49 protein-coding genes are annotated in these 47127 nt (G+C 64.6%); 34 read left to right on the top strand and 15 right to left on the bottom strand.

The window, feature by feature from the left end; genetic code table 11:
• The 5 genes from GXP39_18655 to GXP39_18635 form a co-directional block, all read right to left on the bottom strand.
• A partial coding sequence (locus tag GXP39_18655) for a DNA recombination/repair protein RecA (protein ID NOZ30056.1) occupies nt 1-116 on the bottom strand: 116 nt, incomplete at its 3' end.
• A 246-nt stretch (nt 117-362) separates the two neighbouring features.
• Nucleotides 363-1298, bottom strand: coding sequence for a polysaccharide deacetylase family protein (locus tag GXP39_18650; protein ID NOZ30055.1), 936 nt, complete (start codon nt 1296-1298; stop codon nt 363-365).
• Nucleotides 1295-2257, bottom strand: coding sequence for a ribose-phosphate pyrophosphokinase (locus GXP39_18645; protein NOZ30054.1), 963 nt, complete (start codon nt 2255-2257; stop codon nt 1295-1297). The genes GXP39_18650 and GXP39_18645 overlap by 4 nt, the downstream gene beginning before the upstream one ends.
• Nucleotides 2258-2485: 228 nt before the next feature.
• Nucleotides 2486-3490: a methylmalonyl Co-A mutase-associated GTPase MeaB gene (gene meaB, locus GXP39_18640; GenBank protein ID NOZ30053.1), complete on the bottom strand. Its 1005-nt coding sequence runs from the start codon at nt 3488-3490 to the stop codon at nt 2486-2488.
• Between the two features lie 4 nt (nt 3491-3494).
• Nucleotides 3495-3905: a cobalamin B12-binding domain-containing protein gene (locus tag GXP39_18635; protein ID NOZ30052.1), complete on the bottom strand. Its 411-nt coding sequence runs from the start codon at nt 3903-3905 to the stop codon at nt 3495-3497.
• A 762-nt stretch (nt 3906-4667) separates the two neighbouring features.
• On the opposite strand from GXP39_18635, the gene GXP39_18630 reads away from it, so the two are divergent.
• Nucleotides 4668-6509, top strand: a complete 1842-nt coding sequence (locus GXP39_18630) for an APC family permease (protein ID NOZ30051.1) — start codon at nt 4668-4670, stop codon at nt 6507-6509.
• 198 nt (nt 6510-6707) lie between these two features.
• On the opposite strand, the gene GXP39_18625 is transcribed toward GXP39_18630, so the two are convergent.
• From GXP39_18625 to corA, 3 genes are read right to left on the bottom strand one after another with little or no spacing between them, the layout of a single operon-like run.
• Nucleotides 6708-8111, bottom strand: coding sequence for an MBL fold metallo-hydrolase (locus GXP39_18625; protein NOZ30050.1), 1404 nt, complete (start codon nt 8109-8111; stop codon nt 6708-6710).
• A gap of 9 nt (nt 8112-8120) precedes the next feature.
• Nucleotides 8121-9320: a ribonuclease D gene (locus GXP39_18620; GenBank protein NOZ30049.1), complete on the bottom strand. Its 1200-nt coding sequence runs from the start codon at nt 9318-9320 to the stop codon at nt 8121-8123.
• Nucleotides 9317-10231 (bottom strand): magnesium/cobalt transporter CorA, encoded by a 915-nt coding sequence (gene corA, locus GXP39_18615; GenBank protein ID NOZ30048.1) that lies wholly within the window; start codon nt 10229-10231, stop codon nt 9317-9319. The genes GXP39_18620 and corA overlap by 4 nt, the downstream gene beginning before the upstream one ends.
• A gap of 377 nt (nt 10232-10608) precedes the next feature.
• Here corA and GXP39_18610 point away from each other — a divergent pair, with 377 nt between their 5' ends.
• From GXP39_18610 to GXP39_18495, 24 genes are all read left to right on the top strand, one after another.
• Nucleotides 10609-10815, top strand: coding sequence for a hypothetical protein (locus GXP39_18610; protein NOZ30047.1), 207 nt, complete (start codon nt 10609-10611; stop codon nt 10813-10815).
• Between the two features lie 373 nt (nt 10816-11188).
• Nucleotides 11189-11686, top strand: coding sequence for a CBS domain-containing protein (locus GXP39_18605; GenBank protein NOZ30046.1), 498 nt, complete (start codon nt 11189-11191; stop codon nt 11684-11686).
• A gap of 303 nt (nt 11687-11989) precedes the next feature.
• Nucleotides 11990-12406 (top strand): CBS domain-containing protein, encoded by a 417-nt coding sequence (locus GXP39_18600; protein ID NOZ30045.1) that lies wholly within the window; start codon nt 11990-11992, stop codon nt 12404-12406.
• 99 nt (nt 12407-12505) lie between these two features.
• Nucleotides 12506-13045: a tRNA (adenosine(37)-N6)-threonylcarbamoyltransferase complex ATPase subunit type 1 TsaE gene (gene tsaE / locus GXP39_18595; protein ID NOZ30044.1), complete on the top strand. Its 540-nt coding sequence runs from the start codon at nt 12506-12508 to the stop codon at nt 13043-13045.
• On the top strand, nt 13038-13739 hold the full coding sequence (tsaB, locus tag GXP39_18590; GenBank protein ID NOZ30043.1) for a tRNA (adenosine(37)-N6)-threonylcarbamoyltransferase complex dimerization subunit type 1 TsaB: 702 nt from the start codon (nt 13038-13040) through the stop codon (nt 13737-13739). Before tsaE ends, tsaB begins: the two co-directional genes overlap by 8 nt.
• A complete protein-coding gene (rimI, locus tag GXP39_18585; protein ID NOZ30042.1) occupies nt 13736-14338 on the top strand; it encodes a ribosomal protein S18-alanine N-acetyltransferase in 603 nt (200 codons plus the stop codon). Before tsaB ends, rimI begins: the two co-directional genes overlap by 4 nt.
• A 369-nt stretch (nt 14339-14707) precedes the next feature.
• Nucleotides 14708-15943: a branched-chain amino acid ABC transporter substrate-binding protein gene (locus GXP39_18580; protein ID NOZ30041.1), complete on the top strand. Its 1236-nt coding sequence runs from the start codon at nt 14708-14710 to the stop codon at nt 15941-15943.
• A 104-nt stretch (nt 15944-16047) separates the two neighbouring features.
• Nucleotides 16048-17109 carry a branched-chain amino acid ABC transporter permease gene (locus tag GXP39_18575; GenBank protein NOZ30040.1) on the top strand — a complete coding sequence of 354 codons (1062 nt, stop codon included), beginning with the start codon at nt 16048-16050 and terminating at the stop codon, nt 17107-17109.
• 28 nt (nt 17110-17137) lie between these two features.
• Nucleotides 17138-18820 carry a leucine/isoleucine/valine transporter permease subunit gene (locus GXP39_18570; protein ID NOZ30039.1) on the top strand — a complete coding sequence of 561 codons (1683 nt, stop codon included), beginning with the start codon at nt 17138-17140 and terminating at the stop codon, nt 18818-18820.
• A 1-nt stretch (nt 18821) separates the two neighbouring features.
• Nucleotides 18822-19628 carry an ABC transporter ATP-binding protein gene (locus tag GXP39_18565; GenBank protein NOZ30038.1) on the top strand — a complete coding sequence of 269 codons (807 nt, stop codon included), beginning with the start codon at nt 18822-18824 and terminating at the stop codon, nt 19626-19628.
• Between the two features lie 21 nt (nt 19629-19649).
• A complete protein-coding gene (locus tag GXP39_18560) occupies nt 19650-20357 on the top strand; it encodes an ABC transporter ATP-binding protein (protein ID NOZ30037.1) in 708 nt (235 codons plus the stop codon).
• 41 nt (nt 20358-20398) lie between these two features.
• On the top strand, nt 20399-21298 hold the full coding sequence (locus tag GXP39_18555; GenBank protein ID NOZ30036.1) for an MBL fold metallo-hydrolase: 900 nt from the start codon (nt 20399-20401) through the stop codon (nt 21296-21298).
• Nucleotides 21299-21476: 178 nt separating this feature from the next.
• Nucleotides 21477-22280 (top strand): basic amino acid ABC transporter substrate-binding protein, encoded by an 804-nt coding sequence (locus GXP39_18550; protein ID NOZ30035.1) that lies wholly within the window; start codon nt 21477-21479, stop codon nt 22278-22280.
• Between the two features lie 120 nt (nt 22281-22400).
• Nucleotides 22401-23228, top strand: coding sequence for an amino acid ABC transporter permease (locus GXP39_18545; GenBank protein NOZ30034.1), 828 nt, complete (start codon nt 22401-22403; stop codon nt 23226-23228).
• The gene (locus GXP39_18540) at nt 23218-23955 is read left to right on the top strand and encodes an amino acid ABC transporter ATP-binding protein (GenBank protein ID NOZ30033.1); all 738 of its coding nucleotides are present in this window, start codon (nt 23218-23220) and stop codon (nt 23953-23955) included. The genes GXP39_18545 and GXP39_18540 overlap by 11 nt, the downstream gene beginning before the upstream one ends.
• A 45-nt stretch (nt 23956-24000) precedes the next feature.
• Nucleotides 24001-24882: a homocysteine S-methyltransferase family protein gene (locus GXP39_18535; protein ID NOZ30032.1), complete on the top strand. Its 882-nt coding sequence runs from the start codon at nt 24001-24003 to the stop codon at nt 24880-24882.
• Entirely contained in the window at nt 24872-25834 is a 963-nt protein-coding gene (locus GXP39_18530) for a hypothetical protein (GenBank protein ID NOZ30031.1), read from the top strand. The genes GXP39_18535 and GXP39_18530 overlap by 11 nt, the downstream gene beginning before the upstream one ends.
• A gap of 321 nt (nt 25835-26155) precedes the next feature.
• Nucleotides 26156-26767, top strand: coding sequence for a glycerol-3-phosphate acyltransferase (locus GXP39_18525; GenBank protein ID NOZ30030.1), 612 nt, complete (start codon nt 26156-26158; stop codon nt 26765-26767).
• A 304-nt stretch (nt 26768-27071) separates the two neighbouring features.
• Nucleotides 27072-28658 carry an anaerobic glycerol-3-phosphate dehydrogenase subunit A gene (gene glpA, locus GXP39_18520; GenBank protein ID NOZ30029.1) on the top strand — a complete coding sequence of 529 codons (1587 nt, stop codon included), beginning with the start codon at nt 27072-27074 and terminating at the stop codon, nt 28656-28658.
• Nucleotides 28655-29056: a hypothetical protein gene (locus GXP39_18515; GenBank protein NOZ30028.1), complete on the top strand. Its 402-nt coding sequence runs from the start codon at nt 28655-28657 to the stop codon at nt 29054-29056. The genes glpA and GXP39_18515 overlap by 4 nt, the downstream gene beginning before the upstream one ends.
• Nucleotides 29057-30307, top strand: coding sequence for a glycerol-3-phosphate dehydrogenase subunit GlpB (gene glpB, locus GXP39_18510; protein NOZ30027.1), 1251 nt, complete (start codon nt 29057-29059; stop codon nt 30305-30307). It abuts the gene before it with no gap.
• 117 nt (nt 30308-30424) lie between these two features.
• A complete protein-coding gene (locus GXP39_18505; protein ID NOZ30026.1) occupies nt 30425-31735 on the top strand; it encodes an anaerobic glycerol-3-phosphate dehydrogenase subunit C in 1311 nt (436 codons plus the stop codon).
• Between the two features lie 8 nt (nt 31736-31743).
• Nucleotides 31744-32835 (top strand): ketopantoate reductase family protein, encoded by a 1092-nt coding sequence (locus GXP39_18500; GenBank protein ID NOZ30025.1) that lies wholly within the window; start codon nt 31744-31746, stop codon nt 32833-32835.
• Nucleotides 32836-32839: 4 nt separating this feature from the next.
• Complete coding sequence (locus GXP39_18495; GenBank protein ID NOZ30024.1) at nt 32840-33778, top strand: EamA family transporter; 939 nt, start codon at nt 32840-32842, stop codon at nt 33776-33778.
• Here the strand turns inward: GXP39_18495 and GXP39_18490 are convergent.
• Nucleotides 33753-34568, bottom strand: a complete 816-nt coding sequence (locus GXP39_18490; GenBank protein NOZ30023.1) for a hypothetical protein — start codon at nt 34566-34568, stop codon at nt 33753-33755. The two genes, GXP39_18495 and GXP39_18490, sit on opposite strands and share 26 nt — an antisense overlap.
• A gap of 129 nt (nt 34569-34697) precedes the next feature.
• On the opposite strand from GXP39_18490, the gene GXP39_18485 reads away from it, so the two are divergent.
• Together GXP39_18485 and GXP39_18480 are read left to right on the top strand one after the other, a co-directional pair.
• Complete coding sequence (locus GXP39_18485; GenBank protein NOZ30022.1) at nt 34698-35459, top strand: prepilin peptidase; 762 nt, start codon at nt 34698-34700, stop codon at nt 35457-35459.
• Nucleotides 35460-35567: 108 nt separating this feature from the next.
• Nucleotides 35568-37316, top strand: a complete 1749-nt coding sequence (locus tag GXP39_18480; protein ID NOZ30021.1) for a CHAT domain-containing protein — start codon at nt 35568-35570, stop codon at nt 37314-37316.
• Here GXP39_18480 and mobB read toward each other — a convergent pair.
• On the bottom strand, nt 37310-37813 hold the full coding sequence (gene mobB / locus GXP39_18475; GenBank protein ID NOZ30020.1) for a molybdopterin-guanine dinucleotide biosynthesis protein B: 504 nt from the start codon (nt 37811-37813) through the stop codon (nt 37310-37312). The two genes, GXP39_18480 and mobB, sit on opposite strands and share 7 nt — an antisense overlap.
• A gap of 61 nt (nt 37814-37874) precedes the next feature.
• Complete coding sequence (locus tag GXP39_18470; protein ID NOZ30019.1) at nt 37875-39893, bottom strand: hydantoinase/oxoprolinase family protein; 2019 nt, start codon at nt 39891-39893, stop codon at nt 37875-37877.
• A 146-nt stretch (nt 39894-40039) separates the two neighbouring features.
• On the opposite strand from GXP39_18470, the gene GXP39_18465 reads away from it, so the two are divergent.
• The 7 genes from GXP39_18465 to GXP39_18435 all read left to right on the top strand — a co-directional run bounded on the left by GXP39_18465 (nt 40040) and on the right by GXP39_18435 (nt 43156).
• Nucleotides 40040-40726 carry a sigma-70 family RNA polymerase sigma factor gene (locus tag GXP39_18465; protein NOZ30018.1) on the top strand — a complete coding sequence of 229 codons (687 nt, stop codon included), beginning with the start codon at nt 40040-40042 and terminating at the stop codon, nt 40724-40726.
• Nucleotides 40707-40997 (top strand): hypothetical protein, encoded by a 291-nt coding sequence (locus tag GXP39_18460; protein ID NOZ30017.1) that lies wholly within the window; start codon nt 40707-40709, stop codon nt 40995-40997. The genes GXP39_18465 and GXP39_18460 overlap by 20 nt, the downstream gene beginning before the upstream one ends.
• 63 nt (nt 40998-41060) lie before the next feature.
• Nucleotides 41061-41312 carry an NrdH-redoxin gene (locus tag GXP39_18455; protein ID NOZ30016.1) on the top strand — a complete coding sequence of 84 codons (252 nt, stop codon included), beginning with the start codon at nt 41061-41063 and terminating at the stop codon, nt 41310-41312.
• A gap of 87 nt (nt 41313-41399) precedes the next feature.
• The gene (locus GXP39_18450) at nt 41400-41666 is read left to right on the top strand and encodes a co-chaperone GroES (protein NOZ30015.1); all 267 of its coding nucleotides are present in this window, start codon (nt 41400-41402) and stop codon (nt 41664-41666) included.
• 3 nt (nt 41667-41669) lie between these two features.
• Nucleotides 41670-42092, top strand: coding sequence for an OsmC family protein (locus GXP39_18445; protein ID NOZ30014.1), 423 nt, complete (start codon nt 41670-41672; stop codon nt 42090-42092).
• A complete protein-coding gene (locus GXP39_18440; GenBank protein ID NOZ30013.1) occupies nt 42089-42274 on the top strand; it encodes a histidine kinase in 186 nt (61 codons plus the stop codon). Before GXP39_18445 ends, GXP39_18440 begins: the two co-directional genes overlap by 4 nt.
• A 210-nt stretch (nt 42275-42484) precedes the next feature.
• Nucleotides 42485-43156, top strand: a complete 672-nt coding sequence (locus GXP39_18435; protein NOZ30012.1) for a glutaredoxin — start codon at nt 42485-42487, stop codon at nt 43154-43156.
• Nucleotides 43157-43239: 83 nt separating this feature from the next.
• Here the strand turns inward: GXP39_18435 and GXP39_18430 are convergent, their stop codons facing one another.
• From GXP39_18430 to GXP39_18415, 4 genes are all read right to left on the bottom strand, one after another.
• Nucleotides 43240-43911 carry an NUDIX hydrolase gene (locus GXP39_18430; GenBank protein ID NOZ30011.1) on the bottom strand — a complete coding sequence of 224 codons (672 nt, stop codon included), beginning with the start codon at nt 43909-43911 and terminating at the stop codon, nt 43240-43242.
• Nucleotides 43911-45146 (bottom strand): ketoacyl-ACP synthase III, encoded by a 1236-nt coding sequence (locus GXP39_18425; protein ID NOZ30010.1) that lies wholly within the window; start codon nt 45144-45146, stop codon nt 43911-43913. The genes GXP39_18430 and GXP39_18425 overlap by 1 nt, the downstream gene beginning before the upstream one ends.
• Before the next feature lie 151 nt (nt 45147-45297).
• Nucleotides 45298-46548 carry a beta-ketoacyl-ACP synthase II gene (fabF, locus tag GXP39_18420; GenBank protein ID NOZ30009.1) on the bottom strand — a complete coding sequence of 417 codons (1251 nt, stop codon included), beginning with the start codon at nt 46546-46548 and terminating at the stop codon, nt 45298-45300.
• Between the two features lie 360 nt (nt 46549-46908).
• Nucleotides 46909-47127: hypothetical protein (locus tag GXP39_18415; protein ID NOZ30008.1), on the bottom strand; the 219-nt coding region annotated here is incomplete at its 5' end.

Raw genomic sequence — 47127 nt, 5'->3', positions numbered from 1 at the left:
ATCACGTCCACCTGCAGATGCGTCGCCTCCCCCAACCGCATGATCACGCCTTCCCCAAACCGCTTCTGCAGGTTCGCCAAGGTCGTGTCCAGAGCTTTCCGACGTCCGGCTTCCATCCGCTCGTTCCTCCGCTGAAACTTTCTCTTCCCTAAAATTTGTGCGACCTGGTCTCTCCAAGAGAGAAAGTACAGATACTGGCGATTTTAGTTTACACCATCCGAGGGGAAAAATCAAGTTGTTTGTGCATACCAGCGTGCGGCCTCCGCAGGAGATGTACTCTCTGATGGAGGGTGGGCTTTTGAGGGGGATGGGAGGCCGGGCCGCACCCACTCCGACGTCGGGCCGGCTCCGTTCCCGCCCCGCTACGGCTCGGAGGGCGAGGTGACCAGCTCGCTGAGGGATACCAGCCGAAATCCTCGCTCGCGCAGCGTCCGGATGGCCCGTCGAACCGCCGGCGGGTTGAAGTTGTGGCTGGTGTGCAGGTAGAAGATCACGCCCGGGGCCGCGTGATCCACCAGATTACGATATACTGAGTTCTCATCGGCGTTGGGCTCCCAGTCCTGCGCGCCGAAGGTCCATATCACCGTGGTGTACCCCAGCCGATACGCCACCTCTCGGACCAGCGCGTTGCGCAGCCCGTAGGGCGGGCGGAAGAACGGCTTCGTGCTGCGCCCGGTGAGCTTCCAGACGAGGGCTTCCGTGTCCCGGATCTCCCGTTCGATCCCAGCCTCATCCAGGGTCCGCATGTCCGGATGGCTCCAGGAGTGATTGCCCAGCTCGTGGCCGGCCGCCGCGATGCGTTTCGTGGCTTCGGGATGATACTGGACCCACTCCCCTTGCAGGAAGAAGGTGGTGCGGTAGCCTTCCTCCTCTAATACGGCGAGGAGCTCGTCCAGGATGCGGGGATCGCCTTCCACGTCGAATCCGATGTGGACCATTCGGCCCTCGCGGCGGCCGATCAGGATCTCCTCCGGGCTGGGGGTGGGGAGGGGTGCTTCGCTCCCCCCGGCGGAGGGCGTCGAGACACGGCTGGGTGTGGGAATCGACGTGGGGGTGGAGTGCTCCTCGGTGGGCGGGAGGGGCTTCCGGGTGGCGGTCGCTGCGGATGGCGATGGCGATGTGGCGCGTGGTCGCATCGCTGTGGAGGTTCGCTGCGGCGTCGAGGTGAATGTCGCCGTGGGGCGGGGCGTCTCCGCGCCCGTTGGAATGGCGGGCTCATAGGTGCGCGGCGACGCCCGGCATCCGGCCAGCATCCAGACGAGGAGGAGGATCGATGGCCAGAAGAGGGGCCGGGTCATTCGTCGAACAGCTCCCCGACGGAGATGCCCTCGTGGATGCGCCGAATCACCTCGCCCAGCAGGGGGGCGATGGAGAGCACGGTCACGCAGCCGCCCAGGCGCTCCATCTTCTCCGGAGGGATTGGCACGGTGTTGGTGACCACCAGCTCCGTCAGGTTGCTCTCGCGAATGCGGTCCGCGGCGGACCCGGACAGGATCGGGTGCGTGGCGCAGGCGTACACCTGTTGGGCGCCGCGCTCCCACAGGAAGTGGACGGCGCGGGAGAGCGTCCCAGCCGTGTCGATCTCGTCATCCACGATGATGACCGGACGCCCGCGCACGTCGCCGATCAGGCTGAACATGGCCGTGGATGAGCCGTCCAGTGTCCGGCGCTTCTCGATGATGGCCAGAGAGGCGTTCAGCCGTTCGGCGAAATTTCGGGCTCTCCGGGCGGCCCCGATATCCGGGGCGACGACGGTGAGGCTGGGGAGCTTCTTCCCGGCGAAATAGTCTACAAACATGTGCAACGCGGTGAGCTCGTCCACCGGAATCGTGAAGAACCCCTGGATCTGCTGGGCGTGCAGGTCGACGGAGAGGAAGCGATCGGCCCCGGCGACGGTGATCAGATCGGCCAGCAGCCGGGCGGTGATGGGGACCCGGGGTTGATCTTTCTTGTCCGTTCGCCCGTAGGCGTAATAGGGGATGACGGCGGTGATGCGTCCGGCCGAATCACGCCGGAGGCAGTCGATCATGATGAGCAGCTCCATGATGTTCTTGTTCACAGGCGAGCAGGTGGGTTGGATCAGGAATACGTCCTTCCCTCGCACGCTCTGATGGAGCTTGCAGAAGATGTTCTCGTTGGGAAACTGGAAGACGTCCGCGGACGTCGGCTGGATGCCCAGGTACCGGCAGATCTCCTGTGCGAGAGGCTCGTTGGCGGTGCCGCTGATAATGGTCAGTTCACCGTACATGCGATCCATCTTGTGCTCTCCGGGTTATGGGTGGTCATCGCGCGTGTTGCAAGATGCGTATGTGGCTTGAGACGGCGTTGCCCCCGGATCGACGCCGTACTATACCGGGCCGCCATATAGGGAGGGAATGCAGGTCGTCTGTGGAAGGGAGGAAGTCGCTTCATGCGAGAATTTGTGGGGTGTTTATAAGGGAGGTTTTCACCTCGTGTTTCCTTCGTCTGGCTCGGCCATTGAGGATCAGCCAACGGTTCCCTCATCCGTTCGCATCGTCGCTGTCAGCAGCGCCACAGCTGCGCTGTAGGGGTCGAGGGCGCGCGCTACGATCTGCTGCAGGTGCGTCTCCACGAGGTGGCGAGGTAGCCTCGTCATCAACAGCGCCATCAGCTCATCGCGCAGGATCTCCCGAAGGGTGAGTTCCACGCGCGTGCGCTCCCTTTCGTGCCAACGGCCGCTCTCCTGAAGGTATGCGGCGTGTCGTTCCACCGCGTCCACCAGCCCCGAGATGCCCTCTTGTGCGGTGGCCACCGTGCGGAGGATGGGGGGACGCCATCCCGGCGAGGGTGGTTTCAGGGGTTCGATGCTCATGAAGCGGCCGTGATGGGAGACTTGTTCCCCAGCCTCCAGGGCCATCCGCAGGGCTGACTCGGTGCGCTCCACGCCGTCCCGATCCGCCTTGTTGATGACCAGGACGTCGGCGATCTCCAGAACGCCGGCTTTGATGGCCTGGACCTCGTCGCCCATGCCGGGTGCCTGCACGACGATGGTGGTGTGGGCCGTCCGGGCGATGTCGACCTCCGCCTGTCCCACGCCCACCGTCTCCACCAGGATCCTCTGGTAGCCCGCCGCGTCCAGCGCCATGATGACCTCGGATGTGGCGCGGGCCAGTCCCCCCAGGTGGCCGCGTGTGGCCATGCTCCGGATGAACACGCCCGGGTCCCCTGCCAGATCGCGCATGCGCACGCGGTCGCCCAGGAGCGCCCCGCCGGTGAAGGGGCTGGTGGGATCGACCGCGATGATGCCCACGGCCTGGTTGCGCTCCCGATACGCGCGTGCCATCGCGCTGACGAGAGTGGATTTGCCGGAGCCGGGAGCGCCGGTCACGCCGACGATATGGGCGTGGCCGGTGTGCGCGTAGAGCCGCTGCAGGATGGACCGGGCCTCAGGGTCACCGTTCTCGATCAGGGTGATCGTCCGGGCCAGCGCCCGTCGGTCCCCCGCCAGCAAGCGATCGGCGATATCCATTTCGCTATGCCTCAGTCGGTGCCTTCACCGCGCGATGGACGAAGTCGATGATCTCTTGTAGAGGAGTTCCGGGGCCGAATACGGCATGGATTCCGGCGGCCTCCAGGGCCGCCTTGTCTTCCTCCGGGATGATCCCGCCGACGAGCACGATGATGTCGTCCATACCCTGCTGTCGCAGCAGCTCCACAACGCGAGGGCATAGCGTCATGTGGGCGCCGGAGAGGATGCTCAACCCGACGACATCCACGTCCTCCTGCAGGGCGGCCTCGGCGATCATCTCCGGGGTTTGTCGGATGCCCGTGTAGATGACCTCCATCCCCGCGTCGCGTAGCGCCCGCGCTACCACCTTAGCGCCGCGGTCGTGGCCGTCCAGGCCGGGTTTGGCGATTAGGACTCGGATCTTGCGGTCGGACATAGGGTCTCCCATCGGAAATCGGTGTGACATGATTATAAGATGAAGTGAGAGAAGCCGTCAAGCTGCCTTTCTTACAAGGTAGTGGATCCTGATTCATCGGTGATCCTGATCCGTTGAGCTTCCTTCTGCGTGCTTCACAGGGGGAGGTGTGGAGGGGGCCCCTCCACAGAAATCCTACTTTCCCAGCTTGTCTGCCTTTCTCGGCCCTTTCCGCGAGGATCTGGGCCGAGGCCGGGCAGGTCGGAGGCGGGAGAAAGGCTTCTTCCGGAAGGGCGAGCGCGAGGCGGAAGCAAGCCGGGTTCCTGCGCGCTTCTCCTGATGGGGATGACCCGCAGGGCTTTTTCAAAGTCAGTGATGGAAATCGGGGTGGTAGGAACACCCCGCGTGTCGCCCGATGCAAGACATTCTCCTGATCATCGACCGAGGGAAAACAGCCCTCATCCCCCAACCCCCCTTCTCCCGAGCCCGGGAGAAGGGGGCTCAACGGTGGGTGGTGGGGGAAACCGAGAAGACGCGTATACAGACACGACACCTTGCCTCGCCCCTGCAGGCGCCATGTATGCCAATATGGACGTTGGCCTTTGAAAAGGCCCTAGGATGACCCGAGGGTCATTTTGACAGAAGCGATGGGCTGCGCTATAAAGGGGCGTAAGCGTTCGCTTTGCTGTGGCAAGAGACGATGATGATGTGGCCCCGCCAGGCGGGGCCTTTCTGTGCGTGCTTTCGACGCGATCCTTTCGATTGCGCGCAAGGGGGGATGAGATGGGGGTAAACGTCAGACGCCTGCTGGTGGGAAGCCCCTTGGAGACCAGTCAGGCGGTTCACGAGCGGCTGACCAAGGTCAAGGCGTTGGCGGTATTCTCCAGTGATGCCCTCTCCTCCGTCGCGTACGCGACGGAGGAGATCCTGTTGGTGTTGGTGTTGGCCGGAACAGGGGCGCTGGCTTTGTCATGGCCCATCGCGTTGGCCATCGCCGCGCTGCTCACCATTGTGGCCACATCCTACTACCAGGGGATTCACGCGTATCCCTCCGGCGGCGGCGCGTACATCATCTCTAAGGAAAACCTGGGCATCATGTTCGGGCTGGTGGCCGGGGCGGCTTTGCTGATCGATTACGTGCTCACCGTCGCGGTGAGCGTGTCCGCGGGGGTCGCCGCCATCACCTCCGCCGTTCCGGCCCTGTACGATCACCGGGTCGGCCTGGGCGTCTTCTTCATCATGCTCATCACGTGGGGGAATCTGCGCGGCGTGCGGGAGTCCGGGACCATTTTCGCCATCCCCACATACCTGTTCATCGTCAGCTTTCTGATGATGATCGGCACCGGGCTGGCCAAGGCCGTCACCGGGCATGTCTCCCCGCCCCCGGTGCGGGAGACGGTGCAGCCGGTCCAGGCGCTGACGATGTTCCTGGTCCTGCGAGCCTTCTCCTCCGGGTGCACGGCGCTGACGGGCATCGAGGCGATCAGCAACGGCGTGATGGCCTTCGAGCCGCCCGAGGATCGCAACGCCAGCCATACGCTGGCGGCCATGGCGGTGCTCCTGGTCACCATGTTCCTGGGCATCACCTGGCTGGCCCGGGCGTATGGGATCGTCCCGGTGGAGGGGGAGACGGTTGTCTCGCAGCTTGCCCGAACGATATTTGGGAATGGAAGCCCGCTCTACTATCTGATTCAGGCCACCACGGCCTTCATCCTGGTCCTGGCCGCCAACACGAGCTTCAACGGGTTCCCGCGCCTGGCCTCCCTGATGGCTGTGGACCGTTTCCTCCCGAGACAGCTGGCGAACCTGGGAGACCGGCTGGTCTTCTCCAACGGGATCCTGATCCTGGGAGGGGTGGCGGCGTTGCTGTTGGCCCTCTTCCGGGGGAGCACACACGCGCTGATCCCCTTGTACGCGGTAGGCGTCTTCCTTTCGTTCACCCTGGCCCAGGCCGGGTTGGTGCGTCATAGCCTGCGGCTGCGCGAGCCGGGTTGGCAGCGAGACGTCGTGATCAATGGCATTGGCGCCGTCGCCACCGGCGTCGTCCTGGTGGTGATCGCCGCGACCAAGTTCGCGCACGGTGCCTGGATCGTGGTCTTGCTCATCCCGCTGATGGTGCGGGTGTTCCTGGCCATTCGCCACCATTACGATTTGGTGCGCCGACAGCTTTCCATCAAGACGCCGGACCTGCCGCTTCCGCAACCGGTACGCCGCCACCGGGTGATCGTGCCCATCTCCGGGGTACATCGGGGCACGCTGAAGGCGCTTCACTATGCCCAGTCGGTCTCGGACGATGTCACGGCCGTCATGGTGGATGTAGAGCCGGAGCGCACGGAGCGCGTGCGTGAGCGTTGGAATCAGTTGAACACCCCGGTGCCTCTGGTCGTGCTCCCATCTCCTTACCGCTCTGTGCAGGGGCCCTTGCTGTCCTATATCGACCAGGTGAGCGCCTCCCTGGAGAAGGGGGATGCGCTGACGATCGTGTTGCCGGAGTTCGTCCCCCGACGTTCGTGGCATTATCTGTTGCACAACCAAACGGCGCTCATGCTCAAGGCGGCCTTGCTCTACCGGCGCACGGAGCACAACGAGATCATCGTCGATGTGCCCTACTATCTTTATGAATAGGGCATTTGCCTGTGAGGAGTAGCGTGGCCCGTCCGTGCGGAATCGCTTGGGCGTTGGCGGATTTGCGTGGAAACGCGAGACATGGAGACCCCAGAGGGAGGAGGGAATTCTCCGCGGTCCCCGATAGTGGATCGTCGTGCGCCGTCGGCGGCTGAGCCGGGGCTTTCCTCTTTCCGGAGAGGGCCTCCGGGATATGACTTACGGCAGGGAGAAGCGCTCCCCCTTCTCGGGGATCTCGATCTCCTGTGCGCCTTCCTGATGCAGGGCGTAGGCGAGGGACTGTGCGGCTTCCAGCTCGCCGTGTACCAGGAAGATGCGCGGTGAGCCCTGCTGAAGGGCGGGGCGCACCCAATCGATCAGCTCGTCCTGGTCCGCGTGCGCGCTGTACCCATCGATCCTCTCGATGCGAGCGCGCACGTCGTATTCCTCCCCGAAGATGCGGACCTTCTTCCATCCGTCGATCAGGCGGCGTCCCAGGGTATGCTCCGCCTGGAATCCCACGAACAGCACCGTGTTGTTGGGGCTTTCGATGTTGTTCTTCAGATGGTGCAGGATGCGCCCGGATTCGCACATCCCCGAAGCGCTGATGATCACGGCGGAGTCTCGCAGGAAGTTCAATGCCTTGGATTGCTCGACGTCGCGAATATAGCGAAGCCGGTAGAAGCCGAAGGGATCCTTCCGCTGGTACTCGGTCAGGAAGGTTCGCGTCTCCTCATCGTAGCATTCGGGGTGTAGACGGAAGATCTCCGTCACGTTGACCGCCAGCGGGCTGTCCACATAGATAGGAAGCGAGGGGATCTTCTGCTCCACCGTCAATTGGTGGAGCTCGTATACGATCTCCTGTGTGCGTCCCACGGCGAAGGCGGGGATGATCACCTTGCCGCGTCGTTGGAAGGCGTCGTTGATGACCCGCCGCAGGGTCGCTCGCGCCTCGGCGCGACTCTCGTGGTGGCGGCCCCCATAGGTGCTTTCCATGATGATGTAATCGGCCGGGGGCGCCGGGGTGGGGTCTCGCAGGATGTCCAGTCCCTTGCGTCCGACGTCGCCGGAGAAGAGCAGGCGACGTGACTTCCCGTTCTCCGTGATCTCCAGCAGGACCATGGCGGAGCCCAGGATGTGTCCGGCGTCGAGGAAGGTCGCCTGAACGCCGGGCGCGACCAAGAACGGTCGGTTGTAGCTCAGGCTGATGAAGTAGGGCAGCGCCTTGGTGGCATCCTCCCGGGTGTACAGCGGCTCCACCGGCGGCAGTCCTCGTCGTGCGCGCCGCTTGTTGACGTACTCCACATCCTTCTCCTGGATATGGCCGCTGTCCTGCAACATAGCCGCACACAGATCCCGCGTGGCCGGCGTGGTCCAGATGTTGCCCCGGAACCCCTGCTTGACCAGGTTGGGGATATTGCCGGAGTGGTCGATATGGGCGTGGGAGAGGATCAGGACGTCGATCTCGGACGGTTTGAAGGGGAAGTTCAGGTTGCGCTCGTATGTCTCCGCACGACGTCCCTGGAATAGCCCACAGTCCAACAGGATGCGCGCCCCGTTGACCTCTAGCAGATGCATGGATCCGGTTACGGTGCGCGCTGCCCCGAGAAAGGTCAATCTCACGGGATCACCTCACGAGTATCGCGATAGCACATCTAGGATCTCTTCTCCGTAGGTGTGGAGCTTCCACGGGCTCAGCAGGCCAAGTTGCTCCATCTCTTTGAGGGAGTGCGGGTTCTCCCGGGCGAGGCGAAGCAGAACTCCGTTGGTCAGGACCATGTCGGGGTCCACGCCCCGCTGAGCGGCCTTTTGGGTGCGCCAGGAGCGCAGCGCCTCATATCGGGCCATCGTGATCGCGTCCGGGCGGGCGTTCCCGTTGGACGTGCGCGGGGGAGGAGTGGGAGTAGGCGCCCGCTGCCCGCGTCGGATGGCGGATAGGAGCGCCCCGCCGCAGCGATTCCGGAGCACGGCGGCGACACCCGGGAGACGGCTCAGGGCCTTTAGCGTGGTCGGTTGTCGCTCCGCGAGCATCACCAGGGTGCGATCCGTCAGGACCTTGAAGGGAGGACGGTCCATCCGGCGGGCGCACTCCTCTCTCCAGAGGTAGAGCTCTCGCAGGACCGCCAACTGGTGGCCGGTGAGATCCCGCGCGCCGCCGATCCGCCAGAAGCCGTCCGGGTCGAACGGCTTCTCCGTGTACTCGATGTGTGGCAGGGCGGCGAACGCATCCTGTGCCTCCTCCCAGCGGCCCCGGGCCACCAATTCCCGATAGAGGAGATCGCGCAGGGGGAGCAGATAATGGGTGTCCAGGCGGGCGTAGGCCAGCTGCTCCGGGCTCAGCGGACGCTTGCCCCAGTTGGTGCGTTGCATGCGTTTGTCCAGATGCACGCCCAGATGGTCCTCCAGGAGGGCAGCCAGGCCCACGCGCGGCCAGCCCAGAATGCGGGCGGCGATCATGGTGTCGAAGAGGTGATGGAAGTGGAACCCGTAATCCCGTTTGAGCATCAGGATGTCGTTATCAGCCGCGTGGAACACCTTCTCGATGTGCGGATCCGCGAATAGCGTCTCCAGGGGGCGGAGATCCTCCAGGGCCAGCGGATCGACCAGGTAGTCGACGTCCGGGATGGAGAACTGGATCAGGCATACCTTATAATGGTAGGCGAACAGGCTATCCGCCTCGGTGTCCACGGCCACGATCGGCTCTGCCTGCAGCCGGTCGAGCATCTCGGCCAGCTCTGTGGCGGTCCGGACCAATTTGGGGGGTGGTAGCTCATGGGAAACGTGAGGGGAGGAGGCCCGTGTGTCGCTGCGATGGCCGTGTCGAGAGCTCACAGCCAACCCCTCCGCCGGAAGACCCACAACATGACCAGGGCGGTTGCTGCCATCATCCCCAGGATGAGGAAGAACGCCCAGGGATAAGTGGCGAGCGGCAGGATGACGTTCATCCCGTAGATGCCGGAGAGGAGCGTCAGCGGGAGCATGATGACGGAGATCACCGTGAGCGTCCGCATGACCTCGTTGATCCGGTATGAGGTGACGGAATCCGATGTGTCCGCCAGGCCCTCGATGACCTCGCTATAGTTCTCCAGGATGTCCCAGGCCCTCCGGAAGGCGTCGGCGACGTCGCCCCAGTATACCTCCAGGTCCTCCTGTAGGAACGGACGCTCCCCTTTCTCCAGCGCGACGACCACGGACAGTTGGGGCCGGATCACACGGCGCATGGCGATGATGTCCCGTCGCACAAAGGAGATGCGCTGTACGATCTCTCGCACGTTCTCGGTGAACATATCCTCTTCGATCTGGCGCAGGTGACCGCCGATCTTGTTCAGCATAGGGAAGAGGGAGTCGACCAGGATGTCCAGGATCGAGTAGAGCAGATGGCCGGCGCCCTTGCCCATATAGCGTTGGCGGACTTCCTCATCCTCCTGGCATCGGTCGAAGAGCTGGATCAGCGGCTTCAGGACGCCGTCGTGAATGGTGATGAGGTAATTCGCCCCGATGAAGAAATCGACCTCGCTGGGACGCGTGACCTGGCGCTGGCGGTCGAATAAGGGAAAATGCATGACGAGGAAAAGGTAATCCTCGTATTCGTCGATCTTTGGATGTTCAACCCGGCTCAGGCAGTCTTCCAGATCGAGGGGATGGAAGGAGTAGTGGGCGCGTAGATACTGAACATCTTCCTCCGTCGGATGTCGAATGTCTACCCAGGTGACCTGGCCGTGTGTAACGGTCGCGATCGTCACGCCAGGCACCTCCCGCGTTAGGTGATCGAGATCGAGTGGTGGTCAAACATGATGTCATTATGCCGCTGGTCGATGAAGATGTCAAACGTTCTGCCGGCGTGCAGGGGCTTCGGCCGTGTTATATGATGTCGGACGGGGCTGCCTCTCGTCTCGGCGGCATCTTGATCCCCAATTGCGGACAGTGAAACGGGATGTGACATCTTGTGTGGCGGCGTGTGGTTTTGCCTGTCATGCCCCGTAAGCGAACTGTAAGCTAATGCGGGTTGACGAAAGGCCGTCTAATAAATTAAACTATGCAACGGAGTGGGGCATATCTGCCAAATTCCTAATTCCTAAGAACGTAGCTGAGCCGTCAAGCGAGCTTAGGAGGAGGGACGATGTGGGGCCTACAGCTGACGGCGCAGATCACGCGTTTCGTCTGCGTGGTGATCATCAGCGTCGTCACCGGCATCGTGGTCTCAACACTGCTGGCAGCGCTGGCATGGCGGGGCGGGTACAATGCGGACCTCGTTTTCAATGTAACGGGGCTGCTGTCCACCGGCTTGGCCTTTATCAGCCTCTGGCGATGGGATGAGACGCGATAGCGCCATCAACGGGTTGAGACCGGCCGCGAAATCCTCATCCACACGGGTGGGGATTTCTGCTATTTTGCGGGGGGGACGGCACGATGTGTGCGCGTGACGGTGTGCGGGGGACACGGCCGGGGAGGACCTGGCGGGTGTTTCTCTCGCGTGCGTGGCCCTCGATGATCCCGGTCAGGCGCCGCGTGAGCCCATGGGAGGGAGGCCTGAGGGAATATTTATGACCGGCATCATATGAAAAAAGCGAAGTGCTCACTAATATGGTTCCGTAAGCAAGGACCGTGGGAAACGGTGTGGGGCGGCTGGGCTATCGGTCCCTGGCCTATCCGCCTTTCCTTGTCCCAGGCGGTGGATGCCGAACGCCAAGTAGGTGAACATGAGCGTGGGGAACCGAGATCACCATATTTCTGATGATGCCGGCCGCAAGGGTGATAAGAAGCAGCGCAAATGTGTTGCGGATATCATGACTCCCAATCCGGTGACGGTGGCTCCTAACAATGCGATCGACACCGCGATCTCCCTGATGCGGGCGGGCGGCTTCCGCCGCTTGCCCGTCGTGGAAAACGGCCGCTTGGTGGGGATCGTCACCGCCCGGGATCTGCGCCTCGCCTCCAATGCTCCCTCGATCGTCCGTGAGCGTTGGTATAACAACTACATCCTCCAGCACATCGCTGTGGGCGATTACATGACTCCTGATCCCATCACCATCGCCCCGGATAGCCCCATCGCCGAGGCGGCTCGTCTGATGCGGGACCACAAGATCAGCGGGCTCCCCGTGGTGGAAGAGGGCCGGTTGGTGGGGATCGTGACGCAGACGGACCTCTTAAACTTTCTCCTGGATCTCCTGGAAGAGGAAGAAACGGTCGTCACCTGAGCGAACGCGACCTGATCCTCAATCGGGAGGTCATTCGCGACGGCGATTTGCGTTCGGGTTCACCGGTCGGTATCGTATTCGCGCGAGGGCCGCGCGGCGCGGGCCAGCGAGAGTGGATCCTCTCACGGGCTTCTCACATTTCCCCCTCCTTTCGGACTCACGATCTTGTCGCTGAGGGTATCTGATCGGGGTCCCGACCCGCTGAAGAGGACGATTGAGGCGAGGCGTGCTTTGTGTTAGAATAGCGATACCCGGAGCCTGGGGAGGCTGTCTGCTATGCAGAATACGTTGGTGCGAGACCTGATGAGTTGCCCACCCATCGTTATCGATCCCGACGCCTCGTTGGCCGAGGCGGAGGCGCTGATGGAGGCGAAGGGGGTGCGCCGGCTGCCGGTCATCGATGCGAAAGGGCGTTTGGTCGGTATCGTCAGTTATGGCGATATCCGGGAGGGGATGAGCGCCAGCGCCACCCAGAACCCATACGCGCCGGAGGCGCAGGAGCAGTGGCTGACCGTCTCGGACGTGATGAGCGCGAACGTGGTCACGGTGACGCCGGACACCCCTCTGTGGAAAGTAGCGAATCTCATGTTGGAACACAAGATCGGCGGTTTGCCGGTGGTGGACGGCGGTCAGGTGATCGGCATGATCACCGAGTCGGATATCTTTAAGTTGGTTGTGCAACAGTGGCGAACCGGGTCGGATCTCTCCCCCTCGAATTGATCCTCGCTTTGCGAACCCTCGCATGAGAGAAAACGAGAGGACGTTCCTCAGATCGGTCATCAATTGTGCGCCTTGTGGCTTCGAAGTATAATGCTGCCCATGGACGGTGTGGTGGGTGGTAGCGGGCATGACGCGCGAGAGCTGGAGACATGGAACCTGGTGAGCTGGGCTCCGGGGGACACGGCCGCGTTCGGCGCGCTGTTGGCGACCCTGGTGCAGCCGGGTGATGTGATCGCCCTGATGGGTGACCTCGGCGCTGGCAAGACGACGCTGGTGCAGGGCCTCGCCCGCGGGTTGGGGATCACCCAGCCGGTGACCAGCCCCACCTTCATCCTCATGAACGAGTATCCCTCGGCGCCGCCTCTCTATCACGTCGACTGTTATCGCCTGACGGATGCCGCTGCCGAGGCGGTGGAGATCGGCCTGGAGGAGGTCCTGTATGGCGATGGCGTCTGCGTGATCGAGTGGGCGGATCGGCTTCTGGCGTTGCTGCCTCCAGAGCGCCTGGAGGTGAAGTTGATCTGGCTGGACCCTCGCGAGCGTCGGCTGGAGGTCACGGGGCGGGGCCAGCGGTATGTCTCCCTGATCCGTGCCCTGAGGCAGGAATGGCATCGTTCCCAAGGACGTGAACATGGCTGAGAGTGTCCCTGCGGCTTCCCTTTTGCTGGCTCTGGACACGGCGACGGACCTGGCCAGCATCGCTTTGTATGATGGCTGGCGCGTGATCGCCGAGCATAGCTGGCACTCCAATCGGCGGCACACCGTTGAGCTGGCCCCCAACGTGGATGCGCTGCTCCGGCAGGCTGGCGTGAAGCCTTCCCTGGTGGCAGGCGTGGCGGTGGCGTTGGGGCCGGGGTCCTTCACCGGCCTTCGCGTTGCGCTCAGCTTCGCTAAGGGACTCACCCTGGCCACCGAGGCGGCGCTGTTGGGGATCCCGACCCTGGATGTCGTCGCGTACCCTCATCGATGGCAGCCCCTGCCGGTGTGTGCCGTGATCCAGGCCGGGCGTGGGCGCTTGTGCTGGGCGCTATATCGGCATGGTCCGGACGGGTGGGGACCTGTCTCGGGATATCGCTTGAGCGAGGTGGAGGCCGTCGCGAGGGAGATCGAGGGTCCGACGCTGTTCAGCGGGGAGCTGTTGCCCCGAAATGCGGCGCTGCTGCAGGACCTGTTAGGCGATCGATTCCGGCTGGCGCCTCCGGCCATGCGCTTGCGGCGAGCGGGCATCCTGGCCGAGCTGGGCTGGGCGCGTTACCAGGCCGGGGATGTGGACGACCCGGCCGCGCTGAGCCCCATTTACCTGCACGAGCCGCCGCCTGGAAAGGCTCCATGAACGGATCGAAGGGAATCGAATCCGCCCTTCCCGTGGTCGTTACGTCGCTGCGCCTGGACGACCTGGACCATCTCATGGAGATCGAGCGTGTGAGCTTCCCTCTCCCCTGGCCGGAGAGCGCGTATCGCTATGAGCTGGCCCGCAACCCCTACGGATACTATCTGGCCCTTCGCCCGGTGCTCGCGCTCCTGCGGGATGCTCGGCTGCCCCCCTTGTTGGGATACGGCGGGTTTTGGCTATTGCATGACGAAGCGCACATCTGCACCATCGCCGTCCATCCCGACTATCGGGGCCGCGGCTTGGGGGAATGGTTGCTTCTGCACCTACTGGACCTGGCTAAGAAGGTGGGGGCGGATGTGGCCACATTGGAGGTGCGGGCGGGGAATGAGACGGCGCAGCGACTCTACCAGCGCACGGGCTTTCGCCAGGTGGGGATCCGTCCCCGATACTATCGGGACTCCGGCGAGGATGCCCTGATCATGACGACGCCCTCGCTATCCCTGGCCGAGATGCAGGCCCTTTTGAAGCGGCGCAGGGAGATCGTGGCGGAGCGATTGCGTACCTGGGGCCGGGAGCTGGCGCGGAGGGCCAGGGGATAGTCCGGCCTCTTGTGCCGTGAAGGGCGCATCGATTCCTCTTCTCTTCTCTCCATTTTATAGTCACAATAACTTGACATAGGGTAAAGAATCGCGGCATAGTTGACAAAGGCACAGGATTGCCGTATAATCAGCAGCCAGTTACCCCAACGATTGATGTCTCATCGCGACCCCTTGCTCTGGGACTTAGAAGTGGATACCCCCTGTTCGCATGCGAAGACGCGGCGACGTTCTCTTTTGCTCCGCGATCGGGGGGTGTTTTCTTATCGGAAGGTGTAGAAGCCCTCCTGGATCCCAAGATTGCCGCCAGGGAACTCTCTTTGCGTCACAATGGCTCATCCATTTTTACACAATGAAAGGAGGAGATGCGAAATGCGGTCCCGTTATCTACTCATCAGCATCGTCGCTTTGTTGGCACTCATCGTGTCGGCATGTGCGGCGCCGGCCGCGCCACCGCCCAAGGAGGAGGCTGCTCCGGCGGAGGAGTTCACCTATGAGGATGAGTGGGGCGTCGTCGTGATCCCCGCTGGTGAGCCCCTGCGCCTCGGGTTCGTGGCTGGCCTATCCGGCGCCGGCATCGACGTCCTGGGCCTCGATGAGAAGCGCGGCGCGGAGCTGGCCGTCAAGGACAAGGGAGAGGTGTTGGGCTTCCCCATCGAGCTCCAGGTCGAGGATGGGCAGTGCAATGCCGAGGGCGGCCAGACGGTGGCCAACAAGCTGGTGGCAGATCCGGAGATCGTCGCTGTTGTGGGGCACATGTGCTCCAGCTCCTGTATCCCGGCTGCTGACATCTATGACCAGAATCACTACAGCATGGTGTCTCCCTCTTGCACGGCCCCCAGCCTGACGGACCCCGCGACCCACAAGCCCATCTTCTTCCGGACGGCCTGGAATGACAAGATCCAGGGGCCGGCCGCGGCCAAGTTCGCGTACGATGTCCTGGGCGTCCGCAAGGTGGCGACCATCCATGATGGCAGCCCTTATGCGGAGCAGTTGGGCCAGGAGTTCGCCAAGGCGTTTGAGGCGCTGGGTGGTCAGATCGTCGCCCGCGAGGCCGTCAATGTGGGTGACACCGATATGCGCCCCGTCCTGACCCGGATCAAGGCGGAGGATCCCGACCTCATCTACTGGAGTGGCTTCGTCGCAGAGGGCGCCTATCTGGCGGTGCAGCGCGCCGACGTGGGCATGGAGGACGTCTACTTCATGGGCGCGGACGGGATCCGGGCGGATGCCTTCATCGAGGCCGCCGGGGATGCTGCTGAGGGCGTCTACGCCAGCGCGGCCAATCCGGGCGAGGCCGGCCCTGGCATGGAGGACTTCCTGAAGGCCTATAAGGAGGCCTATGGCGAGGATCCCATCGCCCCGTTCCATGCACACGCCTATGACGCCACCATGTTGATCCTGAACGCCATCGAGCAGGTCGCCAAGGTGGACCCGGAGGGCAATCTGCACATCGGCCGCAAGGCGCTGCGTGACGCCATCGCCAACACGAAGGGGTACCAGGGGCTGACCGGCACGCTGTCGTGCGATGAGAACGGCGACTGTGGCGTCGGCTCCGTCGCGATCTCCAAGGTAGAAAATGGCAAGTGGGTGGTGGTGTCCGACTGACGGGCCCACATCCCGCTTTAGCCGATAGTGCACGTGATTGGGATGAGGTAAGGGTGTGATGCCCTTGCCTCATCCCTTACTGACCATCTGTCTGAGGAGGATAGATGCAACGGATCCGGGTATGGCGGGTCTCAGCCACCGATTTGATCATCTGGGGCATCGGATTCCTGATCGGTGGAATCGCCCTGTGGGGTACAATCGCCACGTTGCGTGAGGGGCTTTATACCTCGAGTGACTGGGTCTCATTTCTCATCTTCGGGCTTGCGCAGGGCGCCGTCTATGCCCTCATCGCCCTCGGTTACACGTTGGTTTACGGTATCCTGTTCATGATCAATTTCGCCCATGGGGAGATCTTCATGGGCGGAGCGTATATCGGTTATTTCGTGGCGCGGGCCTTCGACGAGTCGGGATTTCTGGATAGCAATCCGATTCTGGCGTTGGCCATCATCTTCCTGGTCGCCATGAGCGTCTCCATCAGTATGGCCGTCGCGCTGGAGCGCATCGCGTATCGGCCGCTGCGACGTGCCCCCCGTCTGGTTCCCCTCATCACAGCCATCGGCGCCTCTCTGTTCCTTCAGTACAGCTTTCGTGGGCTCTTCGGCACGGGCATTAAGGTATACCCCGATGTGGAGATCCTGAAGGGCAGCTGGCAGATCGGCGGGGTGATGGTGTTGCGCATTCATGTGATCGTCTTCGTGTGTGCCGTGCTGATGATGGCGGGGCTGTACTGGCTGGTGCAGCGGACCAAGATGGGGAAAGCCATGCGCGCGGTGGCGGAGGACAAGGATGCCGCCGCTTTGATGGGGATCGATGTGGATCGCGTGATCGTGAACACCTTCATCGTGGGCGGCGCTCTGGCGGGCGCAGGCGGCGTGCTCTTCGCCCTGTATAACAAGCAGGTGATCCATACGATGGGGTTCATCCCGGGGATCAAGGCCTTTACCGCCGCCGTGCTGGGGGGGATCGGCAACATCCCCGGGGCGATGTTCGGGGGGCTGTTCCTGGGTATCTTCGAGTCCATCGGCCCACCCCTGTTCTTCACCGGGTTGGGCGTTCCCAGCCCCAATCAGTTGAAGGACGTCATCGCCTTCTCCATGCTGGTGTTGGTCCTCATCTTCCGACCTACGGGACTCCTCGGCGAGGTGCTGACGGAGAAGAAGGCGTAAATCAAATCTGTGAGAGCTAGGGAGTAAGATGACCGATTTCCGTCGCTCCGTTTTGCGGCCCAGCTTGAGGACGGGGCTTATTTTCGGCGGCGTTGCCTTGTTCCTGACGCTGGTGGGCATCATCGAGGTGTTCAGCGAGCGGGAGGTGATCGACGGCGTCGTCTCCATGAGCTACACGGTGTTGTGGCTGGTCATGGGGGGAGCCGGATATAGCGCCGCCGCTCGATATAAGGCGGAACGTCGCTATTTGCTCGGGGGTGTCAGCGGCGCCATCGCCGGGTTGGTCACGGCGGTCCTGCTAGGGATCCTGGTGGTCCTCGGAACCGCCGTGAACCTGCGCTCCGTGCTGGTGAACGCCACCCCGGCGTTGATGCGGCTGCTGACGTTTGGCCAATCCACCGGTGTGGGCGTGGTGCTCCTGTTGGCCGCCGGCGCGATCGTCGGCCTGTTGGGTGGGCTCTTGAAGATGGTGCCGGAGCGTGTGCGGCGGCCGTTGCTGACCGGGGTGGCCGGCGTGCTCGTGATCAGCGTGCTGCACGAGTTGATCGCCGTCCTGTTCAAGAGCCTGGGGTTCCCGCGAGGGTTCATCCGGTTCCTATTCGCCCGGAAGGGGCTGACGCCTGCCGGCGCGTTGATCAGCTTCGTGCTTTTGGCCTCGCTATCCGTTCTGTGGCCCATCGCGCGGAGCCGGGTCAACCAGCGAGTGAGCAGTCTGCCCCCGCGGCAGAGACGTTCCGTGCGGCTATTGACCTTCATCGCCCTGCTGGCCTTTCTGCTGTTCATCCCCGATCTCTTCCAGCTCTATTGGACGGACGTGATCGATAACGTGGGCCTGTTCATCCTGATGGGGCTGGGGTTGAACATCGTGGTGGGCTTTGCAGGGCTGCTGGATCTGGGATACGTGGCCTTCTTCGCCATCGGGGCGTACGTCACCGGGCTGCTGACCTCGCCTGCCTCCTCACTGGGGTGGGGGCTCTCCTTCTGGGTGGCCTGGCCTGTCGCCATGGTGGTGGGTGCCCTGGCGGGGGTGCTGTTGGGCATCCCCGTGCTGCGCATGCGCGGCGACTACCTGGCCATCGTCACCCTAGGATTCGGCGAGATCATCCGCGTGCTGGCCAACTCTGACCTTCTGAAGCCGTACATCGGGGGTGCCCAGGGGATCCTACAAATTCCCAAGCCCAGCATTGCAGGCATTCAGCTTATCACCTCGCAGCAGCTCTACTACCTGATCCTGCTCGGGTGTTTGGTGGCCATCTTCGTCTCCTGGCGGTTAAGCGACTCCCGGGTGGGGCGCGCCTGGATCGCCATGCGTGAGGACGAGGATGTGGCCCAGGCGATGGGCATCAACCTGATCAAGTACAAGCTGCTGGCGTTCGCCATCGGCGCCACCTTCTCGGCCATGAGCGGGGCCATCTTCGCCACCAAGCTCAGCTCCATCTTCCCGCACAGCTTCAACCTCCTCATCTCCATCAACGTGTTGAGCTTGATCATCGTGGGCGGGATGGCGAGCATCCCCGGCGTCATCGTGGGCGCGCTGATCCTGGTGGGCCTGCCGGAGGTGCTGCGTGAGTTCGCGGAGTATCGCCTGTTGATGTACGGGGCGTTGTTGGTGATCATGATGCTGGTGCGCCCCGAGGGCTTCTGGCCCGCGGCCAGGCGCCGCCTGGAGCTTCGCGAGGATGGACTGGAAATAGCGGGAGGCGAGACATAGCATGGCCTTGCTGACAGCGCGCAGAGTCACGAAACGGTTCGGCGGGCTCACTGCCGTCAGCGAGCTCGACTTCGAGATCGAGCCGCAGATGATCGCCAGCCTCATCGGCCCCAATGGCGCCGGGAAGACGACCTTCTTCAACTGCATCACCGGCTTCTACCGTCCGGAGGAGGGGACCATCCTGTTCAATGGCACCTCCCTGGTCGGGTTGGCTCCGGATCAGATCACCGCGCTGGGGATCGCCCGCACCTATCAGAATATCCGCCTTTTCGGCAGCATGACGGCCATCGAGAACGTGCTGGTGGGGCAGCATACCCGGCTTCATAGCGGCGTGTTGGGCGCCATCCTGCGCGATCGGCGCACCATGGAGGAGGAGCAGGAGGCCCTTCGCAAGGGATTGGAGTTGTTGGACTTCGTCGGGCTGCGGGGCAAGGGCGATATGCTGGCCAGGAATCTGCCCTATGGCGACCAGCGGCGGTTGGAGATCGCCCGTGCGCTGGCGTCCGATCCGAAGCTGTTGCTCCTGGACGAGCCCACGGCCGGCATGAACCCGCGGGAGACGGACGAACTGCGCCACTTTATCCGTCGGCTGCGCGATGAGCGGGGGTTGACCATCCTGCTCATCGAGCACGACATGCGCATGGTGATGGGCGTGTCGGATCGGGTGACGGTGCTGGACTACGGCGTCAAGATCGCGGAAGGGCAGCCGGAGGAGATCCAGAGGGATCCTCGCGTCATCGAGGCGTACCTGGGACGTGGCGCAGCCAACGCGCTATCGCAGGCGACATCTTCACAGGTTCAGGTGTAAGCCATGAGCGCAGCCGAAAGCATGCTCGAGGTCAAGGGCATTCACACATACTACGGGAACATCCAGGCACTCCGTGGGGTCTCCCTGAAGGTCAACCGCGGCGAGATCGTGACGTTGATCGGCAGCAACGGGGCGGGGAAGACGACCACGTTGAACACCATCTCCGGCATCCTGCAGCCTCGTGAGGGAGAGGTTTGGTTGCAGGGGGAGCGCATCGATCACCTCCCGCCGCATGAGATCGTGAAGAAGGGGATCTCGCAGGCGCCGGAGGGCCGCAAGATCTTCAGCCGGTTGACGGTCCAGGAGAACCTGGAGATGGGCGCGTACACCCGCAAGGATTCGGATGGTATCCGGGAGGATATGGAGCGAGTGTTTCAGATCTTCCCTCGCCTGCGGGAGCGGCGGCGTCAGATCGGGGGCACGCTGAGCGGTGGCGAGCAGCAGATGCTGGCGATCGGCCGGGCGTTGATGGCTCGCCCGAGGGTCCTGTTGTTGGACGAGCCGTCCATGGGGTTGGCCCCGTTGCTGGTCGAGGAGATCTTCAGCGTGATTCAGGAGATCAACCAGCAGGGGACCAGCATCCTGTTGGTGGAGCAGAACGCCCGGTTGGCGCTCTCCATCGCGCATCGCGGCTATGTCCTGGAGACCGGCAGCATCGTCCTGGAGGGGCCGGCAGACGATCTCCTCCACAATCCGCAGGTGATTGAGGCGTACCTGGGCGGACACTAACCCGTCCCCTGGCGCGGCGCCTCTTGAGCGGAGCCCGGCGCATGGAGCGGATCCAGCTAACCGACGCGGTCTACCAGTTGAGAGGCGGCACCAACGTCGGCCTGGTGGTCCAGGACGGGCGGGCGCTGGTCGTCGACGCCGGGCTCGATCGGGACGCGGGCCGTCGCATCGCCCGGGCTGCCCGACAGCTGGGGGTGGACATCGAGGCGGTGGTGATCACGCATGCCCACGCGGACCACTTTGGGGGCGCCGCCGAGGTCAAGCGCCGGACCGGGGCGGCCGTGTACGCGCCGGATTTCGAGGCGGCCATCGTCGAACATCCGGAGCTGGAGGGGTACTACCTGTTCTCGGGGGCCTACCCGCCGGCGGAGTTGCGCCACAAGTTTATCCTGGCGCCGGGATGTGCCGTGGACGGCCGGCTGGAGCCTGGAGAGCAGGAGATCGCCGGGTTCGTTGTGGAGGCGATTCCCGCCCCCGGGCACGCCCAGAATCAGATGATGGTCGCCTGGCGGGACGTTTGTTTCGCCGGGGATGCCTTCTTTCAACCGGAGGTGCTGGAGAAGTACGGCATCCCCTTTTATGTGCATGTGGGGCAGGCCCGGGAGAGTTTGGAGCGGCTGGCCTCCCTGGCGGAGAGGTTTGCCTGGTTTGTGCCCGGGCATGGCGCGGCCCTTCAGGAGATCGCGCCCGTGGTGGAGGCGAACCTCCAGCGCATTCAGCGGATCCTGGATCTGGTGCGGGCGGCCCTGGAGACGCCCGCGGAGGCGACGGAGGTCCTCGCCTCCGTGGCACGAGCTATGGGGATCTCCATCACCGCCCCGGCGATCTATTATCTGTCGTTGACCACCATCCGGGCGTGTTTGAGCGTCCTGCAGTCCGCCGGTGAGGCGGCGGTGACCGTCGTAGCGAACCGAGCCGTGTGGCAGCTCCAGGGGGCGTGAGGAAGGCCCCTGGGGTTTGGATGGTTGGTGGCCGGATGGAGCCTGCTAGTGCTCAGGCTCTGAATATTGGCTCATCTCCCGGAGATGCGCAGTTTCGCGGGGTTCAGCATGCTGGACCTCTACCGGCGATACACGCCCCGTGGATGAGCCCGAATATTTCTCTCAGGAGGAGTGAGGGATGATGCGTACTTTTCATCGATTCAGCTGGATCATCGTGGCACTGATCTTGGCGTTGGTGGTGACCGCCTGCGCCCCGCCGGCGACGCCTGTGGCGCCGGCGGAGTCTGAGGCGGCGCCCGCGGGGGAAACGGCCAAGGTCAAGATTAAGGTCGGCATGAACGCCGAGTATCCGCCCTTTGAGTTCGTGGACGAGTCCGGGAACATCGTCGGCTTCGACGTGGATCTGATCGATGCGCTGGCGAAGCGGGCCGGGTTCGACTACGAGCTCATCAACACGAAGTGGGATGGGATCTTCGCCGCGCTGGCCTCCGGGGAATTCGATGTCGTCTGCTCCGCGGTGACGATCACGGAGGAGCGCGCCCAGATCGTCGACTTCACCGATCCTTACTTCAACGCGGGCCAGAGCATCGCCGTGCTGGCGACCAATGATGAGATCAAGAGCGTTGAGGATCTGAAGGGGAAGCGGATCGGTGTCCAGTTGGGGACGACCGGGGATATCGAGGCCTCCAAGATCGAGGGAGCCGAGGTCAAGCGCTACGAGGAGATCACCATCGCCTTCCAGGCGTTGGCCAACGGGGATGTGGATGCCGTGGTCAACGACACGCCCACCTCGGCGGAGATCATCAAGGCGAACCCGGAGCTCAATGCCAAGCTGGTGGGTGAGCCCTTCACCGATGAGTTCTATGGGATCGCCGTCAACAAGAACAAGCCGGAGATCCGAGACGCCTTGAACAAGGCGTTGAAGGAAATCAAGGCGGATGGCACGTACGACAAGATCTACGAGAAGTGGTTCGGCAGCTGATACCGTCCGGCGCAGAGCGCTGAGAGGTGGGTAGGAAGTGCACGGCCGTCCGTCCATCCCCTACGGGTATGGTCGGATGGCCGTGCTGATGTTGGCTCATCTTGTGGGAGGAGTGAGTTGATGGAATCGGGAACGGGTGATCTGACTCAGCCGACGGGCGGCCTGGCCGAGGACGCGTCGCGGGGCGGGGTGTGGACCAAGTTCGACGTGTCCACCTTCCCCTGGTGGGTCTTGATCGTCGTGGTGGTCGGGCTGTACGTGACCATCGGTGTGCTCACCTCCCCGCAGTATCGTGACGTCTTTCAGTTCATCATCCCGGGGCTGCGCGTCACGTTGCAGGCGACCTTTACGGCTTACGGGTTGGCGCTGATCATTGGGCTGGTCGCCGGGCTCATGCGGGTGTCCCGCAACCCCGTGCTGTACGCCGTCTCCACGTTATATGTCGAAATCATCCGGGGCATCCCCATGCTCGTCATCTTGCTCTATGCGGGGTTCGTCATCTCTCCACGACTGCGCGATTCCACCGGCGGGGCCATCACGCTGAGCGATATCCAGGAGGCGATCCTGGGCCTGGCCATCGGCTACGGCGCATACCTGGCGGAGGTGTATCGCGCCGGCATCGAGTCCATTCACCGCGGACAGATGGAGGCGGCCCGCTCTTTGGGCATGACCTACATGCAGGCCATGCGCTACGTGGTGTTGCCTCAGGCGATCCGGGTGATCCTGCCCCCTTTGGGCAACGATTTCATCGCCATGCTCAAGGACTCGTCCCTGGTGGCCGTGCTGGCGATCCCGGATCTGTTGCAGATGGGGCGACTCTACATCTCGCGCACGTTTCGCGCGTTCGAGGGGTACAACTCCGTTGCCCTTTTGTACCTGGCGATGACGCTGATGCTCTCCCTGCTGGTGCGGTGGATCGAGAGGAGGTGGAGCATCGATGCGCGATAGCATCATCCAGATTCGGAACTTGCATAAGCGGTTCGGCCATGTGCACGCGTTGCGCGGGGTGAATCTGGACGTCTCTCGCGGCGAGGTCGTGGTCGTCGTCGGCCCCAGCGGATCGGGCAAATCCACCCTGTTGCGTTGCATCAACCATCTGGAGACGCCCACATCCGGGGAGGTCATCATCGACGGCATCTCCCTGACGGATCGGCACACGGATATCAACGCGGTGCGGGCCGAGGTGGGGATGGTGTTCCAGTCGTTCAACCTGTTCCCACACCTGACCGCGCTGGAGAACATCGTGTTGGCCCAGCGGGTGGTGCGTCGGCGCTCCCGGGAGGAGGCGGAGCGCATTGCCCACGACCTGCTGGCCAAGGTAGGCATCCCGGAGAAGGCCGATGCATATCCCAGCCAGCTCTCCGGCGGCCAGCAGCAGCGGGTCGCCATCGCCCGGGCGCTGGCCATGCAGCCCAAGATCATGCTCTTCGACGAGCCGACCAGCGCGCTGGACCCGGAGATGATCAAAGAAGTGTTGGACGTCATGTTGGATCTGGCGCGTGAGGGCATGACGATGGTGGTGGTCAGCCATGAGATGGGGTTTGCCCGCAACGCGGGGAATCGTATGGTCTTCATGGACGAGGGGCAGATCATCGAGGAGGCCACGCCCGAGGAGCTGTTCTCCAATCCTCGTCATGAGCGCACGAAGCTTTTCCTGAGCAAGATCTTACACTGATCAAGCCGGTGGCATCACACGGACAAATCATCGAGGAGTCGTTTCATGTCGGATCGGTTGTTGGAGCGCCTACGCGCCCCTGAGGTGATCATCGCGGATGGTGCGACGGGGACCATGCTTCAGCGGGCGGGATTGCCCGTGGGGACCCCGCCGGAGCGTTGGGTGTGGGAGCGGCCGGAGGAGATCACGAAGCTACACAAGGCCTATTTGGACGCTGGGGCGGAGATCATCCTGACGTGCACGTTTGGGGGCACGTTGCCGCGTCTGTCCAGGGGGGGACTTGACGCCCATGCCGACGAGATCAATCGTCGCGCTGCGGAGCTGGCCAGGCAGGCGGCCGGCGATCGGGCGTTCGTCGCGGGGGATATCGGCCCCACCGGGGAGATGATGGCCCCGCTGGGGACGTTCTCCTTCGAGGAGGCCGTGGAGGTCTTCCATCGGCAGGCGGCCGCGTTGGCGGAGGTGGGAGTAGATCTCTTTCAGATCGAGACCATGAGCGATCTGGAGGAGATGCGCGCGGCCGTGGAGGGCGTTCGCCGCGCCGCGCCGGACGTGCCCATCTTCGCCACCATGAGCTTCGACAGCGGCGGGCGTACGATGATGGGAGTCCGCCCGGAGGAGGCCGCCGAATTGCTCAAGTCGCTGGGGGTAACGGCCATGGGGGCCAATTGCGGGCGTGAGGTCGAGGAGACCGCCGCTGCCGCGCGTGCGATGCGCTCCGTGGCACCGGAGATCCCTACGATCGTCAAGCCCAACGCGGGGCTGCCGCGTATGGAAGGAGGGCAGCCGGTCTATGATATGACGCCGGAGGCGCTGGCCGCCTATGCGCGGCAGTGGGCGGCCGAAGGGTTCAAGGTGATCGGCGGGTGTTGTGGCACCACGCCGGACCATATTCGTGCGATCTCTCAGGTGCTCCGTGAAAGTTGAATCTCGCTTGTCACCCGTCAGACGGCGCGACCGGGTGCATGACCTGTTGGCCGGATACCCGGTAGATCGTACCCCTATCGGCGAGATCGTCGTGTCCGATCGCCTGGTGCGTGAGCTGGTGGGGCTTCATCAGGATCAACCGGTACCGTGGGCCGCCCGACGCGCCGTCATCGAGCGGCTGGGACATGATGTGGTCACGGTCTCCTTCATCGACCAGTCCTCGGATGATGCCCTCTTCTGGATACGGCAGTGGCGGTCTGAGACCGATCTCTTCGTCGTGGCACTGGCCTCTGGCCTTTTGATCCGGGCCATGCGGGTTTGGGGGACGACCGCCACGCGCGAGCATATGGCCCAGGCCTCCTCGCAGATCTCCTCCCTCTTCGCCGAGTGCGTGTTGGACCTGCAGCATCTGGCTCGTCAGATCGCGGACGCGGGCGCCGATGCCCTGATGATCAGCGATCCGCTGGCCGGGCGCAGCGGGCTGCGGTGGCCTCCGGAGCGGCTGCGACAGGTGTATTTCCCGTTCCTGACATTGCTCGCGCATGTGGTCCACCAGCAGGGGTTGCTCTTCTTCCTCCGGGCCCCGGGGGCGCTCTCCCCCGTCTTCGAGGATGTGGTGGCCGCGGAGGTGGATGGGTTGCAGGGCTTCTGCGAAGGGGACCGGGGGAGCCTGTCGGACCTGCGCTCCGTGGTGGGGCGACACTTCTGCCTGTGGGGCGGGGTGGATGCGACCCTCCTCTCCCTGCCTGATGTGGAGGTCTGGCTGGTGGAACATCTGCGCGCCTGGCACTCCGGCCCCGCCGGCATCCCCGCCATTCTGGGCACTCGTAATGGGTTGACCGAGGAGATGGACCTGCGGGAGGTGGAGCGGTTGGATGCCATCTGGGCCGCGGTGGAGGGCACTTCCAGGCGATTGGGCGTACCCTTGCGGGCGGAACGGGGTTATATATAGCTGGCACGGGGGGAGGGCTCGTATCTCATCACGCCAGGCGTGAAAGCACGTAGGGAAATCAGCTAAAAGCTGGACAATCCGACGGTGGGTGGAGCGTTCGTTCTCGACTCGCCGATGCGTGGGCCTGCCGTGAGGGGTTCGTTGTTCAGGTTTTATCTGGTTTCTCTACCACCTTGCTTGGGAAGGGGGTGGAGCGAATCGTTGGGTAAAGCTCTTGCGTAGTTGTTGTTTCGGATGAGGCGGATAGGAGCTTGTCCGCTCGAGTAGAGAAGTCAGGCGTAAAGGCCTGGTCGGGATTTCAAGGATAGGAGGTCCGAAGGAATGTGGTTGCGGGTTGTAATCGCGGCGGTCCTGGGTTACCTGTTGGGATCGATCCCGGTAGGATATCTTGTGGGGCGTGCCCATGGCATTGATATCCGCCAGCACGGGAGCGGTCGAACGGGCGGGACGAACGTATGGCGCGCCCTGGGACTGGGACCGGCGATTTTGACGGTATTAGGAGATGCATTGAAGGGCATTGCAGCTGTGTGTTTGGCGCGATATGTGCTGAACTCAGGGGAGTACGGCGCCGCGCTGGCGGGTAGTATGGCGGTGGTAGGGCACAACTGGAGTTTGTTCCTGCGGCTGCGCGGCGGCGCCGGCGGCATGACGGCGATCTCGGCGTTGTTGGCGTTGAACCCGATTGCGGGACTGATCACGGCTCCGTTGGCCGTGCTCACGCTGTATCTCAGTCGGTTCGCGTCCGTGGGGACGCTGACGGTTGGGATCGGGGGGCTGGTGGTGGTCACGATCCTGCTGATCGCGGCGCCTCAGACGGCGTCGATCGCCCATCCGATCTTCGCTTCCATCACGGCAGCCGCCATCGTGGTGGCGCTCCTCCCGAATATTCAGCGGCTGATCCACGGAAACGAACGACGCATCACGTTGTGGTAAACCGGTGATCGCCGAAAAGGGCCCGCCCAGGAGGCGGGCCCTTTTCGCGTGTGGATCAGGGTCGGGGCAGCGCCGCACCGAAGCGTGGACGGGAACGCTGCGCCGCCGTCGATCCATCCCCGGGGGGACGGAGCGAGAGGCCCCTCCCGGATGATCACGGCAATGGTCTGGGCCGCCGGAGCCCGTTGAAAGGGTGGGTAAACATGTACGAATTCTTAGTTGAACGGCGACCATCCACGTGGTATAATGGCGGCAGCTGTGCATCCCCCCTGCCGCTCAGGCGGAGATCGAGGACTGGATGGGTGTGAGACGAGAGGATACGGAGGTTCTGGTCATCGGCGGCGGCGCCACCGGCACCGGCGTGGTGCGTGACCTGGCCATGCGCGGCTTCCGGGCCATCCTGGTCGAAAAGGCCGACCTGGCGAACGGCACCACCGGTCGTTATCACGGCCTGCTGCACTCCGGCGCCCGCTATGCCGTACGGGACCCGGTCTCCGCCCGTGAGTGCATCACCGAGAACCTCATCTTGCGTCAGGTGATCCCCCATTGCCTGGAGGATCTGGACGGGCTCTTTGTGGTGACCCCCTGGGATGACCCCGACTACGCCGACCAGTGGGTGGCCGCCTGCTGGGAGTGCGGGATCCCCATCGAGGAGGTCGGCCCGGCGCAGGCGCTGCGGGAGGAGCCGCTTCTGAACCCGAGGATCAGCCGGGCGTTTCGCGTGCCGGACGCCGCCTGTGATTCCTTTGAGGCGGTGGCGGCCAACGCGGCCTCGGCCCGGGCGTACGGGGCGAAGGTCTGGACCTATCATCGCGTGTTGGACCTCTTGCGCCAGGGCGACCGCGTTGTGGGCGCCCGGATATACGATGAGCGCAAGGGGGAGGAGATCGTCGTTCACGCCGATTGCGTGGTCAACGCGGCCGGGGCGTGGGCCGGACAGATCGCGGCCATGGCGGGCATCGAGGTGCTCATGCGCCCGGCCAAGGGCACGCTGGTGGCCATGAACCATCGGTTCGTCAACACCATCCTGAACCGCTGTCATCCTCCCAGCGATGGCGATATCCTGGTCCCCGTGCACACGGTGGCCATCATCGGGACCACCTCGGTTCCCGTGGATGATCCGGATCGCTATCCCATCGAGCGGTGGGAGGTCGAGAAGCTGTTGGAAGAGGGCGAGAAGCTGGTCCCAGGCTTCTCGCAGACGAGGGCGCTGCGCGCCTGGGCGGGGGTGCGCCCCCTCTACGAGGAGCGTCCTCAGGCGGACGAACGCGAGGAGCAGGACCTGCGGGCCGTGACTCGCGGCTATGTCGTGCTGGACCACGAGGAGCGTGATGGCGTCGCAGGCTTCGTCTCCGTTGTCGGCGGCAAGTTCACCACCTATCGCCTGATGGCGGAGCACACGGTGGACCTCGTGTGCCGCCGGTTGGGAACGCAGCGGCCCTGTCGTACCGCCGAGGAGCCCGTCCCTGGCTCTGAAGATGGCCGCTACCACGCGTTGGGGCGGCGTCTGGAGGAGCGTGAGCGAGGGGGGCGACGTGGACAGCTCATCTGCGAATGCGAGTTGGTCCACCGGGACCAGATCGAGTCGTTCGTGCGAGAGACCGGGACGCGCGATCTGGACGACGTTCGGCGAGGGCTGCGCGTGGGTATGGGGCCGTGTCAGGGCGGTTTCTGCGTCTATCGGACCGCCGCGTTGCTCCACGAGGCCCTGGATACGCCTGTGGAGCAGGCCAACCGGGCGCTTACATCCTTCCTGGCCGAGCGGTGGAAGGGGATGCGTCCCGTGCTCTGGGGAGATCAGCTCCGCCAGGCTTATCTGGATCGATGGATCTTCGAGGGATTGCTGGCGGTCGATCGGCTCCCCGGGTCTGATCAGAGGGAGGGCGAATGACCGCTTTGCAGGCAGGGCTTGGGGCCTTCGTGGGATTGCTCATATGGAGCGGCCTGAACCTGCGACATCTGCGCTCGGTGCAGAGATGGGCTCGGGCCTTCTCTCGGCCTCGTATCCCTCGAAGTGACCGTCCCCTTGTGGCGATCGCCGGCGCGATTGCGATGGTGATCCTGGGAATCGGGTTGGTGATGCAGACCCATTGGGCGTTCGGCCTGACCATCGCCTTGGCCGGCATCGGATGTATTGTGGAATCGACCGTGCGGGTGGTGCCGCATCTGCGCGCGGGCGAGCAGGGCATGGCTATGGATCATATCCTCATGGGGATCGTGCTGTTGGCGGTCCTCATCCTGGGCATGCTGGGCTGGAATCGACTCCCGCCTTTGGTCCCGGAGATGTAGGTGGGCATGACATACGATGTGATCGTGATCGGCGCCGGATTGGCCGGATTGGTCTCCGCCACTGCCCTGGCGCAGGCGGGGAAACGGGTGTTGCTTCTGGCCCGTGGAGCGGGGTGCACGCACCTGAGCTCGGGGTGTGTGGATGTGCTGGGAAGGGCCGGTGGTGAGGACGTATCCTCGCCTGGGGAGGCGCTGCCCGCCTTCATGTCGGGCTATCCGGAGCATCCCTACGCGCGTGTGGGAATGGGGCTGTTGGCCGAGGCCTTAGACTACTTCCGCCGGGAGACCGATCGGGCGGGATGGCCCTACGAGGGCGGCCTGGATGCGAACTGGCAGCTGCCCACGGCCGCGGGGGCGGCGCGCCCAACCTGCCTGGCGCCGGCATCCATGGTCGAGGGGGACGTGCGCCGCTCGGAGCCGATGTTGTTGGTGGGATTCCGGGAGCTGCGCGATTTCTATCCCCAGTACGCGGCGGCGAACCTCTCCCGCGTATACGGGCTGGAGGCCCGCGGCGCCTATCTGGACGTGCCCGCTCTGCGGGGGCGGGACAACATCACCCCCGTGGAGCTGGCCCGGGCGTTCGATGATCCGGATTTCCGGGCCCAGGTGTTGCGGGCGCTGAAACCCCTCCTGGGTGACGCCAAACGGGTGGGGTTCCCGGCCGTGCTCGGCCTGCGCGATCGGGACGCCTGGCGCGAGGTGAGCGCCGAGATCGATCGTCCCATCTTCGAGATCCCCACGTTGCCGCCGTCGGCGCCGGGGCTCCGGTTGTTCGAGGCCTGGCGTCAGCTCTTCCGACAGGCCGGGGGGCGCTGGCAGGTCGGCTTTCCCGTGGTGAGCGCGGAGAGGCAGGGGGGACGGGTCCACGCGGTGTACGTGCAATCGACGACGCGGCCCGTGCGCTTTGCCGCCGACCATTTCGTGTTGGCCACCGGAGGCATCTACGGGCACGGGCTCGTCACGGATCATACAGGTGCCGTCGAGGAGCCCATCCTCGGTCTGCCCCTGCGCAACGTGCCCGATCCGGAGGCGTGGAGTGCCCCGCACCCGTATGGCCCGCATCCCATTCTGGCGGCGGGGGTGGCGGTGAACGAGCGGATGCAGCCGATCGACGAGCGAGGGCGGCCGGTGTTGGAGAACGTGCATGTGGCGGGAGCTTTGCTGGCGGGCGGCGCGGATCCCCGGGCGGGCATCGGCGATGGCGTTCCTATCGCCACCGGCTACGCGGCCGCGCGGGCCATATTGGGGTAGCCGATCCGTACAGACCGTTGGGGGAAGGCACGGCGGCGCCGTGTCTCATATCATTTCCGCCGAAAGGGTACATGGCCGATGTTATCGGCCGTTCACAGGCAGACGAATGGATATCGGATGACGAGATCACAGGACGTTCGGCTCACTCTGGACCACTGCATGAAGTGCAACATTTGCACGACGGCGTGCCCGGTGGCGACGGTGGCACCGGAGCGGTTCCCCGGCCCGAAGTACGTCGGGCCGCAGGCGCAGCGCTTCCGTGATCCCAGGGCGCCGACGGTGGATCGATCGGTGGATTACTGCTCCGGCTGTGGCGTCTGCGACATGGTCTGCCCCCATGGGGTCAAGATCATGGAGATCAATGCCAAGGCCCGGGCGAAGCTGTATGAGACGGAGCGCATCCCTCTGCGCAACCTCCTCATCAGCCGTTCCGAATGGCTGGGGAAGCTGGCGCATCCGGTGGCGCCCCTGGCCAATTGGGCGATGCACTTCTCCCCCTTCCGGTTGGCCGCCGAGGCGGTATTGGGGATCGATCATCGAGCGCCGTTCCCTCCTATTGCTCGGCAGACGTTTCGCGACTGGTATCGAGGCCGGCGGGTCATGCCGGGACGCCCCTTCTCGTTCGATCAGCCCGCATCGCCGGGTCCGGCGCGCCCCGGCGATCGTGGGCAGGTGCTCTACTTCCACGGATGTTCCACCCAGTATTACGAGCCGCGTGTGGGCAAGGCGGCGGTAGCCGTCCTGGAGCGAAACGGATTCGAGGTCGTGGTGCCCGATCAGAACTGCTGTGGCCTTCCCATCATGTCCCAGGGCGATTTCACGGGGGCTCGCAGGTATGCGTATAGCAATCTGCGCAAACTGGCGCCGTGGGTGCGCCGCGGATATCTGATCGTCGGCACCTCCACCAGCTGCACGTTGACGCTGAAGCACGATTACCGGGCCATCCTGGACATCGATGATGAGGACGCCCGCCTGGTGGCGGAGCACACGTACGACATCTGCGAGTTCCTGCGGCTGCTATGGGAGCGCGATGAGCTGGACACGGGCTTCGCCCCCCTCGAGGCCACCGTGCCCTATCACGCGCCGTGCCAGTTGAAGGCTCATGGGATGGGGCGCCCGGCTTTCGACCTGATGAGCCTGATCCCCGGCCTGACGGTCGTGGAGATGGACGCGGATTGCTGTGGCATCGCCGGCACGTATGGCTACAAGCACGAGAAATACGACATCGCCATGGCCGTCGGCGAGCCGCTGTTCCGGCAGATCCTGGAGACCGGTGGCCCGGTGGCTGTGTGTGATAGCGAGACCTGCCGCTGGCAGATCTCCCATGGGACGGGGCGTCCCTCCGTCCATCCGGTGGAGGTCCTGGCCCTGGCGTACGGGATCGCGGTGGACGATTCGCCGGCCCGATTGTTGTGTGCGTCGAGATGAGGGTTCTCGTGGTGGGCGCCGGCGCGATCGGCGCCATGGTCGGGGCGAAGCTCCAACAGGGCGGCCATGCGGTCACCTTGCTGGGTCGTCCATGGCTGGCGGAGGCCGTGCGTGAGCGAGGGCTTCGGCTGACGGAGGAGGGGCAGGAGACCGTGATCCCGGATGTCCGGGTCGCCACCTCGATCGGCGAGGCGCTGGCGGGGGAGCGCTCCTTTGACCTGGCCCTGATCGCGGTCAAGTCATATAACACGGCCGAGGCGGCCCGGGGGCTTCGGATGGCCCTCAGCGCGCATGGCCCGGCGCCGACGGAGACGTTGCGCATTCTCTCCCTGCAGAATGGCGTGGGCAATGAGGAGACGTTATTCCAGCACTTCAGACGCCGACAGGTGATCGCGGGGGCGATTACCACGCCGGTGGCCGTGCCCGAGCCCGGGCATATCGTCATCGCCCGGAGCGGTGTGATCGGCCTGTCCCCTGTGGATCGTACCTGCGTATTGGATGATGTGCAGCAGGCTCTGTCCGAGGCAGGGTTCCATGTGGAGCGCTATCCCGACTATCGAGGATTGAAGTGGACGAAGCTGCTCATGAACCTGACGGCGAACGCCAGCTCGGCCATCCTGGATTGGCCGCCGGAGCGGCTGCTCGGCGATCGACGGCTGGCCGCGTTGGAGGTGGCCGCCTGGCGGGAGGCCATCGCGGTGATGCGTGCTTTGGGGATCCGTCCGGTCCGCCTGGGACGCTATCGATGGCCGCTGTACGTGCCGTTCATACGCTTCCTGCCGGTGGTGGCCCTCCAGCCCATCGTGCGTCGTATGGCGGGGGGCGGGCGTGGCGGCAAGATGCCCTCCCTGCACATCGACCTCCATCGAGGCCGGGATCGGTCCGAGGTGGGATGGCTGAACGGCGCCGTGGTGCGATATGGGCGTCAAGCTGGGGTGCCGACGCCTGTCAACCAGGCGCTGCATGATGTCCTGGTCGCTCTGGTCAAGCGACAGGTGCCTTGGGAAGCCTTTGCCCATCGTCCTGACCGTCTGATCGCCGCGGTGGAGGCGGTGCGGGAGGGACGTCCTGCGCTATCGATCCTGGACACCCGGGATTGACCCGATGTCCCGGCGCTCTGGGCGCTTCGGTGATGCCCTGATCGGGTATTTGCTCATCTGGCTCGCCGCCGTGCTGTGGGCCAGCCTGGCGCTGTTTTACAAGGCCGTGCTTGGGCTCGGCGTACCCCCGTTGACGTTGGTCGCCTATCGGGCGGGGGGAGCTGCCTGTGCCCTGGCGATCTGGATGGTCATCCGGGGAGATTTCCCGGCCGGGCTGCGCATCTCCCGGAGGGATGGGCCGCTGATGCTGGCCTATGGGGTGGTCGGCGTGGCGCTCTTTTACATCGCCTACGCGTACGCGATCCATCTCACGGGCATCGCGATGGCGGTGGTCTTGATGTACACCGCGCCCGCCTGGGTGGCGCTCATCGCCTGGCGATGGCTGGGAGAGGGGATGGACCTGCGCCGGGGGATCGCGCTGGTGCTGGCATTCCTGGGATGTGCTTTGGTGGCCCAGGCATACGACGTGACGGCGCTTCGGTTCAACGTGTTGGGCGTGCTGTGGGGGCTGGGGGCGGGAATCGGATATGGCCTGTACAGCATCTTTAACAAGCTGGCGGTGCGCCGCTATTCGCCGGCCGTTGTGCAATTCTACGGCTTCGCCATCGGCGCCTTCCTCCTCGTGGCCCTGCAGCCGCCTCGCGATTTGCTCGCGCCGCTGCGATCGCTTCCTGTGTTGGGCCTGCTGATCTTCATCGCCGTGGGGCCGACGCTGGGAGGCGGGCTCGCCTATGCGGCCGGGGTGCAGCGCATTCGCGTCAGCGTCGCCAGCCTGCTGGCCACGTTGGAGCCAGCCCTGGCCGTGTTGATGGGATACCTGGGATTTGGGGAGGTGTTGGATCCGCCTCAGTGGATAGGGGTGGGGCTTGTCCTCATCGCTGCCGTCCTGTTGCGCCCCCGTGAGGCGCCAGCGGACGTCATGGCGCCAGCCAGAGGAGGATGAAAAGCACCCCGGCCACGGCTACGGCCGCGTACTCCAGGAGCACGCGACGGGTCAGCCGCTCCATCAGGGCGTGCTGTCCCAGGCCGACGGTCAGATAGAAGATGAGGAGCAGGAGGAATCCGGCCGTGTAGCTGCTCGTCCGCCAGTAGTTGAGCGCCCAGGTGGCCTCGCCCAGCAGGGCACCCGTGATGCCGGCGTACAGGAGAACGTCGCCCAGGCGCTGCTGGGAGCCGCGGAGTAGCTCCAGGGCCAGGAGGACGCTGATGACGGCGATCAGGGTGGCGGATACCAGGCTGCGGGCGCGGGTGCGATATACCAGCAGGAACAGCACCATGGCGACGGTGTAGGCGACGACGTTCAGGGCGATGCGGGCCAGTCGGTAGTGGGGATCGTTGGGAGCGACGGTGTGGTAGGCGCCGATCTCCGCGATGGCCAGTAACAGCCCGGCGAGGAGGATCCCACCGACCACGTAGATGCGGGTGGGCATCACCGGCATGAGCATCTCCGCCAGCACCAGGATGGAGGCCGGTAGACCCCAGTGCACCCAGGTGTGTCGCAGGCGGCCGCTCAGGGCCAGCGGGTGGGCCTGCAGGATGGACTCCGTGCCGCTGTACGCGACGAGGATCAACAGGGCGGATAGGATGACCGTTCGATCGATGGCCAGGGTGATGGGGGACCCCAGCACCTGCCAGGTGAAGGTTCGCTCCGGCCAGGGGACCAGGGACCCGGCGGCGAGGATGAACAGGGCCACCCAGCCCGTGATGCTGATGCGATCTCGATAGTCCGGCATATGCTCCATCTCATGGAGGGATCTCGTTGGATACGGCCCTTCCGTGCGCTTTCCTTATGGCCGCGGCTCCGTGCAGAGCGACCCCTCGTGCTCGGCGGGACGACGGAATTCTAACTGGAGGGGTGTGGTTTGTCAATTGACGCCGGATTTGGCCCTGTTCTCGCTGCCGTATGGCTGGGATGGGGAGCAGCCTGGGTACTTAACGCTCTCGCCGATCGATGGGCTGGCCGGAGCACGTGCGGGCGCTGCGGGTGGACCTACCCCTCGGCCTGGCCGACGATGGCCTGGTTCCTGCGGTTCCGGGGCCGTTGTCCGGGATGCGGTGCCCGGCTGATGGTGCGTCCACCGTTGGTGGAGGCGGCCTTGCCCGCCCTGTTTGCGTTGGCAGTCATACGCCTGGGCGCGACCACATATGCGGTCGTGGCGGCTGGCTATCTGTTCGTTCTCCTGCTGATCAGCGTGGTGGACCTGGCCACGCGCCGGATCCCCAACGTGATCGTTTTGCCGGCCGCGGCCGTGGCATTGGGCCTCTCCGCCCTGGGCATTCCGCCGGGGGTCCGGCGATCTCTGATCGGCGGCGTGCTCGCGTTCGGCCTGTTCCTGGCCGTGTACGGTTTGGGCGAGCTGTTTCTGAGGCTCGTGAGCCGGGGGAAGGGCGTTCACGGGCCCGCTTTGGGCGCGGGGGACGTGAAGCTGGCGCTTTTCATCGGCCTGGCCGTCGGTTATCCCGGGGTGGTGTTGGCCCTCTTCCTGGGAGCCGTCATCGGCGCCGTCGTCGCCCTGGGATGGATCGTCTGGCGGTTAGCCCGGGGACGTTATCGGCCGTTTGCGGCCATGGCCTATGGGCCTTATCTGGCCCTGGGGGCGGCGATAGCCTTGCTGTGGGGATGAGATGGCATGCAGGCCATCTCGTGAAAGCGTATCGCATTTCGAGTGCGGGAGGGTGGGCGATCACACGCCGGCCTCGTGTCCGGCTTGGCGGCGACCGTGAGGGGATGTATGGACGACTACGCCGATCTGGAGATCATCATCCAAGAGCCTGCAGCCGAGGAGTCGGCCGCGCAGACGCACGCCTATCCCGTCCTCGCCTTCTATCCCGGACAGCCGCGCGCTTCTTCCGTGCTGCGCCTGGACCCCATGAGGCCGCAGTGGATGAAGTGGCAGGAGCGACTGACCGAGGTCGTGCGGGATGTGGGGGCCGATTTCCTGCATGAGGTGGGATGGGCCCTGTATCAAAAGCTCTTCACCGGTGAGGTAGAGCGGCTGTGGACCATCGCCCAGGCCGATCTGGACTCCGGGCGCGTCCCCGGAGTGCGAGTCCGCCTAGCCATCGACCCCCCGGCCATCGCTGCCCTGCCCTGGGAGCTGCTGTACGACGAGAGGATCGGCCGGTCGATCGCGTGTCGCAGCCGACATCCGTTGGTGCGCGCGGTGGGGCGTGTGGGACAGGTGCCTCCTCGTCGGCCGATCTCGATTCGCCTCCCATTGCGCGTGCTCTTCATTGCCCCGGAAGACACCGGCCTGAACTGGGAGCGGGAGTTGCAGATTGTGCGGGGGGCGCTGAAGCAGCTGGGCGACCGGGCCGAGTTGCGGACGCTGACCGGACAGGCCACTTTCGCCGCGTTCAGCGAGCTCCTGGGGGAATGGCAGCCTCACGTCCTTCATTTCGCCACCCACGGCGAGTTCGACGGCACGTATGGGCAGTTGATGTTCACCGCCTCCCCGGAGGATCGCTTCACGGAGGATGGCCTGACCTGGGTGCGCTCCGATCAGATGCGCACGCTGTTGAACGCGCGTGGGGAGAGCGTGCGGTTGGTGGTGCTGGCCACGTGCAAGGGTGCCCAGACTTCCTCCCGGCCTCTGTCAGAGGGCAGGCTGTTGGCCGGGCTGGGGCCGGCGCTGATTCAGGCGGGGGTGCCGGCGGTGATCGGCATGCAGTATGAGATCCGGGATGATGTAGCCATCGCCTTTGCCCACGCGTTATATCGCTCCCTGCTGGGATCGCGGCATCCCGGCCGGGTTGATGCCGCCGTGGCTGACGCTCGCGCCGAGCTGGAAGCCCGATGGCCCGATCATCAGGGCTATGCCACCCCCGTGCTCTTCCTCAACGCCGAACATGGCCGCATCTTCACACTGGTTGGGGAGGAGGGACAGGCGGCCGTCCAGGTAGAGGAGCGGCCGAGGGAGCTCCCTGAGGCCGAGCGGGAGTATCTGCGGAGGCAACCCCTGCGGGATCTGAGGAATCGGATGCGTGCTCTGGCCGATCGCGTGGCGCAGCGGCAGCGTCATCTGGACGCGCTTCAGGAACAGATGGCCGTTTACACCCCGGCTGAGCGGCCCTTGCATCTGCAGGAGCAGATTCACGTCCTGGGGGATGAGTTGGCCGATGATGAGGCGGAGCTGGCCGCGGTGCGAGCGCTGGTGACCGCGCTAGATGATGCGGGAGCCCCCGAGGAGGTCTCGCCTGAGGATTTTGAGGCTGGCGTGCTCACCGAGGCCGTGTTGGAGGAGGCCGTCGCACAGCAGCCGTATGAGCGGGCATTCTATGCCGCGGACCTGGCTCGCTGGCTGCAGACGACGTACCCCGAATATTGGGATCGAGTCGTCCGTCGCTCGGGCGGCCAGTTGGAGGCGGAGCGGACGATCTATCGCCGGCTGGTGGCGATGGCTCGGCCGGGGGGTGTGTCGTCACGACGGCATTGGTTCCTGGTCCAACGGGAAACCCGGTTCAAGCGGGTTCACTATTGAGCGGTTTCCGGGGAGAGGTAGCGTTCCTCGATGAGATCCGCGATCCCCTTCGCGTCCGACAGATCGAAGTGGGGCACGGGGATCGGGAAGCGCAGGTCGCTCACGACCGCCAGCAGTTCATCGGGCGTGCAGAGCAGCTCTCGGCTGCGCGCTGCCCGGCATATCTCGATCTTGGGCAGGTCGCTGCGTTTGTGCCCTTCGGTCAGCACGATGTCCACATCGGTGAAGAAGCGCCGGGCGATCTCCCTGGGCGAGGGCTTTTCCGTCAGCCGTTCAAACAACGCTAGCTCGACCGATGACGCGGCCACGACGCGATCTGCGCCCGCCTCGGCGTGCCGCCAGGTATCCTTGCCCGGCTGGTCCAGGGGCGAGGGATGGCCGTGATGCTTGATGACGCCAACCCGCCACCCGCGTGCCTTCAACTCGGGGATTAGCTTCTCCAGGAACGTGGTCTTGCCGCTGTCCGAGCGGCCGACGATGGCGATGATCGGGGGCATGGAAGGATTCCTCCGTTGTTCGAATGAAAGTGGGCAGTCCGCTGACGTTCGAGGGCGGCCATTATCCCGGGCGCGCTGAGGGGCCCTCTTCCGATGAGGGTGGTTCCTGTAGATCCGGGCGTCCGATGGCGGTGAAGCGCAGGCGCGTTCCCAGATACAGCGCGTCTCCGCCCCATGACGTGGTCGCCTTCTCCTCCTCGATCTCCTCCTCGATCCCGATCTCGGTGGCTCCGGCCGCACGCGCCCCGGCCGCAGCCAGCTCGCGCCCTCGCTCTCGGGCGAACGTCAGCGCCTCGTCCAGGCTCTCGAACTCCCACAGCCCGGCCGTGGAATGCAGCGCGTAGCCGGTGATTCCGGTCACGTCGTACTGGGCGGTGATGTGCATCTCACACGTGTGCATGATGCTACCGGAGACGGCTCCCACCGCGTTGGCGACGCCCGCGTGTTCCGGGATGATCACCTCCGTGCTCAGCCGCTCGGCGACGCGGTGGAAGTAGGCCGCCGCGGGGGCTCCCAGCGCCACGATGGGACGGCGCAGCCGTAGGTTGACCTCCAGGTCGGGCAGGCGGTGATCGCCCAGGGCGCGCTCCACCAGCAGGCGAGCCACCGGCGCGGCCATTACGTCCTCCGCCGTCCCCTCCAGCGAGACCAGGCGGTTCAGGATGGCGATCACCAGCTCTCGCACCACCCGCTCGTGGACGTATTGGCTCAGCCGCGCGGCGGAGCATCCCATTCGCTCGCCCAGAGCGGCGGCCGCGGCCTGGGCCGCTTGCACGTCCCATGCCCGGTAGATCCCCTCCACGTGCAACGCGTCCGTTGGGGTGAATCCCACGCGCCGGATCAGGCCGTATCGCTCCAGTCGGTTGGGGCGGCTCAGGTACAGGCGGGCGCGAGGGATCCTCTGCTCCAATCGCTCCAACGAGAGCGGCCCATCTCCCAGCGCGTCCAGGATCTGGCGTTCCAGGCTCGTCGTCTCCCATCGTGGCGTCAGCTCGACGAGCGCGAAGAGCTCGGGAGGGTCCGAGCGTCCTCCGCCGTTCCTCCACTCGTCGGCGGCCTGTGGGTATAGGGCGATGGCCATGGACAGCGGGATCGCCCGTTCCGGCCCGATCCGCAGACGGCCGTTCTTCCATCGGATGTGGCTGTCCCCGCCCAGGCCGGTGGTTTGGGCGTCCACAGCGCGCACCAGGGTGCGCCAGCCCCCCACCTGGGCCCCGTCGTTCCGGATGATGGGGCGCCCGCCCTCCAGCACGGCGACGTCCGTCGTCGTCCCGCCCATGTCGATCACCAGCGCGTCGTCCAGACCCGTCAGGTATCGGGCGCCGACGATGCTAGCGGCCGGGCCGGAGAGGATCGTCTCCACGGGGTGTCGCAGCGCGACGTCGGCCCGGAGCAGCGCCCCGTCGCCGCGCACGACCATGAGCGTGGCCGGGATGTGATGCCGCCGCAAGGTGTGCTGGACGGCCTGAATCAGCCGTTGGATCAAGGGGATCAGGCGGGCGTTCAGGGCGACGGTGGTCGCCCGGCGGATGGCGTTCAATTCGCCTGTGAGCTCGTGGGCGCAGGTGATGGGCAGGTCGCTGAGCGAGGCCACCACGTCCCGGGCGCGTCGTTCGTGGTCCGGGTTCCGCACGCCGAAGTATCCCGAGATGGCCCATGCATCCACCTGGCCCTCGTGTCGGAGCACGGCCTCCCGCAGCGCGCTCACGTCCAGGGGTGCTGCCTCCCGGCCGTTGAGATCATGCCCGCCGCGTAGGAAGATCACCTGATCGGTGACCAGCTCACGTCGAAAGCCCCATCGCTCGATGAGCTGTGGATCGTAGCCGATGAGGATCAGTCCGACGCGCCCGCCTCGTCCTTCCACCAGCGCGTTGGTCGCCAGCGTGGTGGAGAGTCCCACCAGGCCGATCCGGCTTATGTCGATCCCTGTCAGCATCGTGATGGCGGCGTCGATGCCGTAGCTGAGATCGTGGTGGGTGGTGAGGGCTTTGGCGCTGGTGAGCACCCGGCCCTGCTCGGGGTCCAGGATCACGGCGTCCGTGTATGTGCCACCCGTGTCGATGCCCAACATCCACGTCAAGGGTTTGCTCCTCCTGGACAGAGGCGGAAGAAGGCCTCTGTGCGCGTGCGTGTGTCCGGGGGGAATATTAGCGCAGAAGCGGGCGAACGTCCAACGGTCGAGGGGTTGACGCGGGAGGGGGTCTGGCATATCATGAGCAGGGATCCATGAGGATACGTGTAACCAAATCCCTCTCCCTTGCATCTGAACAGGAGGAAGTCGTGGGATCGAACGATCTCGATGAGCAGGCGCTGGTGGCTGCGCTCAAGGCGGGGGACCGAGCCGCATGTGCGGTGATGGTCAAGCGCTTTTCCCCGCGCATCTATCGGGTAGCCCTGAAGCTCATGGGCGACCCGGACGAGGCCGAGGAGGTCTTGCAGGAGACGTTCATCAGCGCGTGCCAGCACGTGCGGGACTTCGAGGGCCGCTCCAGCCTGGGGACGTGGCTATATCGCATCGCCACCAATGCGGGGTTGATGCGGCTGCGTCGCCGCAAGCTGGAGACGGTGTCCATCGACGACCCGGTGGAGCTGGAGGACGGCGAGGTCGCCCCCCGGCAGCTGATCGATTGGGGGTGGAATCCCGAGAAGCACGCCCTGAATGAGGAGCTTCGCCGCGTGATGGACGAGGCCATCGCCGCCCTGCCGGAGACGCTGCGTGCGACCTTTATCCTGCGAGACATCGAGGGGCTGTCCACGGCGGAGACGGCGGAGACGCTGGGGATCTCAGAGTCGGCCGCGAAGGTGCGTCTGCATCGGGCGAGGATGCGGCTGCGGGAGTATCTGACCGAATATTTCGCCGCCCATCGGGCATCCGTCGCTGAGCGAGGAGATCATGATGACGCACGTCCATAGTCATGAGGACTGCCGCCAATTGTTGGGAATGCTCTCCGACTACATCGACGGCGAGCTGGAGGCCCGGCTGTGTGAGGAGATCGAGGCGCACCTGGCCGACTGCGAGAACTGCCGCATCGTCATCGACACGTTGCGCAAGACGGTGCTCCTGTATCAGATGCCAGACCCGCCCGAGCTGCCGGAGGATGTGGAGCTTCGGCTGTTCAAGGCGCTGGACCTGGAGCCGTATCTGCGGAAGGAGCCGCTGGCCGAGCCTGATGAGGACGCGTAAGGCTCATCGAGCGCGTTCGCACTCACCACGAGAACAGCACATCTGGGAGAGGGGAGCTATCTGATGGTCTCGAAGCAACCTCGGGTCATCGTCTTCACAACGCCGACGTGCAGGTACTGCAATGCGCTTAAGCGCTATCTGCGTCAGCATAAGATCAAGTTCAAGGATGTGGACATCTCCCGGGATGAGCGGGCGGCGCGAGATGTGGTGCGTCGCACGGGCCAGATGGGAGTGCCCGTCGTGGACATCGGTGGGAAGATCGTGATCGGCTTTGATCGCCCCAAGATCGATCGGCTGTTGGGACTGCGGAACTGAGGGGGGCGAGCGTTCTGTATAGGTTCAGAGCCCCGGCGATTGTGCGCCGGGTGTGCCAATTTTTGGAAGAAGAGGAGGATAAGACCGATGCAGGTAGAGCCGTTGGGAGATCGAGTGTTGGTGAAGGTGATCGAGGAAGAGTCGCGGACGGCTTCTGGGATCCTGTTGCCCGAGACGGCCAAGGAGAAGCCGCAGCGCGGCGAGGTGGTCGCCGTGGGTGACGGGGAGGATATCCCAGTGAGCGTAGGCGATCAGATCCTGTATGCAAAGTATAGCGGCACGGAGATCCGTCTGAACGGCGCCGACTATCTGATCCTGGATGTCGGCGATATCTTGGCGCGTGTGAAGGAATAGAAAATGGCTGTTGAAGCGAAGGTTACGTGGCGAGACGGCATGGAGTTTGCGGGCACCGCCGCCTCGGGGCATACGGTGGTGATGGATAGCTCGGCCGAGCATGGGGGCCGGAACGCGGGCTTTCGCCCGATGGAGTTGCTGCTGATCTCCCTGGCCGGCTGCACCGCCATGGATGTGATCTCGATCCTGCGGAAGAAGCGACAGAAGGTGACGGGATTCGAGATCAACGTCCGGGGGGAGCAGGCGGACACGCACCCGCACAAGTACACGGACATTCATGTGGAGTATGTGGTGCGCGGGGAGGACATCTCGCCCCAGGCGGTCGAGCGGGCGATCCAGCTCTCTGAGGAGAAGTATTGCTCCGTCGAGGCCACGATTCGTGGCGTGGCGCGCATCACGAGCAGCTATCGTATTGAGCCTGCATGAGCGAGCGTGAACTGAGCGAGGAGGAGGTGGCCCGCCGGGTCGCGGAGCTGGAGGCGCGGGTGGAGGATCTGCGCCGACGGCTACCCGCGCACTCGGTGCCGCCCGCCTTGCTGATCGAGCTGGAGGAGCTGGAGGAGGAGCTGGAGGCCGCGCGGGCGCGCATGCGAAAAGCGAAGCCGTGAGGCGCGCCCGGTGGACATGGAACGTGCGTGGCGGGGCCGGCCATCGTGAGACCGGGGGCCGGTCCCGTTTTTTTGTGTTCGGATGTAACGTATCCCCCTCCCTCGCATCTAAACGGGTGGAGATTTCAAGGATCCGTGCCTTTGGATCCAGAGCAGGCATCCCATCCCATGTGGCCGAAAGGGTCGCAGACTTTCAGGAGGAAGCGTATCATGCCGTTGATTGGCAAGCAGGATCAACAGGTTCTGCGAGAGGAATTCCAGAACCTGGTGGCACCGGTGAAGCTGGTTATGTTTACTCAGGAGACGGAGTGTCAGTATTGTCGCGAGACCCGACAGATTGTGGAAGAGCTGGCGCAATTATCGGATAAGATCACGGCCGAGGTGCGCGACTTTGTGACGGATAAGGAGGCCGTGGAGGCCTATAAGATCGATAAGATCCCGGCCATCGCGATCGTGCGGGGGGGTGATGAGCCGAAGGATTACGGGATTCGCTATTTCGGGATCCCGTCAGGGTACGAGTTCAGCTCTCTGATCGAGGATATCCTGATGGTCTCCCAGGGCGAATCGGGCCTGTCGCAGGAGACGAAGCAGGCCGTGGCTCAGATCAATGAGCCCGTGCACATCCAGGTGTTCGTGACGCCCACATGCCCGTACTGCCCGATGGCCGTGCGGCTGGCCCATCAGTTGGCGCTGGAGAGCGATCTCATCACCGCGGATATGGTGGAGGCGATCGAGTTCCCCCATCTGGCCAACAAATACCAGGTGATGGGCGTGCCGCGTACCGTCATCAATGAGGATTACCACCTAGAGGGTGCGGTTCCTGAACCGATGTTGTTGGAGCGTGTGCTGCAGGCGGTGGAAGCCCAGAGATCCGTCGCCTGACCCCGTCCCCCCTCCAAGCGAACGGGCTGGATGCCACGGTATCCAGCCCGTACTTTTTTCCAGAGGTATCCCCGCTGACGGGATCACCAGTAGGGCCACGTCCCTTGGGCGATTGGACGGTAGCGATAGCGGCCCCCCGGCAGGCCCTCGATCACGCCGGCGGCCCGGAGAAGGCGCAGCACGGAGCGGGTCGACACCGGCTCGCCCAGGACGGATGAGAAGGCGCTTCGCAGCTCCCGCGCGGTGAACGGATCGGGCAGAAGGTGGCGTCCCAGGTCGTCGCCCAGCAGCCGGCGGCGCAGGTGGGCCCTCGCGGCGGCGATGATCTGGCCGTGGTCGAAGGCCAGGGAGGGCAAATCCGCCACCGGCCACCAGCGAGCGTCGGCCGCATCGTCGCCGGCCCGTGGTCGCCAGCCGTCCCCGCGTTCTCCCAGAAGCGCCAGGTAGGCCATGGTGATCACGCGCCTGCGCGGGTCCCGACCCGGCGCATCAAAGAGCCGTATCGGCTCCAGGGGGACGTCGGTCAGCCCCGTCTCCTCGGCCAGCTCACGCCGGGCGGCCTGTTCCAGCGTCTCGGTGATGTCGATAAACCCGCCGGGGAGGGCCCAATGCCCCTCATATGGCCAGTATCGTCGTCGGATCAGCAGCACGTGCGGAGCGCCATCGCGCACCAGCCAGGCGACCACGTCTGCGGTGACGGACGGCCGGGGGTACGCATCGGAAGCGGATGAGGGTGAGGTCCCCTGGGAATCCATCAGCTGTCCTTCTCAAACGTGTCCGTGGGAGACCCGTGATCGGGCTCCTGTCGACGGCCTCTCAGCTTTTCCACGCCGCCGCGCCATAGCCCGCGTGGCGCGTGTCCGTTCTCCTCGCGCGGCCCGATGACCACATCGTACAGGCGGCGGAGCACCCGGCGCCCGAAAGATCGCGCCTGGGCCACGTGGAACGAGCCGGAGTACTGCGCGCTTCGCCACCAGGGCGTCTCGGGAAGGGGCAGGGGCACTCCCCACTGAACGACGGTCGCGCCCCAGGTGAGCCCGGCGCCAAATCCCACCATGACCAGGTGATCGTGTTGCCGGATCCGGCCTTCCTCGATGGCCTCACACAGCGCGATGGGGATGGAGGCCGTGGACGTGTTGCCGTAGCGGTCCAGGTTCGTGTACATGCGGTCCATATCGAGCCCGAGTTGTTTGGCGGCGGACTCGATGATTCGACGGTTGGCTTGGTGTGGGATCACCAGCTCGATATCGCTCATGGTGAGCCCCGCTTGCTCCACGACCTCCTGCGTGGCCCGTGCCATCACGCGCGTGGCGAAGCGGAACACCCCGCGGCCGTCCATCTTGAGATAATGCTGGCCGGACGCCACGGTCTCCAGGCTGGCCGGAAGGCGGCTCCCTCCCGCCGGCACGATGAGCAGATCCCCGCCGGATCCGTCGGATCCCAACACGGTGGAGAGGATCCCCCCCGGGACCTCACTGGCGGCGACCAGGACGGCTCCCGCCCCGTCGCCGAACAGCACGCAGGTGTTGCGGTCGGACCAGTCCACTAAACGGGAGAGGGTCTCCGCCCCGATGACCAGGACATATTCGGCGGACTCGCTGGCGATCAGGCCCCGGGCGATGCTCAGCGCGTACACGAAGCCGGAGCAGGCGGCGCTCAGATCGAATGCGCCGGCGCGAGTGGCGCCGATCCCGTCCTGCACGAGGGATGCGGTGGAGGGGAAGATGTGCTCCGGAGAGGACGTGGCGACGATGACCATGTTCACCCGGCTGGCCGGTACGTTCGCCACCCGGAGCGCCTCCTGGGCCGCCTTGATGGCCAGGCTCGCCGTGGTCTCCCGAGGATCGGTGGCGATGTAGCGTTGGCGGATGCCGGTGCGTGTCCGGATCCACTCATCGCTGGTGTCCACGATGCGGGCGAGGTCGTCGTTCGTCAATATGTGATTCGGGAGGCTCTTGCCCCAGCCGATGATCTGCGCATACCGTCTCACAGCGTTTCACTCCGTGCGACTTTCGCGAGGTTTTCACGGCCACGCGCGCTCCCGCTCCTTTGAGAAGCCCGTCGACGCGGCCGTGCTCTCCCCCGCCTCTATCTATCGCATACGATCCTGTCGGTGACCGGAGGGCTGCTTCCCATGTGCGTCAGGAACCCTCCCATCGGCGCATAATCAGGCAGGCGTTGTGTCCGCCCAGGCCGAACGCGTTGGACATCGCCACGTTCAGGTCCGGCGCGGGGCGGGCCTGGTTGGGTACGTAATCCAGATCGCATTCGGGATCGGGATGTTCGTAGTTGATGGTGGGCGGCAGAACGCGCTCCTGAAGGGCCTTGACGCACAGCACCGCCTCCAGGGCACCCGCCGCTCCCAGGAGGTGTCCGGTCATGGACTTGGTGGAGGAGACGGCCAGCCGGTAAGCGTGCTCGCCGAAGACCTGCTTGATGGCGGCCGTCTCGCTGCGGTCGTTGAGCGCGGTCGAGGTGCCATGCGCGTTGATATACTGCACCTCGGTGGGCTGGATCCCGGCCCGCTGCAGGGCCTTTTCCATGGCCTCCACGGCCCCGGCGGAGTCCTCGGCCGGCTGGGCCAGATGGAAGGCGTCGGCTGTGGCCGCGTAGGACAGGATCTCGGCGTAGATGTGCGCGCCGCGCTCCAGGGCGTGATCCAGCGATTCCAGGACGAGCACGGCTGCTCCTTCGCCCATGACGAAGCCATCCCTCTGGGCGTCGAAGGGGCGACAGGCTCGCGGGGGATCCTCGTTTCGGGTGGAGAGGGCGCCCATGACGTTGAGCCCGGCCAGCGTGATCGGATGGATGACCGCCTCGCTGCCTCCGGCCAGGATGACCTCGGCGTCCCCGCGGCGGATGATCTCCGCCGCCTCCCCGATCGCCCCGTTTCCCGTCGCACAGGCGGAGACGATGGCCATGTTCGGGCCGCGCACTCCCAGCTCGATGGCCACCTGTCCGGCGGCGGTGTCGATCAGGATGGCGGGGACGAAGAACGGGTTCACACGCCGGGGGCCGCGGGTGCGGAGGATCTCCTGTTCCCGCAGCAGCGTCCCGAGCCCGCCCAGAGCGGAGCCGATGATCACTCCCACGGCTCGCGGATCCTCGTTCGCCAGGTTGAGTCCTGAATCCTGCACGGCCTCCTGGCTGGCCGCCACGGCGAAGTGGGTGAAACGGTCCAGGCGGCGCGCCGTTCGGCGGTCCAGATATCGTGTGGGATCGAAATCCTTGATCTCGGCGGCGATTTGAGTCTTGTAGGGGCTTGGGTCGAAAGAGGTGATCCGGTCGACGCCGGATCGCCCGGCCAGGACGCCGGACCAGGTCGTCGGCACGTCCAGGCCCAATGCCGTGACTGCGCCCAAGCCGGTTACCACCACGCGTGTATCCTTCATCATCACTCTGTGTCACTCCTGGTAAGCACGGTTGTCTCGTGTGAGGTGCGGATTCCCGGGCATGCGAGGGACGACCGTCCCATCGGAGGCCCGCTCCATAAGCCCGCCCCTCGCCGCGAGCAACGCCCTACTTTGGATTCTTGTTGGGTAGGGGCCGTTTCCCTGGCGAGGGACCTTGTGGTCGAATGGGTTACTCGTGGCTTTATAACACTGACCGAAGGGAAAAGGTGCGCATCGGATGTGGGGCGTGGGAGACGATAGGATGAGATGTGATGAGGGGCGGCTAGTCGACTAGCCGCCCCTCTGAATTTCGTGTGTGTCTTCCGTCGGGCACCTCGGCTGGGAGATGCCGGGTGGAGGTTAGCGGACGATGAAAGATGTCTCCGTGACGGAATCCTCCCAGTCAAGCTGGATGCTCTGTCCGACCACATCCACCAGCCGGACCCCATAGGTGCCCGTCGGCGCGCGTCGGGGGATACGATACCGGATGACGGCGTATCCGTACTCGTCGGAGATGGCCTGTAGCGGGACGAAGTCGCCATCCGGCTCCTGGATAATGAGCAGGATCATCGCGTTCTC

This window comes from Chloroflexota bacterium, from assembly GCA_013152435.1.
GTDB lineage: Bacteria > Chloroflexota > Anaerolineae > DUEN01 > DUEN01 > DUEN01.
The sequence above is the reverse complement of the archived record's forward strand: the minus strand, read 5'-3'. Positions and strand labels throughout refer to the sequence as shown.

Excerpts from the sequence above, each read along its gene's own strand:
- GXP39_18650 (NOZ30055.1), bottom strand. The coding sequence starts at position 1,298 with ATGACCCGGCCCCTCTTCTGGCCATCGATCCTCCTCCTCGTCTGGATG.
- GXP39_18645 (NOZ30054.1), bottom strand. The coding sequence starts at position 2,257 with ATGGATCGCATGTACGGTGAACTGACCATTATCAGCGGCACCGCCAAC.
- meaB (NOZ30053.1), bottom strand. The coding sequence starts at position 3,490 with ATGGATATCGCCGATCGCTTGCTGGCGGGGGACCGACGGGCGCTGGCC.
- GXP39_18635 (NOZ30052.1), bottom strand. The coding sequence starts at position 3,905 with ATGTCCGACCGCAAGATCCGAGTCCTAATCGCCAAACCCGGCCTGGAC.
- GXP39_18630 (NOZ30051.1), top strand. The coding sequence starts at position 4,668 with ATGGGGGTAAACGTCAGACGCCTGCTGGTGGGAAGCCCCTTGGAGACC.
- GXP39_18610 (NOZ30047.1), top strand. The coding sequence starts at position 10,609 with ATGTGGGGCCTACAGCTGACGGCGCAGATCACGCGTTTCGTCTGCGTG.
- GXP39_18605 (NOZ30046.1), top strand. The coding sequence starts at position 11,189 with ATGAGCGTGGGGAACCGAGATCACCATATTTCTGATGATGCCGGCCGC.
- GXP39_18600 (NOZ30045.1), top strand. The coding sequence starts at position 11,990 with ATGAGTTGCCCACCCATCGTTATCGATCCCGACGCCTCGTTGGCCGAG.
- tsaE (NOZ30044.1), top strand. The coding sequence starts at position 12,506 with ATGGACGGTGTGGTGGGTGGTAGCGGGCATGACGCGCGAGAGCTGGAG.
- tsaB (NOZ30043.1), top strand. The coding sequence starts at position 13,038 with ATGGCTGAGAGTGTCCCTGCGGCTTCCCTTTTGCTGGCTCTGGACACG.
- rimI (NOZ30042.1), top strand. The coding sequence starts at position 13,736 with ATGAACGGATCGAAGGGAATCGAATCCGCCCTTCCCGTGGTCGTTACG.
- GXP39_18580 (NOZ30041.1), top strand. The coding sequence starts at position 14,708 with ATGCGGTCCCGTTATCTACTCATCAGCATCGTCGCTTTGTTGGCACTC.
- GXP39_18575 (NOZ30040.1), top strand. The coding sequence starts at position 16,048 with ATGCAACGGATCCGGGTATGGCGGGTCTCAGCCACCGATTTGATCATC.
- GXP39_18570 (NOZ30039.1), top strand. The coding sequence starts at position 17,138 with ATGACCGATTTCCGTCGCTCCGTTTTGCGGCCCAGCTTGAGGACGGGG.
- GXP39_18565 (NOZ30038.1), top strand. The coding sequence starts at position 18,822 with ATGGCCTTGCTGACAGCGCGCAGAGTCACGAAACGGTTCGGCGGGCTC.
- GXP39_18560 (NOZ30037.1), top strand. The coding sequence starts at position 19,650 with ATGCTCGAGGTCAAGGGCATTCACACATACTACGGGAACATCCAGGCA.
- GXP39_18555 (NOZ30036.1), top strand. The coding sequence starts at position 20,399 with ATGGAGCGGATCCAGCTAACCGACGCGGTCTACCAGTTGAGAGGCGGC.
- GXP39_18550 (NOZ30035.1), top strand. The coding sequence starts at position 21,477 with ATGATGCGTACTTTTCATCGATTCAGCTGGATCATCGTGGCACTGATC.
- GXP39_18545 (NOZ30034.1), top strand. The coding sequence starts at position 22,401 with ATGGAATCGGGAACGGGTGATCTGACTCAGCCGACGGGCGGCCTGGCC.
- GXP39_18540 (NOZ30033.1), top strand. The coding sequence starts at position 23,218 with ATGCGCGATAGCATCATCCAGATTCGGAACTTGCATAAGCGGTTCGGC.
- GXP39_18535 (NOZ30032.1), top strand. The coding sequence starts at position 24,001 with ATGTCGGATCGGTTGTTGGAGCGCCTACGCGCCCCTGAGGTGATCATC.
- GXP39_18525 (NOZ30030.1), top strand. The coding sequence starts at position 26,156 with ATGTGGTTGCGGGTTGTAATCGCGGCGGTCCTGGGTTACCTGTTGGGA.
- GXP39_18515 (NOZ30028.1), top strand. The coding sequence starts at position 28,655 with ATGACCGCTTTGCAGGCAGGGCTTGGGGCCTTCGTGGGATTGCTCATA.
- GXP39_18505 (NOZ30026.1), top strand. The coding sequence starts at position 30,425 with ATGACGAGATCACAGGACGTTCGGCTCACTCTGGACCACTGCATGAAG.
- GXP39_18495 (NOZ30024.1), top strand. The coding sequence starts at position 32,840 with ATGTCCCGGCGCTCTGGGCGCTTCGGTGATGCCCTGATCGGGTATTTG.
- GXP39_18490 (NOZ30023.1), bottom strand. The coding sequence starts at position 34,568 with ATGCCGGACTATCGAGATCGCATCAGCATCACGGGCTGGGTGGCCCTG.
- GXP39_18480 (NOZ30021.1), top strand. The coding sequence starts at position 35,568 with ATGGACGACTACGCCGATCTGGAGATCATCATCCAAGAGCCTGCAGCC.
- mobB (NOZ30020.1), bottom strand. The coding sequence starts at position 37,813 with ATGCCCCCGATCATCGCCATCGTCGGCCGCTCGGACAGCGGCAAGACC.
- GXP39_18465 (NOZ30018.1), top strand. The coding sequence starts at position 40,040 with ATGAGGATACGTGTAACCAAATCCCTCTCCCTTGCATCTGAACAGGAG.
- GXP39_18460 (NOZ30017.1), top strand. The coding sequence starts at position 40,707 with ATGATGACGCACGTCCATAGTCATGAGGACTGCCGCCAATTGTTGGGA.
- GXP39_18455 (NOZ30016.1), top strand. The coding sequence starts at position 41,061 with ATGGTCTCGAAGCAACCTCGGGTCATCGTCTTCACAACGCCGACGTGC.
- GXP39_18450 (NOZ30015.1), top strand. The coding sequence starts at position 41,400 with ATGCAGGTAGAGCCGTTGGGAGATCGAGTGTTGGTGAAGGTGATCGAG.
- GXP39_18445 (NOZ30014.1), top strand. The coding sequence starts at position 41,670 with ATGGCTGTTGAAGCGAAGGTTACGTGGCGAGACGGCATGGAGTTTGCG.
- GXP39_18440 (NOZ30013.1), top strand. The coding sequence starts at position 42,089 with ATGAGCGAGCGTGAACTGAGCGAGGAGGAGGTGGCCCGCCGGGTCGCG.
- GXP39_18435 (NOZ30012.1), top strand. The coding sequence starts at position 42,485 with ATGCCGTTGATTGGCAAGCAGGATCAACAGGTTCTGCGAGAGGAATTC.
- GXP39_18430 (NOZ30011.1), bottom strand. The coding sequence starts at position 43,911 with ATGGATTCCCAGGGGACCTCACCCTCATCCGCTTCCGATGCGTACCCC.
- fabF (NOZ30009.1), bottom strand. The coding sequence starts at position 46,548 with ATGAAGGATACACGCGTGGTGGTAACCGGCTTGGGCGCAGTCACGGCA.